Origin of the sequence: Aeromonas sp. 159, from assembly GCF_963862045.1 — a bacterium.
Lineage (GTDB): Bacteria > Pseudomonadota > Gammaproteobacteria > Enterobacterales > Aeromonadaceae > Aeromonas > Aeromonas veronii.
In genome coordinates this window covers 1-57,671 of record NZ_CAWLMI010000008.1, presented here as the reverse complement: position 1 = coordinate 57,671, position 57,671 = coordinate 1, and the positions used below count along the sequence as shown (strand labels likewise).

49 protein-coding genes are annotated in these 57,671 nt (G+C 59.8%); 42 read left to right on the top strand and 7 right to left on the bottom strand.

Annotation, left to right across the window (positions count from 1 at the left end):
- Positions 1 to 271: 271 nt before the first annotated feature.
- The 23 genes from tssB to htpG all read left to right on the top strand — a co-directional run bounded on the left by tssB (position 272) and on the right by htpG (position 32,898).
- The gene (gene tssB / locus AACR14_RS02085; protein ID WP_019444950.1) at positions 272 to 775 is read left to right on the top strand and encodes a type VI secretion system contractile sheath small subunit; all 504 of its coding nucleotides are present in this window, start codon (positions 272 to 274) and stop codon (positions 773 to 775) included.
- Positions 776 to 812: 37 nt separating this feature from the next.
- A complete protein-coding gene (tssC, locus tag AACR14_RS02080) occupies positions 813 to 2,294 on the top strand; it encodes a type VI secretion system contractile sheath large subunit (RefSeq protein ID WP_019444949.1) in 1,482 nt (493 codons plus the stop codon).
- 6 nt (positions 2,295 to 2,300) lie between these two features.
- Positions 2,301 to 2,732 (top strand): type VI secretion system baseplate subunit TssE, encoded by a 432-nt coding sequence (tssE, locus tag AACR14_RS02075; protein WP_005299981.1) that lies wholly within the window; start codon positions 2,301 to 2,303, stop codon positions 2,730 to 2,732.
- 3 nt (positions 2,733 to 2,735) lie between these two features.
- Entirely contained in the window at positions 2,736 to 4,502 is a 1,767-nt protein-coding gene (gene tssF, locus AACR14_RS02070) for a type VI secretion system baseplate subunit TssF (protein ID WP_019444948.1), read from the top strand.
- Positions 4,466 to 5,464 carry a type VI secretion system baseplate subunit TssG gene (gene tssG / locus AACR14_RS02065; protein ID WP_019444947.1) on the top strand — a complete coding sequence of 333 codons (999 nt, stop codon included), beginning with the start codon at positions 4,466 to 4,468 and terminating at the stop codon, positions 5,462 to 5,464. Before tssF ends, tssG begins: the two co-directional genes overlap by 37 nt.
- A gap of 39 nt (positions 5,465 to 5,503) precedes the next feature.
- A complete protein-coding gene (gene tagH / locus AACR14_RS02060; RefSeq protein WP_019444946.1) occupies positions 5,504 to 6,739 on the top strand; it encodes a type VI secretion system-associated FHA domain protein TagH in 1,236 nt (411 codons plus the stop codon).
- Positions 6,739 to 7,254 carry a type VI secretion system lipoprotein TssJ gene (gene tssJ / locus AACR14_RS02055; protein WP_019444945.1) on the top strand — a complete coding sequence of 172 codons (516 nt, stop codon included), beginning with the start codon at positions 6,739 to 6,741 and terminating at the stop codon, positions 7,252 to 7,254. The genes tagH and tssJ overlap by 1 nt, the downstream gene beginning before the upstream one ends.
- A 2-nt stretch (positions 7,255 to 7,256) precedes the next feature.
- Positions 7,257 to 8,591 (top strand): type VI secretion system baseplate subunit TssK, encoded by a 1,335-nt coding sequence (gene tssK, locus AACR14_RS02050; RefSeq protein WP_019444944.1) that lies wholly within the window; start codon positions 7,257 to 7,259, stop codon positions 8,589 to 8,591.
- A 23-nt stretch (positions 8,592 to 8,614) separates the two neighbouring features.
- Positions 8,615 to 9,394, top strand: a complete 780-nt coding sequence (icmH, locus tag AACR14_RS02045; protein WP_019444943.1) for a type IVB secretion system protein IcmH/DotU — start codon at positions 8,615 to 8,617, stop codon at positions 9,392 to 9,394.
- 20 nt (positions 9,395 to 9,414) lie between these two features.
- The gene (tssH, locus tag AACR14_RS02040) at positions 9,415 to 12,057 is read left to right on the top strand and encodes a type VI secretion system ATPase TssH (RefSeq protein ID WP_019444942.1); all 2,643 of its coding nucleotides are present in this window, start codon (positions 9,415 to 9,417) and stop codon (positions 12,055 to 12,057) included.
- Positions 12,058 to 12,059: 2 nt separating this feature from the next.
- Positions 12,060 to 13,598: a sigma-54 interaction domain-containing protein gene (locus tag AACR14_RS02035; RefSeq protein WP_019444941.1), complete on the top strand. Its 1,539-nt coding sequence runs from the start codon at positions 12,060 to 12,062 to the stop codon at positions 13,596 to 13,598.
- On the top strand, positions 13,598 to 14,203 hold the full coding sequence (gene vasI, locus AACR14_RS02030; RefSeq protein WP_019444940.1) for a type VI secretion system-associated protein VasI: 606 nt from the start codon (positions 13,598 to 13,600) through the stop codon (positions 14,201 to 14,203). The genes AACR14_RS02035 and vasI overlap by 1 nt, the downstream gene beginning before the upstream one ends.
- A gap of 9 nt (positions 14,204 to 14,212) precedes the next feature.
- Positions 14,213 to 15,640: a type VI secretion system protein TssA gene (gene tssA / locus AACR14_RS02025; RefSeq protein ID WP_019444939.1), complete on the top strand. Its 1,428-nt coding sequence runs from the start codon at positions 14,213 to 14,215 to the stop codon at positions 15,638 to 15,640.
- Between the two features lie 41 nt (positions 15,641 to 15,681).
- Entirely contained in the window at positions 15,682 to 19,179 is a 3,498-nt protein-coding gene (gene tssM / locus AACR14_RS02020) for a type VI secretion system membrane subunit TssM (protein WP_019444938.1), read from the top strand.
- A gap of 44 nt (positions 19,180 to 19,223) precedes the next feature.
- Entirely contained in the window at positions 19,224 to 20,651 is a 1,428-nt protein-coding gene (locus AACR14_RS02015) for a VasL domain-containing protein (protein WP_026034880.1), read from the top strand.
- A 305-nt stretch (positions 20,652 to 20,956) separates the two neighbouring features.
- Positions 20,957 to 21,244, top strand: coding sequence for a type VI secretion system PAAR protein (locus tag AACR14_RS02010; protein WP_019444936.1), 288 nt, complete (start codon positions 20,957 to 20,959; stop codon positions 21,242 to 21,244).
- Between the two features lie 11 nt (positions 21,245 to 21,255).
- Complete coding sequence (tssI, locus tag AACR14_RS02005; RefSeq protein ID WP_019444935.1) at positions 21,256 to 23,301, top strand: type VI secretion system Vgr family protein; 2,046 nt, start codon at positions 21,256 to 21,258, stop codon at positions 23,299 to 23,301.
- Positions 23,291 to 24,019: a DUF4123 domain-containing protein gene (locus AACR14_RS02000; RefSeq protein WP_026034879.1), complete on the top strand. Its 729-nt coding sequence runs from the start codon at positions 23,291 to 23,293 to the stop codon at positions 24,017 to 24,019. The genes tssI and AACR14_RS02000 overlap by 11 nt, the downstream gene beginning before the upstream one ends.
- A complete protein-coding gene (locus AACR14_RS01995) occupies positions 24,016 to 28,815 on the top strand; it encodes an RHS repeat-associated core domain-containing protein (RefSeq protein WP_019444933.1) in 4,800 nt (1,599 codons plus the stop codon). Before AACR14_RS02000 ends, AACR14_RS01995 begins: the two co-directional genes overlap by 4 nt.
- Entirely contained in the window at positions 28,812 to 29,186 is a 375-nt protein-coding gene (locus tag AACR14_RS01990; protein ID WP_019444932.1) for a hypothetical protein, read from the top strand. The genes AACR14_RS01995 and AACR14_RS01990 overlap by 4 nt, the downstream gene beginning before the upstream one ends.
- A 37-nt stretch (positions 29,187 to 29,223) precedes the next feature.
- A complete protein-coding gene (locus tag AACR14_RS01985) occupies positions 29,224 to 29,787 on the top strand; it encodes an RNA 2'-phosphotransferase (RefSeq protein ID WP_083851929.1) in 564 nt (187 codons plus the stop codon).
- Between the two features lie 427 nt (positions 29,788 to 30,214).
- The gene (gene recR, locus AACR14_RS01980) at positions 30,215 to 30,817 is read left to right on the top strand and encodes a recombination mediator RecR (RefSeq protein WP_019444931.1); all 603 of its coding nucleotides are present in this window, start codon (positions 30,215 to 30,217) and stop codon (positions 30,815 to 30,817) included.
- A 167-nt stretch (positions 30,818 to 30,984) separates the two neighbouring features.
- Positions 30,985 to 32,898, top strand: a complete 1,914-nt coding sequence (gene htpG, locus AACR14_RS01975; RefSeq protein ID WP_019444930.1) for a molecular chaperone HtpG — start codon at positions 30,985 to 30,987, stop codon at positions 32,896 to 32,898.
- A gap of 105 nt (positions 32,899 to 33,003) precedes the next feature.
- Here htpG and AACR14_RS01970 read toward each other — a convergent pair whose 3' ends face one another.
- The 6 genes from AACR14_RS01970 to pspF form a co-directional block, all read right to left on the bottom strand.
- Entirely contained in the window at positions 33,004 to 33,789 is a 786-nt protein-coding gene (locus AACR14_RS01970) for a peptide ABC transporter ATP-binding protein (RefSeq protein WP_005333681.1), read from the bottom strand.
- 34 nt (positions 33,790 to 33,823) lie between these two features.
- A complete protein-coding gene (locus tag AACR14_RS01965; RefSeq protein WP_005333679.1) occupies positions 33,824 to 34,822 on the bottom strand; it encodes a peptide ABC transporter ATP-binding protein in 999 nt (332 codons plus the stop codon).
- Positions 34,822 to 35,715: an ABC transporter permease subunit gene (locus tag AACR14_RS01960; RefSeq protein ID WP_005333677.1), complete on the bottom strand. Its 894-nt coding sequence runs from the start codon at positions 35,713 to 35,715 to the stop codon at positions 34,822 to 34,824. The genes AACR14_RS01965 and AACR14_RS01960 overlap by 1 nt, the downstream gene beginning before the upstream one ends.
- A 35-nt stretch (positions 35,716 to 35,750) precedes the next feature.
- Positions 35,751 to 36,710 (bottom strand): ABC transporter permease, encoded by a 960-nt coding sequence (locus tag AACR14_RS01955; RefSeq protein ID WP_005333676.1) that lies wholly within the window; start codon positions 36,708 to 36,710, stop codon positions 35,751 to 35,753.
- A 2-nt stretch (positions 36,711 to 36,712) separates the two neighbouring features.
- Positions 36,713 to 38,308 carry an ABC transporter substrate-binding protein SapA gene (gene sapA / locus AACR14_RS01950; RefSeq protein WP_026034878.1) on the bottom strand — a complete coding sequence of 532 codons (1,596 nt, stop codon included), beginning with the start codon at positions 38,306 to 38,308 and terminating at the stop codon, positions 36,713 to 36,715.
- A gap of 108 nt (positions 38,309 to 38,416) precedes the next feature.
- Positions 38,417 to 39,445, bottom strand: coding sequence for a phage shock protein operon transcriptional activator (gene pspF, locus AACR14_RS01945; RefSeq protein ID WP_019444928.1), 1,029 nt, complete (start codon positions 39,443 to 39,445; stop codon positions 38,417 to 38,419).
- 196 nt (positions 39,446 to 39,641) lie between these two features.
- On the opposite strand from pspF, the gene pspA reads away from it, so the two are divergent.
- The 18 genes from pspA to AACR14_RS01855 all read left to right on the top strand — a co-directional run bounded on the left by pspA (position 39,642) and on the right by AACR14_RS01855 (position 56,218).
- Positions 39,642 to 40,328: a phage shock protein PspA gene (gene pspA / locus AACR14_RS01940; protein WP_019444927.1), complete on the top strand. Its 687-nt coding sequence runs from the start codon at positions 39,642 to 39,644 to the stop codon at positions 40,326 to 40,328.
- Positions 40,329 to 40,331: 3 nt separating this feature from the next.
- Positions 40,332 to 40,568: an envelope stress response membrane protein PspB gene (gene pspB / locus AACR14_RS01935; RefSeq protein WP_005333672.1), complete on the top strand. Its 237-nt coding sequence runs from the start codon at positions 40,332 to 40,334 to the stop codon at positions 40,566 to 40,568.
- Positions 40,565 to 40,969: an envelope stress response membrane protein PspC gene (gene pspC / locus AACR14_RS01930; protein ID WP_019444926.1), complete on the top strand. Its 405-nt coding sequence runs from the start codon at positions 40,565 to 40,567 to the stop codon at positions 40,967 to 40,969. The genes pspB and pspC overlap by 4 nt, the downstream gene beginning before the upstream one ends.
- Before the next feature lie 102 nt (positions 40,970 to 41,071).
- On the top strand, positions 41,072 to 42,478 hold the full coding sequence (locus AACR14_RS01925) for a YcjX family protein (RefSeq protein WP_019444925.1): 1,407 nt from the start codon (positions 41,072 to 41,074) through the stop codon (positions 42,476 to 42,478).
- Between the two features lie 53 nt (positions 42,479 to 42,531).
- Complete coding sequence (locus AACR14_RS01920) at positions 42,532 to 43,563, top strand: YcjF family protein (RefSeq protein WP_019444924.1); 1,032 nt, start codon at positions 42,532 to 42,534, stop codon at positions 43,561 to 43,563.
- Positions 43,564 to 43,753: 190 nt separating this feature from the next.
- Entirely contained in the window at positions 43,754 to 44,677 is a 924-nt protein-coding gene (locus tag AACR14_RS01915; RefSeq protein WP_019444923.1) for a LysR family transcriptional regulator, read from the top strand.
- A gap of 197 nt (positions 44,678 to 44,874) precedes the next feature.
- Positions 44,875 to 46,020: an ABC transporter substrate-binding protein gene (locus tag AACR14_RS01910; RefSeq protein ID WP_019444922.1), complete on the top strand. Its 1,146-nt coding sequence runs from the start codon at positions 44,875 to 44,877 to the stop codon at positions 46,018 to 46,020.
- Positions 46,021 to 46,163: 143 nt separating this feature from the next.
- On the top strand, positions 46,164 to 47,177 hold the full coding sequence (locus tag AACR14_RS01905; RefSeq protein WP_019444921.1) for an ABC transporter ATP-binding protein: 1,014 nt from the start codon (positions 46,164 to 46,166) through the stop codon (positions 47,175 to 47,177).
- Complete coding sequence (locus tag AACR14_RS01900) at positions 47,174 to 48,142, top strand: ABC transporter permease (RefSeq protein ID WP_005346227.1); 969 nt, start codon at positions 47,174 to 47,176, stop codon at positions 48,140 to 48,142. Before AACR14_RS01905 ends, AACR14_RS01900 begins: the two co-directional genes overlap by 4 nt.
- Positions 48,143 to 48,279: 137 nt before the next feature.
- Positions 48,280 to 49,107 (top strand): ABC transporter permease, encoded by an 828-nt coding sequence (locus AACR14_RS01895; RefSeq protein WP_019444920.1) that lies wholly within the window; start codon positions 48,280 to 48,282, stop codon positions 49,105 to 49,107.
- A gap of 29 nt (positions 49,108 to 49,136) precedes the next feature.
- Entirely contained in the window at positions 49,137 to 50,567 is a 1,431-nt protein-coding gene (locus AACR14_RS01890) for a gamma-aminobutyraldehyde dehydrogenase (protein WP_019444919.1), read from the top strand.
- Between the two features lie 153 nt (positions 50,568 to 50,720).
- Positions 50,721 to 51,515: a phenylalanine 4-monooxygenase gene (phhA, locus tag AACR14_RS01885; RefSeq protein WP_019444918.1), complete on the top strand. Its 795-nt coding sequence runs from the start codon at positions 50,721 to 50,723 to the stop codon at positions 51,513 to 51,515.
- 52 nt (positions 51,516 to 51,567) lie between these two features.
- The gene (locus tag AACR14_RS01880) at positions 51,568 to 51,906 is read left to right on the top strand and encodes a 4a-hydroxytetrahydrobiopterin dehydratase (RefSeq protein WP_019444917.1); all 339 of its coding nucleotides are present in this window, start codon (positions 51,568 to 51,570) and stop codon (positions 51,904 to 51,906) included.
- Entirely contained in the window at positions 51,903 to 52,025 is a 123-nt protein-coding gene (locus tag AACR14_RS01875) for a 4a-hydroxytetrahydrobiopterin dehydratase (RefSeq protein ID WP_019444916.1), read from the top strand. Before AACR14_RS01880 ends, AACR14_RS01875 begins: the two co-directional genes overlap by 4 nt.
- 148 nt (positions 52,026 to 52,173) lie before the next feature.
- Entirely contained in the window at positions 52,174 to 53,721 is a 1,548-nt protein-coding gene (gene tyrR / locus AACR14_RS01870; protein ID WP_019444915.1) for a transcriptional regulator TyrR, read from the top strand.
- 189 nt (positions 53,722 to 53,910) lie between these two features.
- The gene (locus tag AACR14_RS01865; RefSeq protein WP_005333646.1) at positions 53,911 to 54,468 is read left to right on the top strand and encodes a YfiR family protein; all 558 of its coding nucleotides are present in this window, start codon (positions 53,911 to 53,913) and stop codon (positions 54,466 to 54,468) included.
- Positions 54,465 to 55,694 carry a diguanylate cyclase domain-containing protein gene (locus AACR14_RS01860; RefSeq protein WP_026034875.1) on the top strand — a complete coding sequence of 410 codons (1,230 nt, stop codon included), beginning with the start codon at positions 54,465 to 54,467 and terminating at the stop codon, positions 55,692 to 55,694. Before AACR14_RS01865 ends, AACR14_RS01860 begins: the two co-directional genes overlap by 4 nt.
- 35 nt (positions 55,695 to 55,729) lie before the next feature.
- The gene (locus AACR14_RS01855) at positions 55,730 to 56,218 is read left to right on the top strand and encodes an OmpA family protein (RefSeq protein WP_005333642.1); all 489 of its coding nucleotides are present in this window, start codon (positions 55,730 to 55,732) and stop codon (positions 56,216 to 56,218) included.
- A gap of 95 nt (positions 56,219 to 56,313) precedes the next feature.
- Here AACR14_RS01855 and AACR14_RS01850 read toward each other — a convergent pair whose 3' ends face one another.
- The gene (locus AACR14_RS01850) at positions 56,314 to 57,051 is read right to left on the bottom strand and encodes a TerC family protein (RefSeq protein ID WP_005352619.1); all 738 of its coding nucleotides are present in this window, start codon (positions 57,049 to 57,051) and stop codon (positions 56,314 to 56,316) included.
- Positions 57,052 to 57,171: 120 nt separating this feature from the next.
- On the opposite strand from AACR14_RS01850, the gene AACR14_RS01845 reads away from it, so the two are divergent.
- On the top strand, positions 57,172 to 57,671 hold a 500-nt coding region (locus AACR14_RS01845; RefSeq protein WP_019444913.1), incomplete at its 3' end, for an ATP-NAD kinase family protein.

Genomic DNA, 57,671 nt, shown 5'->3' with positions numbered 1-57,671 from the left:
TATATACCATGCCGCTCAAAATAGGCATTAATGCCAATATGACCTCACACCATTGAGTTGAGGCTTCGGGTTGTAGATAAATAACAAGAGATATTGTGCTCTTGATAACTAGAGCTTTTGCTTGAAATATATCAAAAGTGCATCGTTGGTGAGTGCCTCTTTGACAAAATCGTCCATAGGATGGCTTAACTGTAATATCTTACAGTTGAGAGGAGGGGTATAAGCTATAAGCTATAGGGTCTTGGGTGACCCTTAACTTGGTATTTAGAGCATGGGAAAAGGAATTGACGGCGCCACAGTTGCGCCCAAAGAACGTATCAATATCAAATATGTACCGGCAACCGGTGGTCAACAGGCGGAAATTGAACTTCCGCTGACTATGATGGTGGTCGGTAATATGAAGGGCCGTACCGAAGAAACGCCGATCGAGGAGCGCCAAACCGTTTCCATCGACAAAAACAACTTTTCTTCCGTCATGAAAGAATCTGCACTGGAACTGAGCTTCTCTGTTCCCAATCGTCTGGAAGAGAACAGCCAGGACGATCTGCCGGTTTCGATCAAAATCCAGTCTCTGGAAGACTTCACTCCTGACAGTGTTGCCCAACAGGTCCCCGAGCTGCGCAAGCTGCTTGAACTGCGTGAGGCGCTGGTTGCCCTGAAGGGGCCATTGGGCAATATCCCTTCTTTCCGCAATCGTTTGCAGGATCTGCTGTCCAGTGATGAGGCTCGTGAGCAACTGCTCAAAGAGCTGGATTTGATCAAGCCTGCCGAGTGATCGGCGGGTTGTATTGACTGACGAGAAAGGAACAAACATGTCTTTGGTCGAAGAACAGGTTCAAGCGGGGGCGGGTGCAGCCTCCTCGTCCTCTTTGTTGGACGAAATCATGGCGCAGGCTCGCATCACACCGGTTGATGAGGGGTACAGTGTTGCCAAGCAGGGTGTGGCTGCGCTTATCGCCAACATTCTGGACAGCGGTACCACCAGCGAGCCGGTCAACAAGGCATTGGTTGACAGCATGATTGTCGAGCTCGACAAGAAGCTGAGCAAGCAGATGGACGTCATCCTGCATGCCAAAGAGCTGCAAGAGATGGAATCCTCCTGGCGCTCCCTCAAGCTGTTGGTAGATCGCACCGATTTTCGTGAAAACATCAAGATCCAGGTGCTGCACGCTACCAAGGAAGAGCTGCTGGAAGATTTCGAGTTTTCCCCGGAGATCACCCAGTCCGGTCTCTACAAGCATGTCTATTCAACCGGCTACGGCCAGTTCGGCGGCCAGCCGATCGGTGCCGTGATCGGCGACTACGCCTTTACCCACAGCTCTCCTGACATCAAGCTGATGCAGTATGTCAGTGCCGTCGGTGCCATGGCCCACGCCCCCTTCATCTCCTCTGTCGCCCCCGCCTTCTTTGGCGTCGACAGCTTCACCGATCTGCCCTCTATCAAGGATCTGAAATCGGTGTTCGAAGGACCGGCCTACACCAAATGGCGCTCCCTGCGCGAATCGGAAGATGCCCGTTATCTGGGGTTGACTGCACCACGTTTCCTGGCCCGTCTGCCTTATGATCCGACTGAAAACCCCATCAAGGGTTTCAATTATCAGGAAGATATCAGCTCGGATCACGATCACTACCTGTGGGGCAACACTGCCTATTTGATGGGCACCTCCCTGACCGACAGCTTCGCCAAGTACCGCTGGTGCCCGAACATTATTGGCCCGCAAAGTGGTGGCGCCATTCACGATCTGCCGGTGCACGTCTATGAGGCCATGGGTCAGCTGCAAGCAAAGATCCCGACCGAAGTGCTCATCACCGACCGTCGCGAGTATGAGCTCTCTGAAGAGGGTTTCATCACCTTGACCATGCGCAAGGACAGCGACAACGCGGCGTTCTTCTCTGCCAACTCGGTGCAAAAACCCAAGGTGTTCCCCAACACCAAGGAAGGCAAGGAAGCAGAGACCAACTACAAGCTGGGTACACAGCTGCCGTATATGTTCATCATCAACCGTCTGGCGCACTACATCAAAGTGTTGCAGCGTGAGCAGATCGGCTCCTGGAAGGAGCGTCAGGATCTGGAGCGTGAACTGAACGGCTGGATCAAGCAGTACGTTGCCGACCAAGAGAACCCGCCAGCAGACGTCCGTAGCCGTCGTCCGCTGCGCGCCGCCCAGATCAAGGTGCTGGATGTGGAAGGGGAGCCGGGCTGGTACCAGGTTGCCATGGCCGTGCGCCCGCACTTCAAGTACATGGGGGCGAGCTTCGAGCTCTCTCTGGTAGGTCGACTGGACAAGGAATAAGGCCCGATGCCGCATCTCTCTTCCTGGGATAGAGGAAATGCGGCCAGCCTGTTTGATCGTATCCGGGGGGAGGGGCTTGGCTCCTCCCCTCGTTCGGAAGTTGATGAGTTGGTTGATTCTGTCAAACGGCAGCTCGACCAGATCCTCAACACCCGTCCCGGCAATTGCCGCAGTGCACCCGATTTGGGGGTTATTGATCTCAATGACGCCACTCAGGGTAGTGCGGATATCAAGGGGCGGATCCGGGAGGCGATCCGGCAATGCATCCGTCGTTATGAACCTCGGATCATCCATGTGGATGTCCGTTCACCCGACTATCAGGCAAGTCCGCTTGAGATGTCGTTTCAGGTGACGGCCCATGTGCGGCTGGAGCATATCGAGCAAGTTACCTCGTTCAACGTCCATATGGACAGTCACCGTCACTACCGCATGGTCTGATCAATGTCGCTGGAACATTACTTCAGGGATGAGTTGGCTTTTTTGCGCCTGCAAGGGCGCGAATTTGCCGATAGCTATCCCGAACTCACCCGTTTTTTGTCGGAGCAGAATACCGACCCTGATGTGGAACGCCTGCTGGAAGGCTTTGCGTTTCTTACGGGCAACCTGCGCGCCAAAATCGAGGACGAGTTCCCCGAGCTGACCCACGGTCTGCTCAATATGCTCTGGCCGAACTATCTGCGCCCCGTCCCCAGCATGACCATCATGCAGTTTTCGGTCATTCCGGGTGCCATTGCCCAACCGGCACTGGTCAGGCAGGGTTGCCAGCTGGACAGTTTGCCAATCGACGACGTGACCTGCCATTTTCAGACCTGTCACGATGCCTGGGTCTATCCGGCCGAAATGCGTCAGATAACGGCGCAAAGTGGCAACGATCTCTCTACTATCTCGCTCGATATTGCGCTGCATGCCCCCCTGCCGCTTAGCGAATTGCAGCTGGACAAGCTGCGCTTCTTCCTGGGGGGCGACAGCTACACCGCGTATGAGCTCTACTTCTGGCTCTCCAACCAGCTCTCCCATATCGAGCTGGAGATCGACGGCAAGCGCTTTCGTCAGGAGGCCAAGGCTCTCAAATCGGTCGGCTTCGAGCGCGACGATGCGCTGTTGCCCTATCCGAACAACGTTTACTCCGGTTACCGGATCCTGCAGGAGTATTTCTGCTTTCCGGAGAGCTTTCTCTTCTTCGAACTCTCCGGTGGTGAGTGGCCCAAACAGCCGCTGCCGGTGAGTGAATTCAAAATCCATTTCTGTTTCGACCGGCCCTTGCCAGCGGAACTCAAGATCCGTCCCGACTCTTTCATGCTCAACTGCGTGCCGGCTATCAATCTGTTCCAGCACGACAGCGAGCCGGTCAATCTCAACGGCCGTCAGGCGGAATACCCGCTCAAGGCGAGCTATCGCTATGCCGACAGTTTCGAAATTTTCTCGGTGGATCAGGTTGAAGGCTGGGTTGAGGGCAATATGGGCCGCTCCCGCGGTACGCCACGCATTTATCAGCCGTTCGAAAGTTTTCAGCATCAGATTGAGCGGGCCAAACAGCGGCTGGCGCTCTATTACCGGGTGCGGGTCAGGGAGTCGGTGAGTGGTGATGGCTTCGAGCACAGTCTGTCGTTTGTGCGGGGGGATGAAACCACTACGGTCGATCTGGATGAATCCATCTCGGTTACGCTCACCTGCACCAACCGCTCCCGCGCTGCCCGCCTCAAGGTGGGCAGTATCTGCGTGCCGACCGGCAGTTCACCGTCGTTTGCTACCTTCCGCAACCTGATCCGGCCGACCCGGCCGCTGCGTCCGGCACTGGATGGCAGCCTGCATTGGACCCTGATTTCCAACCTGTCACTCAACTATGTCTCTCTGCTGCGCCGGGATGCCCTGGTGCAGGTGCTGCGTACCTATGACTTTCCCGCTTTACACGACAAGCAGGCAGAGCAGGCGTCGCGCAAGCGGCTGGCGGGGATCGAGGAGATCGAGACCAAGCCTGTGGACAGGCTGGTGCGCGGCATGCCGGTGCGGGGGCTCAAGTCGGTGCTCTCCATCCGCCAGTCCGCCTTTGGCAGCGAAGGGGAGCTTTATCTCTTCAGCACCGTGCTGGCCCACTTCTTCTCGCTCTATGCCAGCGTCAACGCTTTCCACCTGCTTGAAGTGGTCAATCTCGATAACAAGGAGCGCTATCAGTGGCCAGTCCAGATCGGTCAGCACTCCCTGATGTGAGTGCCGCCAACGAGGCGCCCCGTTTCAATTTCTTCCAGCTGGTTGAGCTGCTCAACAGGCTGGACGGTGCCGATCAGGAGCGTGGTCTCGACCACCTGCCGAGTGACGAAAATATTCGTTTCAAGGCGACAGCATCGCTGGGATTTCCCACCAGCGACGTGCTGCAAATTGGCCGCGACGAGAAGGGGCGCCACGAGCTGGAAGTGGCCTTTCTGGGTCTGCACGGCAGCCAGTCGCCGATGCCGGGGTATTACCTCGACTCGCTGGCGTGGGAGTACGCCCAGGGGGAACAGAAGCTCGGTCTTTTCCTGGATTTCTTCCACCACCGCCTGCTGACCCTGCTGCACCGGATCTGGCGCAAGTATCGCTACCACGTCCGTTTTCAGGATGACGGTGAGGATGGGTTCTCCCGTCTGATGTTTGCGTTGGTGGGGCTTGGCAACGATGCCGTCTGTCAGAGTTTGCCGGTCAACCGCGCCAAGATGCTCTCCTATGCAGGCATGCTGGCCAGCCCCAGCCGTTCTCCCGAGGTGGTTGCCGGTCTCGTGGCCCACTGCTTCGATCTGGCGGATGTGAAAGTGAGTGCCTGGCAGTGGCGCAAGGTGCCGATCCATCCGGAGCAGCAAAACCGCTTGGGCGGTGCTTGCGCCACTTTGGGGCACGACTTCGTCATCGGTGACAAGGTTAATGATTGTGCCGGCAAGTTTTTATTGAAAATCAATGATCTGAGTTTTAGCCAGTTTCTCGGATTTCTCCCGAACGGGGAGCATTTCCACGCCCTGGTGACCTTTGTCTCCTTCATCTTGCGCGATCAGCTGGCTTGGGATCTGCGGCTTGGCTTCGGCCAGGAGCAGGCCAAGGGGCTGAGATTGGGGGAGGAGCAGAGTGCCCGTCTGGGGTGGAGTACCTTTCTCGGCCAACCGCCGAGTGACCCGTTCGTGACAATCTGTGTACAGGAATAAGCACAGAAATTCAGTGTAGGAATACGTGCAGGAGTGAATGTGGACGACTTTAACCAGCAACTATCTTTGGTGGTGCTTAACAGCGAGCAGCTCGACGGCAGCCAGCAGGTGCAATATCGCTTCGACGAGATGGGGGGAACATTGGGCTCCTCCGAACAGGATGACTGGCAACTGCGAGACAGGTTGGGGGCGGTGATGCCAGCCCATGCCCGCGTCGAGCTCAATGACGGTCGTTTCTGCCTGTGCGATCTCAGCGGCCAGACCTACATCAATGGTGCCACCTCGCCCATCGGGCGGGCTCGCAAGGTCAACCTCGAGCAGGGTGACGAGCTGATTGTCGGCCCTTTTCGCCTGAGAGCCTATCTCGGTGCCATCTCCCCCGAGCAGAGTTTGCAGCAGGTGCTGGGCAACCGTCCGACCGAGCAGCTTGATGAGTGGCTGGCCAGCGGTCCTCACCACACCCAGACCCTGGATGATCCACAGGACCTGGGGGTCGACCCCCTGCTGGCATTGCAACAGGAGCGTGCGGCCCCGAGTCCGTTGGTAGATGCTCGCCTGCAGGCTCAACCGCAGTTTCAACCGGATATGGACACCGTATCCCTCGCTCCATTTTCAGCCGTCGAGAACACCATGAACCAAGAATTTCTGGATATGCCCACCATCGAGAACCACCCCGACTTCCAGCCACTGGAGGGCGTTGATCACGTCGCCCTGACTCCGCTGATGCGTGGTCTTGGCCAGCCGTTGCAGCTGCAAGACACCCAGCAAGCCCACGACATGCTCGAAGAGATGGGCAAGACAGTGCGTGCCATGGTGGAGGGGTTGCTGCAACTGCAAAGCGATCAGGCGGCGCTGGCAGACAAGCACCTGCGCCCCATCGAGGACAACCCGCTGCGTCTTGGTCTCGATTATGACGAGACCCTGGCAGTGATGTTTGCCGAGCAGAAGAGCCCGGTGCACCTGACCGCGCCTGCTGCAGTAGCCGAGAGTCTGCGCAATGTACGCATTCACCACGTGGCGAACCAGCAGGCTATTGGCGCTGCGCTCGACAGCATCCTGCAAGCCTTCTCGCCCGAGGCGTTGCTCGGTCGTTTCGAGCACTACCGTCGTACCGGTACCCCGGGTGTGGCCGATGAAGGCTGGGCCTGGAACATGTACCAGCACTACTACCGCGAACTCACCTCTGCTCGTCAGCAGGGGTTCGACAAGCTGTTCCATCAGGTCTACGCCCAGGCGTATGACCAGGCCGTGCGTCAGCAACAGGGACTTATTTGATGATACGTGCACTGTGGTTTGGGGCCTGTCTGCTGGCCCTGGCCGGTTGTACCACCATGGGCAAGATGGCCGATGTGGCCATGAACCCGGATATCCAGGTGGGGAGCAACGATGACCAGCCCTCCACCCTGGGGCTCAGCCTGTTGGCAGAGCCTGATGTCAACCCCAACGAGAGCGGGGAGGCGGCACCCATCGAGTTTCAGGTGGTGCTGCTGGCTGAAGATTCCAAGCTGCTCGCTACGGACTATGACCAGGTGACGGCGGATGTAGAGAAGGCCCTTGGCAAGAACTACCTGGATCATCAGGACTACACCCTGCTGCCCGGCCAGTTCAAATACCTGCCCCCCGTCAAGCTTGACGAGAAGACCCGTTACATCGGCGTGATTGCTCGGTACGCCGATCCGGACAGCGCCGAGTGGCGCAAGGTCATCAAGGTCAAGAGCAAGGGAACGGCCTATCAAATCCTGGTGCACCTGCGCCTGGATGAAGTGGAACTACAAAAAGAAGAAGAATAATCATGTCGAGTCGAAATCGGGTTATCTGGCGTGAAGGGCTCTTTATCAAGCCCCAGCACTTCCAGCAACAACAGAGACATTCAGATTACGCGCTGCACGCGCGTTTGAGCGCGCTGTCCGACTATTTCTACGGGTTGCAGTCGCTTGCCATCAACGAGGATTACCTCGGCTTTGGCCGCATCGCGCTGGTGGGGGCCACCGGTATCCTGCCGGACGGCACCGTCTTCAACATTCCGAACGATGATGTGCTGCCGACCCCGCTGGAGATCACCGATGCCTCGGTGGCCAACCAGAAGGTCTATCTGGCGCTGCCGCTCTCGGTGAGCGGGGTCAACGAGGTCAATCAGGGCGGTCAGGTCGCCACCCGGCTGCAGGCCCATCGCCACGATGTGCGGGATCTGCACAGCGAAGGGGGCGACGTGGTTTCCCTCGAAGTGGGTCGGGTCAGCTTGCGGTTGATGCTGGAGCGGGAAGATCGCAGCGCCTATGCGTCCCTCGCCATCGCCCGCATTCTGGACAAGCGCCCGGATGGCGGTCTGGTGCTGGATCCCAACTTCATGCCTTGCAGTATCAGTGTCTCTGCCATTCCGACCCTCAAGCGCTTCCTCGGCGAATCGGCTGGCCTCGTGGCCGAGCGGGCTCGCAGCCTCTCCCAGCGCATCGCTGCGCCGGGACAGCAGGGGGTGGCCGATGTGGCCGAGTTCATGATGCTGCAACTGCTCAACCGGGCTCAGCCCCAGCTCTCCCATCTGGCGCGTCTTGGCACCCTGCACCCCGAGCGGTTGCACGAGGCACTGGTGCAGCTTTGTGGCGAGTTGATGACCTTTACCGACGAGTCCCGTCTGCCCCCCGAGTTCCCCGCCTATCGTCATGACGATCAGCAGGTGAGCTTCGAGCAGGTGATGTTGGCCCTGCGTCAGGCGCTCAGTACCGTGCTGTCGCCACGTGCCGTCTCCATCCAGCTGCGCAAGCACCAGTACGGCGTTATGGTGGCCATGGTCAACGAGAGCGAGTTGATGCAAAGCGCCGACTTCGTGCTGGCAGTGCGTGCCCGCATGCCGCAGGAGCAGCTGCGCAAACAGTTGCTGCAGCAGACCAAGGTGGCGTCGAGCGACAAGATCCGCGAACTCATCAGCCTGCAGCTGCCCGGTATCCCGCTGTTGCCGCTGCCGGTGGCGCCGCGCCAGTTGCCCTATCACGCCGGTTACAGCTACTTCCAGCTCGACCGTCAGAGCCCTGCCTGGCAGATGCTGGCGGTCAGCAACACGCTCGCCTTCCACATCGCCGGTGATTTCCCCGAGCTCGACATGCAGCTCTGGGCCATCCGTAGCCAGTGATCGCATCAAGGAAACAAGCAGAGATGACCACGGACATTATCAACAACGAGCAACTGAGCGACCTGCTGTTCGATCACGCCGAGCAGCTGGACATGGATTCGGACTACTGGTTCCGCCTGCGTGGCCAGAGCATCAACCCGATGATCGATGCGGTGACCCCGCTATTGGGGCTGGTACAGCGGGTGCGTCTGTTGTCGCGCTACGACCGGGTGCCCGAGCTTTATCAACGGGTGGTGACCGAGATCCAGGCCATCGAGCAGGAGTTGATGGCGCAGGGTTACGAGAACGGCGTCGTCCTCTCGTTTCGCTACATCCTCTGTACTTTTATCGATGAGGCGGTGATGGGGCGCGATTGGGGCAGCCAGAGCGAATGGTCCCAACACTCCCTGCTGGCCAGGTTTCACAACGAGACCTGGGGGGGCGAGAAGGTGTTCGTGCTGCTGTCGCGTCTGCAGGAAGATCCGGTGCGCTATCGCGACATTCTGGAGTTCATCTATCTCTGCCTGTGCCTTGGTTTTGAGGGGCGCTACAAGGTGATGAGCCAGGGCCGTGACGAGTTTGAACGGATCGTCAAGCAACTGCACAAGCAGCTGTCACTCGAACGTGGTGGTGAGGCACCCAGCGTGTTTCATCTCGACCTCGGGCAGCAGGCATCTCGCTACCAGCTGCGCAAGCAAGTCTCCCTGCGCACCCTGTTTATGGGCGGCGCGCTGATCCTGGCCATCATCTTTGGCCTCTATCACCACCAACTCAATAACCAGACCCAGGACGTACTGCGTCAACTGGGCGAATTATTAAAATAAATACTTAAGGAGAGCACGCCTTGATTCGTATAGAGCTACCGGTACTGGTGGAAAGACTCAACCCCATCTGCCGTCACATGCTGGAGGAGGCTGCGGCCCTCTGTGTCAATCATCAGGGCGCCGAGATCCGCATCGAGCACCTGCTGCTCAAGATGCTGGAGACCCCCCTCAGCGATGTGCGTCAGATCCTCAAACGGGCCGAAGTTGAGGTTGAAGAGTTAAAGAGCCTGCTGCAACCCTCGGCGGCCGATAACGGTTATGGTCAGGGTTATCCCTCCTTCTCGCCGCTATTGGTGGAGTGGCTGCAAGACAGCTGGCTGCTCGCCTCTGCCGAGCTGCAACATGGCCAACTGCGCAGCGGCGTCATGCTGCTGGTGCTGCTGATGACTCCCCAGCGTTACCTGCCGGGCTCGGTGACCCGTTTGCTTGCCAACATCAATCGCGAACTGCTGCGCCAGCAGTTCGACGAGTGGGTGAAAGAGTCTGCCGAGACCCAAGTGACTGTTTCTGCTAACGGCACTTCGACTCAGGCCGCGCTGCCCGCCGATGCCAGCCTGCTGGCCCGCTTTACTGTCAACGTCACCGAACAGGCCCGTCAGGGAACCCTGGATCCGGTACTCTGCCGGGATCACGAGATCGATCTGATGATCGACATCCTCTCCCGTCGCCGCAAAAACAACCCCATTGTGGTGGGGGAGGCCGGTGTCGGCAAGAGCGCGCTGATCGAAGGGTTGGCGCTGCGCATTGTCGCAGGCCAGGTGCCGGAAAAATTGCGCGATGTGGAGCTGATGACCCTGGATCTTGGCGCCATGCAGGCCGGAGCCTCGGTCAAGGGGGAGTTCGAGAAGCGTTTCAAGGGGGTGATGCAGGAGGTCAAGGACGCCGTGCGACCTGTCATCCTCTTTATCGATGAGGCCCACACCCTGATCGGGGCGGGCAATCAGGCGGGCGGGCTTGATGTCTCCAACCTCATCAAACCCGCGCTGGCCCGTGGCGAACTGCGCACCATCGCCGCCACCACCTGGGGTGAGTACAAGAAATACGTGGAAAAAGATGCCGCCCTGTCGCGCCGCTTCCAGCTGGTGAAAGTGGGTGAGCCTAATGCAGCTGAAGCCACCGTGATCCTGCGCGGTCTGCGCAGCATCTACGAAAAGGCCCACGGGGTGCTGATCGATGAGGAAGCGCTGCAAGCCGCCGCCCAGCTCTCTGCCCGTTACATTTCCGGCCGTCAGCTGCCGGACAAGGCGATCGACGTACTCGATACCGCCTGTGCCCGGGTGGCCATCAACCTCACCACGCCACCGCGCGCGGTCAGCCATTTGCAAAACGAACTGCGCCAGCGTGAGCTGGAGATCCGTCAGCTGGAACGCCAGAGCCTGATCGGTCTGGGTGACAACGATGAGCGACTCATAGAACTGAAAGCGGCCCAGCAGACCTGCCGTGACACCCTGCGTGAGCAGGAAGCCCAGTGGCAGCAACAGCAGGGATTGGTGCATCGGATTGTCGAGCTGCGTGCCGCCCTGCTGGCCGATCAGCAGGATGAGATGCTGGCCAGAGAAGCGCTGGATCTGGCCGATGCGCCGCTCGATCCGCAAGCGGCTGCCGAGCAACTGGCCGGGCTCGAGCGCGAGCTGGCCGAGCTGCAACAGGGTGAGGTGCTGGTTTCCGCCCATGTCGACAAGACTCAGGTCGCAGCGGTGATCGCCGAGTGGACCGGGGTGCCGCTTAATCGCATCTCCCAAGGGGAGCTCGATGTGGTGACCCGTCTGCCGGAGTACCTTGGCGAGCTCATCAAGGGGCAGGATGTGGCGGTGGCCCATTTGCACAAACACCTGCTGACCGCACGCGCCGATTTGCGTCGTCCAGGCCGTCCGCTGGGTGCCTTCCTGCTGGTGGGGCCAAGCGGGGTCGGCAAGACCGAAACCGTATTGCAGATTGCCGAGCTGATGTTTGGCGGTCGCCAGTATCTCACCACCATCAACATGTCCGAGTATCAGGAGAAGCACACAGTCTCCCGTCTGATCGGTTCGCCTCCCGGCTATGTCGGCTTTGGCGAGGGGGGCGTGCTGACCGAAGCCATTCGCCAGAAACCCTACTCGGTGGTGCTGCTGGATGAGGTGGAAAAAGCCCATCCTGACGTGCTCAACCTATTCTATCAGGCGTTCGACAAGGGCGAGCTGGCCGATGGGGAAGGGCGGATCATCGACTGCAAGAACGTGGTCTTCTTCCTCACCTCCAACCTTGGTTTCCAGACCATCGTTGATCATGCCGAGCAGCCTGATGACCTGCTGGATGCGCTCTACCCTGAGCTGGCCGCCTTCTTCAAGCCGGCCCTGCTGGCGCGGATGGAGGTGATCCCCTACCTGCCGCTCGGTCACGACACCTTGGTGCAGATCGTCGGTGGCAAACTCAATCGGCTGGTCAAGCTGCTCAAGGAGCGTTTTGGTGCCGATGTGGTGCTGGAGAGCGAGGTAGCCGAGGAGATCCTGCTGCGGGCCAACCGCAGCGAGAACGGCGCGCGGATGCTGGAGTCCGTCATCGACGGTGCCCTGCTGCCGCCGGTTTCCCTGCAACTGTTGCAGCGCCTCTCGGCCGGTGAGCCCATCAACCGGGTACGCTTCTCGGTGGCCGATCACCAGTTTGTGGCCGAGGTGGAGGGCTGACCATGGAGCAAGCCCTCGCATTCGCCCTCGCGCTCACCTCGCAACGGGATGAACAACATCTCTGCCACTGGTGGAGTTCGACCCTCCATGCCAGCTTCCAGCCCAAAGGACTGCTGCTTGGCATGCTGGACGTGAGCGGCCGCCAGCTGGAGTGCAAAGGGTGGGTCAAGGGGCAGGAGGTTGCGCTGGCGCTGGCGGTAGATGATTTCTCTCATCCACTCGCCTATGTGCTGCACAAGGCGCAATCCCGCACCTGGGATTCCCTCCATGGCGGTGCCCGCATTGAGCACGCCGGTTTTCGCGCACTGCTGGCCAACCTTGGCCAGCAGTGCGGTCTGCACGCCTTTCCGCTCAATGATGGCAACGGCAAGCCGTTTGCCGTGCTGGCGATGATGGACAGTGGAGATGTGTTGCAGGAGTGGGCGGCTCGTCCCGAGCTGGCCAGTCTGGCGCAGGTCTTTTGCAACCAGCTCACTCTGATCCGCGATCTGGGGCGTAGTCGCCGGGATCAGAACGTGCTGCGCGACTCCCTGCGTCAGATCAAGGGCGAGGGGGAGCGTCAGCGCCAACACGAGAAGTTGCTCGGGGATCAGCTGGTTGGCCAGTCGGCGGTGATCCGCGGCTTGCGCGAGCAGATCGCCCAGGCGGGCCAGCACAAGCTGACCGTGCTTATTCAGGGGGAGACCGGCAGTGGCAAGGAGGTGGTCGCCCGCTTGGTGCACCAGTGCTCCGAGCGCGCCGCCAAGCCGTTCGTCGCCATCAACTGTGCCGCCATCCCGGAGAATCTCATTGAGAGCGAGCTGTTCGGTTATCAGAAAGGGGCCTTCTCCGGCGCCCTCTCCAACAAGACCGGGCTGGTGGCGCAGGCCAATGGTGGCACCCTGTTTCTCGACGAAGTGGGCGATATGCCCGCCGCCATGCAGGCCAAGCTGCTACGGGTGCTGGAGACCCGCAGCTACCGGCCGCTTGGGGCAGAGCAGGAGTATCACTCCGATTTTCGCCTCATCGCGGCCACTCATCAGCCGCTTACCCGCCATGTGGAGGAGGGGCGGTTCCGTGCCGACCTCTACCACCGTCTCTGCCAGTGTCTGCTGCTGATCGCCCCCTTGCGCGAACATATCGAGGATGTGCCGCTGCTCTGTCAGCACTTCATGGCCCAGTTTGCCGCGCAGGATGACAAGGGACTGGCTGGCTTGCAGCGCAAGTTTCTCAAGCAACTGCAAAGTTACGACTTCCCCGGCAACGTGCGCGAACTGCGCAATCTGCTGGAGGTGGCCTGTGCTCACACTCGTCACGGTGAAGAGGTGGGGCTTGGCGCCTTGCCGCCGGAACTGCGGGATCGGGTCTGTGCCGAGCTGCCCGATGCGCTGGACGATTACAACCATATCCGCGATCTGCGCCGGGCCATGCAGCAGTACGAGGCATCGGTGATTGAAGCTCGCCTGCGCTACTTTCAGGGCAATCGCATGCTGGTGGCCGAGAGCCTCAATATTCCCAAGCGCACCCTGGATCACAAGTGCCAGAAACTGGAGGTGAACTGATGAGCATCATGGGTTTGTTGCCCCTGCTGCTGGCGACCGGCAATGCGGTGCCTCCCCTCGATATGGCGGCGTGGCAAGCGTGTCGTCGTGAGCCATCCCCTCTGATCCGGCTCGCCTGCTATGACGCCCTTGGTAATGAGGCGACGCCATCAGGCAGCAAGGAGAGCACCAAGTCTCCGGCCTGGCTGGCGATAGCGGATCAGGAGTTGGCCCGTGTGCCGGATAGCTCACCCTTCCTGTTGCGACAGGATGAGGAGAGCGGCACGGCGGTATTGACCCGTCCGGCCCTGCGCGGTGCCACCCTGGCGATAGGTTGTGTCAACAGCATCACCCATATTCGCTTGCGGCTGGATGCGCCGTGGCGCGGGGAGAGTGTCGCGGTTGCGCTGGATGGACAAGCGACTCGTAGCAGTCAGAGCTGGTTTATCCGGGATCAGGGATGGTTGCTCGAATATGGCCGCGGTCTGCCCGCCATCGAGGAGCTAAAACGCTGGATCGGTTATCGTGAATTGCAGGTTCAGGCGGCCAACGGCGCCTTGCTGCGGGTCGATCTCAGCGGCCTGAAAGAGGCGCTGATACCGGTGCGCCAACAGTGTCGCTGGTAGGGGGGGAAGATGAGCTATCAACACCCCTGGTGTAGCCGTCTGCTCACCAGCTTGCCGGATGCACAGATCAAAGGGGCCGTGCTGGCCGATGAGCCTCGCTGGGACTATGTGGAGACCGAGCTGGTCAAGTTGGGCTCCCTTGCCCACAGCCAGGTCGATCTCAATGCGGTCGCCGAAGCCTGTCTGGGGTTGCTGGAGAGCCGCACCAAGGATATGCGGGTGCTGGCACAGCTGTTGCGCTGCCTGCAGCACCCCGCCAAGGCGACCCCGATGGGGGCTGCGCTGAGCTTGCTGGAAGCCTGGATCAAGGCTTACTGGCTGTTGGCCTGGCCCGGGAATGCGACCCAGAAGCAGCGATTGATGGTGCAGATCATCAAGCGTTTCGAGGGGGCCCTGCCGAGGGTGAGCGAGAGCGCCTCGGCGGCGGAACTGGCGCAGTTGCTGGCGCAGGCAGAACAGCTGGAGGCCGTCTGGCTGGCCCAGTGCCCTGACAAGGGAGAACTGCTGGATCCTCTGGTGATGGGGTTGAAGCGGGCTCAGCGACAGCAGGTTGCCCAAGCCCAGGCAGATGCCGGAGGTCAACCTGCAAGCAGCGCTGCTGCAGCCACAGCCAGTGCGAGCGGGATGGCGGGCACCATGGTGCTCAGTGGCAGCAGCAAGGGCTCCGGGGTCGAGATTGACAGCTCCAACGATCGGGCATGGCGACAGACCCAGCTCAAGGTGGCGGAGCTGCTGATTGAGCGCCAGCCAGAGGTGGCTATCGGCTATCGGCTGCGTCGTCACGCCATCTGGGCCGGTATCACGACACCTCCCATGACTGCGCAGGGCAACAAGACCCAGCTTGCGCCCATGTCGGTTGACATGGTGGATGAGTATCGCGCAGCCATGGGCACGCCAGATCTGGCGCTTTGGCAGCGCATCGAGCAGAGCCTGACGCTGGCCCCTTACTGGTTCGAGGGGCACAGGCTCTCGGCCGAGGTGGCCCAGAAGCTGGGATATGGCGCGGTGGCGCAGGCGATCATGGCGGAGCTGGATGCGTTTTTGCAGCGCCTGCCAGCGCTGCGGGATCTCACCTTCAGCGATGGTTCCCCGTTTCTCTCCCCCGAGTGCAGCCGCTGGTTGCAGCCTGCCAAGAGCAGTGGGGGCGGCAGCGGACAGGCCGAGCTGGCCGAGGAGGTCGCCTTGCGTCATGGGGAGCAGGGGATTGCCGCCGCGCTCGCCTTGCTTGATGAGCGGATGGCACAGATGAAAGAGCCAAGAGCCCGCTTCCATGCCTTGCTGGTGCAGGCGGAGTTGTTGGAGCAGGAAGGCATGGAGGCGCTTGCGCGCCAGCAATATCAACACTTGTGGCAAGAGGCAGATCGCCTTGGGTTGTCGCAGTGGGAGCCCGGGTTGGTCAGCCGCCTGGCCCCCTATGCCACCCATTTGCCGAAATAAGTGCCGAAATGAGTCATTGAGTCGGAGTTGGATCACATTTTATGTTCAAAACCATCTTTACCTTTCTGCGGCAACAGCTGCCGAAACTGAAACCCTCCTGGCCCCTGCTCGGTGTGGTGCTGTGGGTTGTCGCCCTGATCCTGGTGTGGTGGCTGGGGCCTCGCATCGAGATCCGTGATGCCAAGCCATTCGAGCCCTTGTGGGGGCGGGTGGTGTTTACCCTGCTCTGGCTCTGGTTGCTGCTGGGGGTACTCTCCTGGCGGGTATGGCGCAAGATGAAGCAGCTCAAGGCCGAGCGCCAGCATGAGGTGCTGCTGGAACAAGATCCGGTCAAAGGGCTCATCGACAAACAGGCGCAGTTCCTCAATCGTTGGTTGCAAGCCTTGAATGAACACCTTGGCAAGGGGGCGCTCTACGCCATGCCCTGGTATCTGGTGCTGGGTCTGCCCGGCAGCGGCAAGAGCAGCCTGATCCACCGTGCCAATCCGGCCAACAAGCTCAATCCCAGACTCGATACCGAACTGCGGGACGTGGCGCAAGGCCAGCTGGTCGATTGCTGGCTGGGGGAGCAAGCCGTGATGCTGGATCCGGCCGGCGCGCTGTTGTCACAAGCCGAGCCCGAGCTGGATCCGCAAGCTCGCAAGCATGAGCGGCTCTGGTTGCATCTACTCAACTGGCTCAACGAGCACCGTCGTCGTCAGCCCCTCAATGGTCTGGTATTGACCGTTGATTTGGCATGGCTGTCCGCGGCCAGCGTGGCCGAGCGCAAGGCGTATGCCCAGCTGATGCGTGCCCGGTTGCAAGAGGTGTCGGCCACCATGAATACCCGGCTGCCACTCTATGTCACCTTCACCAAACTCGATATGCTGCGCGGCTTTGATGTGGTCTATGAGCAGCTGGATAAAGAAGCACGTGACGCCGTGCTGGGGGTAACCTTCAACCCCGGCAGCAGTCAGGGCAAATCCTGGCAGCAGGATCTGGCGCTGTTCTGGGATCAGTGGGTCGACAATCTCAACCGCAATCTGCCGGAGATGATGCTGGCTCGGCTCGATGCAGCCCAGCGCAACGCCCTCTTCTCGTTTGTCCGTCAATTGGCGGGTCTCAAGGATTATGTGACCAGCCTGCTCGATGAAACCCTGACCATTGAAGAAAGCAAACCACTGCTGGTGCGCGGCGTCTATATCAGCTCCGTTTATCAGCAAGGTGTCCCGTTCGATGCCTTTGCTCAGGCCGCTTCCCGGCGTTACAGCTTGCCCGAGCCTATTCACTCCGCCCTGCGCGGGGAGTCCAACACCTATTTTGTGCGCAAGTTGTTCTCTTCGATCATCTTTCCCGAGGCCCATCTGGCCGGAGAAAACCGGCTGCATACCCTCTATCGTCGTCGCCGGATGGCCATTGGCCTGAGTTGCCTGTCGCTCTTCTCTGCTGCCCTGATCGGTGGCTGGCACTACTTCTACCGGGTCAACGAGGAGGCGGGGCGCAATGTACTGACCAAGGCGCAAGCGTTCACCGAGACCAACGAGGTCGCTGATGAACATGCCTTCGGTGTCAGCCAGTTGCCACGTCTCAACCTTATTCGCGAGGCAACCCTCTCTTTTGGCAACTACCGCGAACGGATGCCGCTGGTGGCAGACCTTGGTCTCTATCAGGGGGATGAGATTGGCCCCTATGTGGAAGGCTCCTATCTGCAACTGCTGGGACTGCGTTTCCTGCCTGCCCAGATGCAGGGACTGCTGGAGGATCTCAACCGGGCACCGGCTGGCAGCGAGGAGAAGCTCTCCATCCTGCGGGTGATGCGGATGCTCGATGATGCCTCCGGTCGCAACAAGGAGCTGGTGGAGCAGTACATGGCCAGCCGCTGGCAGAAAGCGTTCCCGGGGCAGGGGGCGGTGCAGGAGCAGTTGATGGGGCATCTTGACTATGCCCTCGATCACACCGACTGGCATGGTGCTCGTGCCGCTCGGGATCAGGCCGCCATCACGGCATTTGTGCCATTCAAGGAGCCGGTGTATGGCGCCCAGCGTGAACTGGGCAAATTGCCCATGTATCAGCGGGTCTATCAGAATCTGGTGGTGAAGGCGGGTGATGTGTTGCCGCCGGATCTCAATGTCCGTGACGAGGTGGGCCCCACCTTCGATACCGTGTTTGCCCTGCGCAACGAGAGTGCTGGTCAGGTGCCGCGTTTGCTGACCTGGCCCGGGTTCAGTGATTTCTTCCTCAAACAGGACAAGGCGCTGATCGATCTCACCGCCATGGATGCCTGGGTGCTGGGCCAGCGCAAGCTGAGCCAGTTGAGCGAGGCCGATCGCAAGGAGATCACCCGTCAGGTCAACGATCGCTATGTCACCGATTACGTCAACCAGTGGCAAAAATTGCTGACCAATCTGGATGTGCAGACCCTTGCCAGCCCCGAGCAGGCGCTCGATGTGCTCTCGGCCATCACCGGCAACGACCAGCCATTCCAGCGGGTGCTCGCTGCGCTGGATGACAACACCCGTATTCGCAAGATCTCCGATGCGGAAGGAGATCCGGCGCAGGCGATCACTGCCCGGATCGGTCGCCCCTTTATGGCCACCAATGGCGTCTTGACTGGCCGTGGGGAACAGGGGCCGCTCATTTCGGAAGTGAACCAGAAGCTGATTGAGCTGCAGCACTATATGGAGCTGATCGTCAATGCCACCGAGCCGGGACAGTCAGCCCTCAAGGCGGTGCAACTGCGTTTGACCAACAAGTACGCCGATCCGGTCTTTGCATTGCAGCAATATGCTCGTGGTCTGCCCGAGCCGCTCAATCGCTGGGTGGGTCAACTGGCGGATCAGAGTTCGCAACTGGTGATTGATCTGGCGATGTCATCCCTCAATCAGGAGTGGCAGGCAAAGGTGCTGGCACCGTTCAACAGCCAACTGGCGGATCGCTATCCGTTCAACCCGGGTTCTGCCAAGGATGTGCCGCTCTCCGAGATGGAGCGCTTCTTTGCCCCCGGTGGCACCCTGGACAGCTTCTATCAGGTCAACCTGAAACCCATGGTGGAGGGGGGCTTGATGGAGGGAGAACTGAGTTCACCCATTCAGGCGGAGCTGATCAAACAGCTGGATCGCGCTGCGCGGATCCGCCAGATCTTCTTCAGCCAGCAGGGCAATCTGGAGGTGCAATTTGCCCTCGAGCCCATCGAACTCACCGCCAACAAGCGGCGTAGTGTGCTCAACCTGGATGGCCAGTTGCTGGAGTATGCCCACGGCCGTCGCAACAAGATCCCGCTGGTGTGGCCAAACACCATGCGCGACGGGGCCGAGAGTAAGATCACCCTGGTACCGGCTGCCCGCGAACGTTCACCGCGCAGCGAGGGCTTTGTCGGTCCCTGGGCCATGTTCCGCCTGATGGACAAGGGGGAGCTGACTCAGGTCAACGAGGCCACCTTTGATGTGCGCTTCCCGGTGGATCAGGGTGCCATGACCTATCGGGTCTATACCGACAGCGCCCAGAACCCCTTCACCGGCGGCCTGTTCAGCCAGTTCAGCTTGCCTGAATCCCTCTATTGATCATGTTGGGGGGCGTCATGCCCCCCCGCATTTTGGAATCCGATATGTCACAGAATCAACAAGGCCAGCAGGCATTGAAAGTGGGGCGTGACCCCAGAATGTTGCCGGAGTACGAGGCGCTGCGCGCCGAGATCAACAAGCTTAGCCACGCCTCCCGCCCCGAGGTGGATTGGGTCAGGATCCATCAGCTTGCCAGTCAAATTTTTGAAAAGCACGGGGTGGATCTGCAAACCGCCATCTACTTCACTCTGGCGCGCTCCCGCATTCAGGGGCTGAGCGGCTTTACCGAAGGGTGCGAGTTTCTCGCCAACCTCATCGTTACCCAGTGGGAGAGTTTCTGGCCACCGTTGCATCAGGAGCGGGCCCGCATCGAGATGCTCGACTGGTTTATCGCCCGCATCAGCGACGTGATCCGCCAGTACCAGATCAGCCACGAGGACAAGCGGTTGATCTACCGCTGCGAGCGGGCACTGCAACTCATCAGCGAGAAGTTGCACAACGCCGGTTTGAGCCGCATCCCCCGGGTCGAGAATCTGGTGCACTTTATCGAGGGGTACACCCATCTGTTTGACGAGACCGAGATTGTCATCGTCTCCGATGAGCCGGGCCTCAAGGACGAGCTGCAGATCCCGCCGATGGTCTTCTTCAAATCCGACATGGAGAGCGACCACGGCGCCTCTGCCGGGGCAACCCCGCACCTGCCTCAGGGCAGTATCCTGGTGGGGCGCGAGAAGGGGCAGATGAAGCCGACTGTGCTCAAGATTGAGCAGCACCGCAAACAGCGGCCGGCCTGGTTCTGGTTTGGCTGTGGCCTGCTCACCTGCGCCTTGCCCATGATGGGATGGCTTGGCTGGCAACATCAGCAGCAGGAGAAGGTCATCGCGGCGCAACGGTTGCAACAACCCGCTGCAGCATTGCCGCAGGCCCTGAGTTATGACGACATTCGCCAGGCGCGCATCGTGTTGGGGGAGCAGACCCTGCAGGGGATGGAGAGCGAGCTGGTGTCGCGTTATCAGGCCCAACTGGATCGGCTTGAGCAGACCTCTCCCCTCTACTGGTACCGTTATGGCGAAGGGCTGCGCAATTCGCTGCAGATGCTCTATCCCGACTCGCTGGCGGTCAAGGCCCTCGACAAACAGTGGCAGAGCGCGCTGGCCGGCCAGCAGGGGGATCTCAACCGGGTTCCGACCTATCTGGAGGCGCGTGCCGGGGTCGATGCCCTGATCGATCAGCTGCTGGAGCTGGAGCGTCAGCGCAAGACGGTCACGATTTCCTACCTCAAGTCTCAGCTCTACGAAGTACAGAAGAACCTGATGCAGGAGATTCCGTTCAGCTTGCGCCTGAGCGAACTGGAGGCGCGAAAAGCGTCGCAGGAGCCTATTACGGCTGCCGAGCTGAAAGGGATAGAGAGTGACCTGAAAGCACTCAATATTCGGCTTTACCAACTGCAACAGGGGCTATCCGGTAGCTGATTGCTCTGTTATGCGCAACCAGTTGCGCATATTCCAGAGGGTTGCACTGCGGATGCAATATTTGGCAGGGGGATTGCCCAGTTTGCGCAATCTCTTGCGAATGGATAAGCCTGTCATCTATCGAAAGAGGTTAACCATTTGATTTTATTTGGCTAATTTCGCCAGCGCTGAATGGCATAGCCTGTGCTGCGGCCTGTTCTGTTTATTCGCTGTTTATCAAAATCGCCTGTGCCTGGTGCGTTCCACCGGGCACAGGGGCAGAGGGATGATGTCTGTGCGTCTCCCCACTCATATGGAGAATGACTATGTGCCCCGCTATCGCACTGCTCGGTGACATCGGCACCGACCACGATGGCTTCCCACCGACCCCGGTGATAGCTGCCAGTCCCGACGTGTTCCTCGATGGCAAGCCTGTGGCTCGTCAAGGTGATCCACTGGCGCCCCATGACAAGCCCAATAACCCGCCGCACCCACGTGCCATTGCCGGTGGTGTTGGCTCTGTGCTGGTGAATGGCAAACCCATCGCCGTCACCGGCACGGCAGTGGATTGCGGTGGCGTGGTGATTGGTTCCGGTAGCGGACAGGCAGGATAAGGAACAGAGTCATGGCGCAAAGCACAGGATTACAATTTACGGTCAAGGTGGGGGCGTTGCCCGAGAGCACCTTTGTGGTGGCCAGTTTCCAGCTGGATGAGGGGCTGAACCGGCCGTTCAACCTGCAACTGGAGGTGGCCAGCAGCCAGCCCGATGTCGACTTTGGCGCCGTGCTGGACCAGCCCTGTGAGCTGCTGGTGTGGTACAACGGCGAGCAGCAACGGCGGGTCTGCGGGGTAGTGAGCGAGTTTGCCCAAGGGGACAGTGGCTTTCGCCGCACCCGCTATCAGCTGCAAGTCAAACCGGCCCTGTGGCGACTGGGGCTGCGCCAGAACTCCCGTATCTTTCAGGCGCAGAAGCCTGACGAAATCCTCAGCATCCTGCTGCAAGAGCACGGCATCACCGATTACGCCTTTGCGCTCAAGAACGAGCACGCCCAGCGGGAATATTGCGTTCAGTACCGCGAGACCGACCTTGATTTTGTCAACCGCCTTGCCGCCGAAGAGGGGCTGTTCTACTTCCACGAGTTTGAAGCAGGCAAGCACCGTATCGTCTTTGCCGACGATGCGGCAGCCCTGACCGCTGGCCCCGAGCTTTTCTTCAACCTTGGCAACCGCTCGCTGGAACAAGGTCCCTATGTGCGCCAGTTCCACTACCGCGAATCGGTGCGCCCCTCGGATGTGGAGCTGAAAGACTACAGCTTCAAGACGCCAGCTTATGGCCTCTCCCACAAAAAGCAGGGCGCAGAGCTCGAGCACCAGCGCGATACCTATCAGCACTTCGACTACCCGGGCCGCTACAAGCTGGACCCGAGCGGCAAGGCCTTTGCCCAGCACCGGCTCGATGCCCTGCGCAACGATGCGGTCAGCGGCAGTGGCAAATCCAATAGCGCGGCGCTCTTGCCAGGTCAGCACTTTTCACTCACCGAACACCCCAATGGCAGCCTCAACAGCGACTGGCAAATCGTTCATATCCGCCACACCGGTGAGCAGCCACAAGCCTTGGAAGAAGAGGGCGGCAGCGGCCCGACCGTCTACCACAACGAATTTGGTGTAGTGAAAGTGAGCACCACCTGGCGCGCCCGCATCGGCAGCCCCGAGGCACCTCACAAGCCGATGGTGGACGGCCCGCAAATCGCGATAGTGGTCGGCCCCGATGGGGAGGAGATTTACTGCGACGAACATGGCCGGGTGAAGCTGCAGTTCCCGTGGGACCGCTACGGCAGCTCCAACGACCAGAGCTCCTGCTGGGTGCGGGTGAGTCAGGGCTGGGCCGGTGGCCAGTACGGCATGATGGCGATTCCGCGCATTGGCCATGAGGTTATCGTCTCATTCCTCGAAGGTGACCCCGACCAGCCCATCGTCACCGGTCGCACCTACCACGCCACCAACCGGCCGCCGTATGAGCTGCCAGCCAACAAGACTCGCACCGTGCTGCGCACCGAAACTCACCAGGGCGAGGGTTTCAACGAGCTGCGTTTTGAAGACCAGGCGGGGCAGGAAGAGATTTATATCCACGGTCAGAAAGACCTGAATGTGCTGATTGAAAACGATGCGGCGTGGCACATCAAGCATGACGAGCATCGTGACATCGACAACGAGCGGGTCACCCGCATCAAGGCCAATGACCACCTGACGGTAGAAGGCGAGAAGCGCGACCAGATCAAGGCTGACTATTCGCTGACGGTGGATGCTTCTATGCACCAAAAACTGGGACAAAGTTGGCTCACCCAGGCCGGGCAGGAGGTGCACGTCAAGGCTGGCGCCAAGGTGGTGCTGGAGGCGGGATCTGAAATTACCGTCAAGGTGGGCGGCTGCTTTATCAAGGTGGATGGTGGTGGCGTCACACTGGTTGGCCCTACGATCAAGATGAACTCTGGGGGAGGCCCGGGGTCTGGCTCAGGTTGGGCGGGTAAATCCCCTGTCGGCCCTCATGGTGTGTCAGTTCCTCCCATGCCGAAGGTGCCGCTCAGTCCTGCCCAGCTGGCCACCATGAAGAGTGCCGCCCCTTTCTGTGAGGAGTGTGAGAAGTGCAAGGAGGGCGGCTGTGAAATCTGAAGCAATGTCGCTTGCTGAGTGGGTAGCCGTGCAAACCAGCCCACTCTATGCCGTACTGGCAGGGGCCAGCGATGCGGCGCCTTTGCAGCACTATTACCAGCTTGATGGCCGTCATACACCGCGCGGACTCTATCTCGGTACCCCCTATTACGACTGGCTCCCCGTGATGCCCTATCTGGTCGAGCTGGACAAGGTGAGTCCTTTTATCGAATGGGCTGAAACGACCGATGCTCGCGATTGGGGATTTATTCTGGCGACAGCGCAACCTGCTGGCACCCTCTATGGCCATTTTCAGGGGCTGACCCAGATCTGGCATCAGGGTGAAGCAGTGTTCTTTCGCTATTGGGATGGCGTCTATATGTCTGCCATCGTGTCGCAGCTTGGTGATGATATGACAAGGCTGTTGCCACAACTGGATGCGATGTGGTGTCAGGGCTATGGATTTTCATGGGGGGCATCTGAGCCTTGTGCTGTGCGTCCATTTCCCTGGTGGGAACTTCCTCCCGCAATTGCAGCCGTGTTGGCCGGGCAAGATACAGGTCCCCTTATCAACAACCTGATGCAACAACTGGCAGATGAGAATGGCCAGCTTTACTGGTCTTTCCCCGAGGCCAATCTCAGGTGCAAAGTTGCCCGTTTCGTTTCCCGTTACCCATCCCCTGATATCGATCTATTTCCAGCGCTGGAAGCGGCGCTGCTCAATGAGGTTCAAGCATGAGTAATGCCGGCCAGGCCGTCTTCACCCAGGTGATCGCCGATTATCGCAATGCCCTGACTGAGTACCGCAAGGATGCCGAGAGTTTCTTTCTTGGCGACATGCTCGGTATGGACATGGAGCAGACCATCAAGGTTGGTGACAAGACGGTAAAGGCGTCTTCGAGCAGCAAGAAGGCGCAATCCGTGGTGACGCAGTGCCCGTTGAGTGGCACTTTGCGGCTGGTCCATCTGTTTGAATCCGTGCGCTTTATTCCTATCGGTAATACCCCCTACCTAGTGGAATCGGGGAAGATGGAAAAGGGAAAGTTTGTCCCTGCTAAAGAGGAAAGAAAGGGCTCGCTCGATGCCAAGGGGGTGGCCGAAATTGGGAGTCTCAAGCCAGGGGAATCCTACAGGGTGACCTTCTATCCCAATGTGAAGAAGAGTGATTTTGATGGATTATTTAGATCATATCAGGTGGTGCAGGCTGATTTGGCTGCCTGGTTGGAGCGCGAGTGGGCCTCGACCCATCAACCTGCATGGGTTAATTATCAACGTAATGGCGGTGGTGGCGTTGCAGTTGCCGCCGGAGTGTTGCGTGGGATTGGTCGTGCGCTTGCCTCGGTATGGGACGATTTAACCGGTCTGTATGATTTATTGGCTGATCCAATGGGTAATGCCGAAAAACTGCTGAAATTCGGGGTAAATGCGGCCGATGTGGCACAAGCGGGAGCAGAGAAGATCGAGAGCGCCATGTTGGTGCTGCAAGATGAGGCGTTGATCTATCTCTATGTTAATGCACTGGTGAGCTGGTTAAAGATGCTCCCCCCGGATGAGCTGGTGGAGTTTGGTACCCAGGCGGTGGTCACTGTACTGTTTGATGTACTGGTTGGGATCGTCTTGACCGGCGGTGCAGGAATAGCCGTTCGCTATAGTGCCAAAGTGGCGACCACCATGACCAGGGCGGCCAAGCAGCAGGCTCGGATGGCCAAGCTGGCGGCAACATTAATCGCCATGTCAAAAAAGCACAATTTGGTAGCTCATATCGATGTAGCCAAGCCGGTGTTGGTGACGGGTGGGGCGCCGTTGAATCCGCTTAAAAAAGCAGATCTACAGCTGATCGACAGAGGAGCATCAACGCTTGTAGAAAAAGCGACAGCAGAGAGCCGCAGGCACAAGTCGCGCACCACTATCAAGCAGGTTGGTAGTACACCAGACACCTCCAGACACTCAACCAACGCCGCTGGTCATGCCAGCCAGACTGAAGCCAAAACCTGCAAGAACAACTGCCCTGTGTCCATGGTCACCGGCGAGGAGTTACTGGCGCTGGAGGATGCCCATCTGCCGGGCATGCTGCCGTTTACCTTTGGTCGCCTCTATCGCACGTCAGCTGTTGAGCGTTCCTGTGGCATGGGGGCGGGGTGGAGTCATGCGCTGGCCCATCGGCTAGAACGTCACGGAGATAGCCTGACCTGGTGGGATCAGGAGTCTCTTGCCATCGAGTTGCCGATGCCCTCGGCAGCCAGACCCATGATCACCAACCAGTTGTCAGAGGCGGCCGTTTATCTGGGGGATGAGCCTGACGAGGTAATAGTAGCCAAGGCGGGATCGCCCTTCCTGCATTTCACCTGGCATGGCAAGACAGGCCGTTTGACGGCCATGTCAGACCTTTATGGCAACCGGCTCACTATCCGTGCCGATGAGCAGGGGCGCCCCTGCTGGATTGAGAACGAGGGCGGTCTGGCTCTTCGCATTGTCTATCAAAAGGCATATCTGACCGCTGTCGAATTACAGCATTTTGACGGTATTAACTGGCAGCCAGAAGCGACCTTGCAACGTTATTACTATGACGATGCAGGGCACCTGGTGGTGGCTGAAAACGGGGCCGGTGAGTGCGAACGTTACCGCTATCGTTCCGATGGGGTGATCCTGGAGCGCCGACTGGCGGGCGGCGCAGGGTTCTTCTGGGAATGGGAGCGGGAAGGAAAGCTGGCGCGCGCGGTTCGCCACTGGAGTGATGTGGCCCGTTTTGATGTCAGTTACACCTGGGATGATGACAAGGGTGAAGTGACGGTCAGCAATGCTGATGGCAGTCAGGAGGTGTACCAGCATGACAGCAACGCTCGACTGATCCGTCAGCAAGATCCCGACGGCGCGGTCAGCGAGTTTGTCTATAACGACAAGGGTCAGAAAGTGCTGGCCCGCGATGCACTGGGGGGCGAAACCCGTTACCACTATGACGAAGCGGGCTTGCTGGAGTGCGAGATTGCGCCCGATGGCAGTCAGACCACCTATCACTATTGGGATGGTCGGGTTCGCAAGGTGGTGCAGGGGGAGCGTGAGTGGCGTTTTGAACGCAACGAGCAAGGGGATGTGATTGCAAGACGGGATCCCCTGGGGCGGGAGACTCGCTACAGCTATAACACGCAAGGCAAGCTCAGTACCGTGGTGCAACCCGATGGCAGCCGCATCGAACTGGGCTGGAACCGCCTTGGGCAGCTGATCGAGGAGAAGGGTGCCAACGGCGGCGTGACCCGCTGGCGCTATGACGAGCGGGGTCGTCAGATTGTACGGCGCGACCCGCGTGGCGCGATTACCCGCTATGAATGGAATGCGGCCGATCGCTTGCAAGCCGTGTATCTGCCTGGTGGTGGCTCCCGCCGCTTCGAATATAACGCCTATGGCAAGGTGACGGCCGAGTGGGATGAGCTGGGCCGTGAGACCCGCTACGAATATCACCCCGGCCTGCATCTGGTAAGCCGCCGCATCAACCCGGACGGCAGTGAGCTTAAGTATCGCTACGACAATGCCAAGCTCTTCTTGAGCGAGATTGAGAACGAGCATGGCGAGCAGCACCGCATTCACTACTTCCCCAATGGCCTGGTCGCGCGGGAAACCGGCTTTGATGGTCGCACCACCGCTTACCGCTACGACCTCAACGGCCATTTGAGCGAGAAGGCCGAGTTCGGCAAGCAGGAGACCGAGCTGGTCACCCGTTATGAGCGAGACTCCATGGGGCGGCTGCTTAAAAAAACCTTGCCCGATGGCCGTGAAATCCAGTTCAGCTATGACCAGTACGGTCAGTTGACCCAGGTGGATGATAGCGCCTGGCCACTCACCTTTGAATACGATGCAGCAGGCAATCTGCTGGCCGAGCATCAGGGCTGGGCTTCCAGCTATTTCAAGCATGATGCCATGGGGCGGTTGGCCCACTGGCAGTTGCCCGATGGCAACAAGCTGGCTTACCACTATCTGAATGGGGAGCTAAGCGGGATTGATCTGAACGGCGCTGAGCTGACTCGCCACCAGATGGTTAGTGGATTGGAGATGCGCCGCAGCCAGGGGGCGCTGACCCAACAATACGAATATGACGAGCAGGGGCGCCTGACGGCGCTGCGACTGCAACGGGGCAAACAGGTTGCTCGTGAGCGGCGTTACGGTTATGACCGCACCGGCAATCTGCTGCAGATCAATGACAGTGTGCAAGGGGAGCAGCACTACCGCTACGACCCGCTGGACCGCTTGCTGGAGGTGCGTGGTGAACTGACCGAGCGGTTCCTGCACGATCCGGCGGGCAACCTGTTGAGCCAGACGCTGGGTGGCCAGTTTGAGGGGGCGCGCACCCAGGGTAACCGGCTGCTGTTGAGTGGCGATCGCCATTTTGAGTACGACGAATTTGGTCGATTGGCCATCGAGCGTCGTGGCAAAGGCCAGTCACTGGTTACCCGTTATCACTACGACTGCCAGCACCAACTGATCAGGGCTGAGCTGCCGGATGGCACCACGGCCCGTTATGACTACGACGCCTTTGGCCGCCGTATTCGCAAGACGGTGAGTGGGACAAAGGGCGAGCTGGTCACCGAATTCTTGTGGCAGGCCAACAACCTGATTGCCGAAAACAGTTATCAGCTTGGTGATGATAAACGTCGCACCGATGATCAGTACCGCAGCTTTATCTATGAGCCGGGCAGCTTCAAGCCATTGGTGCAGCTGGAAGGCGAAGGCACGGATACCGAGGTATTCCATTATCAACTTGACCACCTCGGTACCCCGCTGGCGCTGACCCGCGACAATGGGGCGACCGCCTGGCAGGTGCGTTATCGCGCCTATGGCAATGTGTGGCGGGAAGAGATCGCCGAGGTTGCCACTCCCTTGCGTTTTCAGGGGCAATATTTTGATGCCGAGACCGGTCTGCATTACAACCGTCACCGCTACTACCAGCCTGAAACGGGTAGATTTATCACCTCCGACCCGATAGGCTTGGCTGGCGGGCTCAATAACTACCAGTACGCCCCCAACCCGATTGGTTGGGTGGACCCACTTGGATTAATGAATCAGCCTGGACAGTGTCCTGATTCCGAAGAAATTGTAGAGAAAAAAATGGAAGGCCCACGACCTCCAGTTGTACATCTTGATCCTCAAGATATTCGTTTTTCTCAAAATTCGGTTTCATTCAATAAGACGGAAAGAGGTAGTGGCAAGCCTTATACATATGATGACCTTGTCGCTAGTATGAAGGAAAACGGTTGGCAGGGTGATCCTATCGATGTTGTGAAAATGCCTGATGGTGGACTGACATCAATGGATAATACGAGAGTAAGAGCAGCAAGAGAGGCTGGAGTAAAAGTTAAAGCGAGAGTTAATGATTTTGAACGTCCTCTTACTGATGAAGAGAAACGAAGATTTAAAACAACGTCAGTGCCAGATACGTGGGGGGAAGCAATTATTTTGAGGATAGAAAAGCAAAAGCCAAAATCTTTTTCAAAAAATAACCAGTTTGGTTCAGATGTAGATCCTAAGTTGAGTGGTAAGAAATGATGGATATATTTTTGGGTACTTTTAATATGCAGGGTTTCAAATATCCCGAGAAATACATTAGCTTTTTGAAAGACCCATCATCTAAAAGTTTTGAGCCATGGATGATGCTAGCTCATGATGAAGAGGATGTGGATGCGTGGCATAAAATCCTGCACAAGCAATATCCAGTGTACTCATTGATTCCGTTTGCTAAATATATGGCAAATGATGATGTTGCCTGTTTTGACCTGAAAAATGGTGACATTGTAATTATCAACTCGTTTTCAACAATAGATTGCTCATGTCATGGAACATACCCTGATTTCGATAAGTGGTTAACTGCAGCCACAGCTGAACATGAATCTTGGAATGATGAGGATGAGGATGAATAAATGATAAGTATGCTATTTAAATGTAATAGGGGTTTTTATGGTTGATGAAAAGGACTTTGAGAAAGTCAGTCGTGTAGTTTCACATGCTCTTCGTCATGAGCCATGGCTTTATGAGTTGGAGCTGGACGAGCAAGGATGGGTTGCTGTTGATGATTTAATCAAGGTGTTACACCGAGAGAATTCAAAATGGAGTGATATTACCACCGATACTCTGGTTGATATGATCACGGCGTCAGATAAAAAACGACATGAAATATGCGATGGTAAAATCCGGGCACTATATGGTCATTCTGTACCGAAAAAACTGCTTAAACAGCCAGCCATACCACCCATAGCACTATATCATGGTACATCACCAGAACTTGCTAGAATAATTTTAAAAGATGGGTTATTGCCTATGGGAAGACAGTATGTACATCTTTCAATAGATATCGATACAGCTATTCAAGTCGGTCGTCGTAAATCCAATAAACCAGTTTTGTTACAAATAGAGACTGATGGGGCCATGAAAAATGGTACAATTTTCTATCGTGGTAATGATATTGTTTGGCTAGCTAATCATATCTCATCTGAATTTATTGCTAGTCATGTGCAAGAGTAGTTTTTAAAGAGTTATTTTTTAGATGTTTAAGTGTTTGGAGTCGAATTGTTTTATGATGGTTTTATTTTTATCCATTCAATCGTTTCCTAAATAACTCATCGGATTGTCATTTTCCTAATCCATTATCTGTACTTTCTTGCTGGTAGACCAAGGGCGTTACCAACCTTTTTTGTTGTTACCCTTGAATTCCATTGATTCGGGCAAGCACGCTGGCGATAGAGCAAAACAAGCGCCATTTCTAACGGGTAAGTGCCTCGTTGAAAACTGTCCGGTTGATGCGACAGGGCGGTTAGCGAAGAAGGTGTGGGCAAGCCGATGGCGATGGGCGGCGGGCTCGGGTATAGTCCTGCGCCAATGGCGTTATCCTGTTTTGCTGACCCGTCGTGGCCCTGGTGGTGGCGAGGGGCCGGCCTGTGTAAGGAGTGTTATGAAGTTCAGTCCCCTGCTCGATGAGATGATGAAAGCCCTGCAGGTATTGCCGGGGGTGGGGCCCAAGTCTGCCCAGCGGATGGCCTTTACCCTGCTCGAGCGTGAGCGCAGCGGCGGTTTGCGGTTGGCCCAGCTGCTCTCTCGCGCCCTGACCGAGATTGGCCACTGCAGCCACTGCCGCACCTTTACCGAGAATGACCGCTGCGATATTTGCGCCAATCCCAAGCGGGAAGAGAATGGCCTGCTCTGTGTGGTGGAGAGCCCGGCGGACGTGGCCGCCATCGAGCAGACCGGCCAGTTTTCCGGTCGTTACTTTGTGCTGATGGGCCATCTGTCGCCGCTGGACGGCATAGGCCCGGAGGAGCTGGGGCTCGATATTCTCGAGCGCCGTCTAAAGGAAGAGCACATCAGTGAGCTGATCCTCGCTACCAATCCCACTATTGAAGGGGATGCCACCGCCTGGTATATCGCCGATATGGCCCGTGCGGCCGGGGTGGAGGTGAGCCGCATCGCCCATGGCGTGCCGGTGGGGGGCGAGCTGGAGCTGGTTGATGGCACCACGCTTTCCCACTCCCTGATGGGGCGCCAGCGCCTCAAGTAAGGGGCGGGTGGCGGCAGGCAAGTCGCGAAAAACTGAACATAAAATCGGCGGTCACACGCCAACAGGGGGCGAATGAGCAGGATTGCACATTCGCCCCTTGATATTTGGATCGCTGTCCCCATCTAGGTTGGGCATATGTTCAACCCGATGTTTCTGAGGATTGGTCCATGACCCAAAGTGTTCATGCCGAAACCCACGGCTTTCAGACTGAAGTCAAACAACTGCTGAGCCTGATGGCTCACAGCCTCTACTCCAACAAAGAAGTATTCCTGCGCGAGCTGATCTCCAACGCATCCGATGCGGCGGACAAGCTGCGCTTCAAGGCGCTTTCCGATGCCTCTTTGTTCGAAAACGACGGCCAGTTGCGTGTGCGTCTGGTGGTGGACAAAGAGAAGCGTACCCTGACCATCTCCGATAACGGGATCGGTATGACCCGTGATCAGGTGATTGAGCATCTGGGTACCATCGCCAAGTCCGGCACCGCAGAATTCTTCAAAAACCTCTCCGGCGATCAGGGTAAGGATTCCCAACTGATCGGTCAGTTCGGGGTCGGTTTCTACTCCGCCTTTATCGTGGCCGACAAGGTGACCGTGGTCTCCCGCGCCGCCGGTACTGCTCCGGAGCAGGGCGTACAGTGGGAATCTGAAGGGGAAGGCTCCTTCACCGTCGCTGACGTAACCAAAGAGGGTCGCGGTACCGACGTCATCCTGCACCTGCGTGCCGAAGAGGACGAGTTCCTCGACGACTGGCGTCTGCGCTCCGTGGTGGGCAAATATTCCGATCACATCAGCGTACCGGTCGAGATGTTCAAAGAGGGTACCCCGGATTGCGAAGAGGATGGTGAGACCATCGTCGGCACCGCGGGCGAGTGGGAGCAGGTCAACCGCGCGACTGCACTGTGGACCCGCAACCCGAAAGATATCAAGGACGAGGAGTATCAGGAGTTCTACAAGCACGTTGCTCACGACTTTGAAGATCCGCTGCTCTGGGGTCACAACCGGGTGGAAGGGGCGCAGGAGTACACCAGCCTGCTCTACGTACCGGCCCGCGCACCGTTCGACCTCTACAACCGCGAGCAGAAGCACGGTCTGAAGCTCTACGTACAGCGCGTCTTCATCATGGACGACGCCGAGCAGTTTATGCCGACCTACCTGCGCTTCGTCAAAGGGGTGCTGGACTCCAACGATCTGCCGCTCAACGTCAGCCGTGAAATCCTGCAGGATAACAAGGTGACCGCCTCTCTGCGCAAGGCTTGCTCAAAGCGCGTGCTGACCATGCTCTCCAAGCTGGCGAAAGACGATGCCGAGAAGTACGCCAAATTCTGGAAAGAGTTCGGTAACGTGCTCAAAGAGGGCCCGGCCGAGGATTACGCCAACCGCGAAGAGATTGCCAAGCTGCTGCGCTTTGCCAGCACCGCTGGTGAGGGCGAAGCCCAGACCGTCTCTCTCGAGGATTATGTTGGCCGCATGAAGGAAGGTCAGCAGAAGATTTACTACATCACTGCCGACTCCTACGCCGCTGCCAAGAACAGCCCGCACCTCGAGATCTTCCGCAAGAAGGGGGTCGAAGTGCTGCTGATGTGGGAGCGGGTGGACGAGTGGCTGATGAGCCACCTGACCGAGTTCGATGGCAAGCAGCTCATCTCCGTCACCCGTGGTGAACTGGATCTCGGCGATCTGGAAGACGAAGCCTCCAAGCAGGCGCAAGAAGAGGCCGAGAAGGCCAACGCCGGTCTGGTTGAGCGGGTCAAGAAGAGCCTCGGCGAAGCGGTGAAAGAGGTGCGTGTCACCCACCGTCTGACCGACTCCCCCTCTTGCATCGTCACCGACGCCTACGGTATGAGCACCCAGATGATCAAGCTGATGCGCGCGGCCGGCCAGCCGGTACCGGAGCAGAATTACATTCTGGAGCTCAACCCTGACCATGCGCTGGTGAAGAAACTCGACACCATTGAAGACGAGGCGCTGTTCGGTGAGTGGGTCACCCTGCTGCACGAACAGGCCCAGCTGGCCGAGCAGGGCGGGCTGAACGATCCGGCGAGCTTCGTCTCCCGCATCAACCGTCTGCTGCTGCAAGCCTAAGCAGCAACGCCGGTAACAGAAAGCCCACTGCATGCAGTGGGCTTTTTTGATCCCGCCGAGTGAGCTCGGCGAAACACAGCGGCAAGGGAAGCGGCCAGCGCCTCTCTATTTGCGGTATTCGTTGTTGTAGTTCTGGATGAGACGGCGAGTCACCTCATGTTGGGGATCGGCAAACACCTTGAGAGTCTTGCCGCGCTCCACCACCCGACCTTCGTGCATTACCAGCACCTCGTCGCTGATATGGCTGACGATACCCAAATCGTTGGCTACCAGCACATAACTCAGTCCCATGGTCTCCTGCATCTCCAGCAACAGGTTGATGATCTGGGAGCGTACCGAGATATCCAGGGTGGAGAGCGCCTCATCGGCCACCACTATCTTGGGGTTGAGGATCAGCGCCCGCGCCAGCGCCACCCGCTGCTGCTGACCGGAAGAGAGCATCTGCGGATAGAACAGGGCGTGATCCGGCAGCATCCCCACCATACGCAGGGTCTGCACCACCTTCTCGCGGCGCTCCTCTTCAGTCATCTCTGTGTTGAGGCGCAGTGGGGTTTCCAGGATCTGGCCGACCCGGATCTTGCGGTTCAGCGAGGTGTTGGGATCCTGAAAAATCATCCGCAGCAGTTTGCAGCGAGTCTGGTAATCGCCATGCACCATCAGCTGGCCGTCGATGGCGATGTCGCCGCTGGTGGGCTCGATCATCCCGGCCAGAATGCGGGCGAGGGTACTCTTGCCGGAGCCAGCTTCGCCGACGATGGCGAGGGTCTGACCCACTTCGAGGTCGAACGAGAGGGGCTTGATCGCCTCCACCGCCTGACGACGGAACAGACCGGTACGGTTCTGGTAGGTTTTGCTAAGGCCTCTGACCTGCAACAGGGACGGCTCGATCACAAGCGGGGCTCCTTCATGGGGGCATTAACGGTCATCATTTTTTCGGCTCCTCCATGTTCAGCGGGAAGTGACAGCTGAACTGATGGCCCTTGATCTTGTTCATCAACGGAGTCTGCACGCACTGCTTCTGGGCGTAGGGGCAGCGAGGTCCCAGACGGCAACCGATGGGCAGGTGTTGCAGCGGCGGGATGACGCCGGGCAGGGTCTCGAGGCGCGACTTGTGGCGCACCAGCTTGTCAAAGTCGGGGATCGATTTGAGCAGGGCATCGGTATAGGGGTGATGCGGGGTCTCGAGGATCTGCTCCCGTGTGCCTACCTCCACCATCTGGCCGCAGTACATCACGTTGATGGTATCGGTCAGGTTGGCGATGGCGGCGATATCGTTACTGATGATCAGGATGGTGGTATTGCCCAGCTTGTTCATCTTGTCCAGCAGTCGCAGGATCTGGGAGTGGGTGGTGGACTCCATGGCGCTGGTGGGCTCGTCGGCTACCAGCAGACGCGGCTGGTTGGCAATGGCCATGGCGATCATCACCTTCTGGCACATGCCATCCGACAGCTCGTGGGGATAGGCGCGCATCACCTTGCGGTGATCCTTGACGCCTACCCGGTGCAGCAGGGCGATGGCCTTCTTCTTGCGCCACTGGAAGCGCTGCCAGAATTGTCCCTCGAACGAATCGGTCGGGATCGCCTCTTCCAGCTGGGTGCCGATCTCCTCGGAGGGGTCGAGACAGCTGATGGGGTCCTGGAAGATCATGGCGATCTCGCGGCCCATGATGCGACGGCGCTCCTTGGGGGCCATGGTCAGCAGATCCATGTCGTTGAAGCGCATCCGGTCGGCACGTACCGTCCAGTTGTCCTTCTCGATGCCGACGATCACCTTGGCGATCAGACTTTTACCGGAGCCGGATTCACCCACCAGACCGCGGATCTCCCCCTCGGTCAGGGTCAGGCTCACCTTGTCCACCGCCTTGACCTTGCCTTGCGGGGTGTCGATCTCGATGGTGAGATTGCGTATGTCGAGCAGCGGCATCAGTCGTTCCCCTCTTTGAGTGCTTCACGAATGCCTTCACCAACTAAATTGGTGACCAGCACGCTGAACAGGATGGCGATGCCGGGCAGGGTGACAGTCCAGGGGGCGAGATAGATAAGATCGCTCGAATCGGCCAGCATGGTGCCCCACTCAGGTTGGGGAGATTGGGCGCCGAGACCGAGAAACCCGACCGCCGAGATATCGAGAATGGCCGCCGACAAGGTGCGGGTGGTCTGGGCCACCAGGGTTTCGACAATGTTGGGCAAAATAGCCAGACGCATGATCCGGAAGGGGGGCGAGCCATCGAGGCGGCTGGCGGTGATGTACTCCTTCTGCATCTCGGCATGTACTGCGTTGTAGGTGGCCCGGATAAAGGGCGGGATCAACGCCAGGGTAATGGCTATCAAGGTATTGCCAAAACCCGGTCCCATGATGGCGACCATGATGATGGCCATCAGCAGGGAGGGGATGGAGAGCAGGGTATCGAGCAGGTGGTGCAGCACGCTCGATTTAAGTCCCTTGCTCATGCCGCCGAGGATACCGATGGCGGAGCCCACCACCATGGCGATCACCACCACGACCAGCGCATAGCCGAAAGTGAGACGCGCCCCCACCACCAGCCGGGAGAGCATGTCACGCCCCAGATCGTCGGTGCCGAGGAAGTAGTCGATGTTGCCGGTCGCCGCCCACGAGGGGGCGAGCAGCAGCTTGTCGGTGTGCTGTTCATCGATGCCGTAGGGAACGACCAGCGGCCCCACCAGCGTGATGAGCAGCAACAGCAAAAAGCACCAGAGCCCCGCCATCGCCAACGGATTGCGGCTGTAGGAGGCCCACGTCTGCTCAAGGGGGGAGAGGATCTTGAGCTCGGGATAGATGTTCGATTTATCTTGCATAGGATACCTGGCTCCTGGTCACGCCATGAGCGCGTTCAATCTTGTTTGGCATACAACTCTTTGCGCCGTGCCGGATAGATAAGGGTGGTCAGCAACTCGGTGCTGACGCTGGTCAGGATCACGAAACTGGCGACCACCAAGGTTGCGCCGCGAATGGCGGCGTAATCCTGCAGGGCGATACTGCTGATGAGCCAGCGGCCGATCCCGTGCCACTCGAACACCACCTCGGTGATCATGGCGGAGGTGAGCACGCTACCCAGTTGCAGACCCAGCAGCGGCAGTACCGGCGGCAGGGCGTTCTTCAGGCCATGGCGCCAGACGATCTGCGCCTTGGAAAGGCCCCGGCTCGCCGCCGCCTTGATGTAGTTCTGCTTCATCACGTCGATGAGGGAGCTGCGTACATGGCGGATCACCTCGGTGGTAGGCACTACCGCCAGCACCAGTGACGGAAGGATCAGGTGGCGCAGGGCATCATGCAGCGCCGCTTGCCGCCAGGGCTCGTTGCTGAGCAGCACATCGATCACCGCGATGCCCGTGATGGGGGGCACGTCGTAGAGCAGGCTGATCTGGCCCGACGCTGGCAACCAGCCGAGATCCAGCGAAAAGAGCATTACCACCAGCAGCGCCAGCCAGAATACCGGCACCGCATAGCCGATAAGACCGGCAGTCATGATGGAGAGATCCAGCGTCTTGCCCTGGGACAGGGCCGCCAGGGTTCCGAGAGGAATCCCCACCAGCAGCGAGATGGCGAACGCCGCCAGACAGAGGATCAGGGTTGCCGGGAAGTAGTGGCGGATTTCGTCCAGCACCGGCAGCCCGGAGACGCTGGAGAGCCCCAGGTCGCCTGCGAAAATGCGGCGCAGGAAATCGGGATAGCCGCTCCAGAAGCTGAGCTGATGGCCGATCAGCCGATAGTCCAGCAGGTAGGCGACAAAGGTCAGGGCCAGCAGGGTGATAAGCAGCAGGTTGATGCGGCGCAAGGTGTATAGAAGCATGCTTACTCCCTGTGAGCCAGGTTGAAGGAGGTGCCGCCAAAGGGCATCAGCGTCAGCCCCTCGATGTCGCTGCGGCTGACCTGGGTACGCAAGGCGTGCGCCAGCGGGATCAGCGGCAGTTGTTCGTTGAGCAGGGTCTGGGCATAGTAGTAGTTACGCAGCCGGAACGAGAGCTGGGGCGTGGTGACCGCATCATCCAGCAACTGATCGAAGGCCGGGCTACACCAGCGGCTGTAGTTGTTGCCCCGTTCTACCGCCGAGCAGCTCAGCAGTTGGCGGAAGAAGTTGTCCGGATCGGCGTTATCGGCAATCCAGCCGGAGAGCAGGCTGTCGTACTGCCCCTTGGTGAGGCGGCCTTCGATCACCGGCCACTCCCGTTGCACGATCTTGAGCTTGATCCCGACCTTGGCCAGATCGCTGCGGATCAGCTGGGCGGTCTTGACCGCATCCGGGTTGTAGGGGCGGGCATCCGGCTGTACCAGCACCTGCATCTCGAACCCTTTCTCCAGTCCCGCCTCCTTGAGCAGCTGGCGCGCCCGTTTCAGGTCGGGTTTGCGCTCGGGCAGGCTGGGGTTGTAACCCCATGAGAGGGTGGGCAGCAGGCTGTTGGCGGGCAGGCCGGTATCGAAATAGACCGCCTGCAACAGGTTGTCGATATTGATGGCGCTGGCAATGGCCTGACGCACCTTGACGTTGTTGAACGGCGGCTTGCGGGTATTGAGGGCTAAAAACGCGACATTCATTCCTGACTGGACCGAGAGGCTCAAGTCGGGGTGCTCTTTGATCACCGAGAGCTGGCTGGCAGCCGGCGTGCTCATTACGTCACACTCGCCGGTCAGCAGCTTGGCCAGCCGTTTGGCGGATTTTGGGGTGATGTCGTAAACCAGTTGTTCAATTTTTGCTGGCCCGTTCCAGTAAGCGGGATGGCGCAGATAGCGAATGAACTCGTTGTGGCGATACTCCTTGAAGCTGAACGGCCCGGTGCCGATGGGGCGGCTATCCAGCAGGGCTGGCGTGCCCGCCTGCAGCATCTGCTCGGCGTATTCGGCGGAGAGGATCACCGCATAGTCGCTGGCCAAAGTGGCGAGGAAGGAGGCGTTCGGCTGATTCAGCTCGAATACCACCGTCTGCGGCCCCTTCTTGCTCACCCGCTTGATCAGCAGATCTTGCCCCAGGCTGTAGAAGTAGGGGTAATCGCCGCCGGACACATTGTGATAGGGGTGCTGCTCGTCTAGCTGGCGGGCATAGGTGAAGACCACGTCATCGGCATTGAAAGTGCGGGTGGGCTTGAACCAGGGAGTATGGTGAAACGTCACCCCCTTGCGCAGGGTCAGGGTATAGGTGAGGCCATCCTCGCTGACATGCCAGTTGGTGGCGAGCGCCGGCTCCAGCGCCAGGGTGTTGGGGTTCACCTCCAGCAGGCGGTCGTAGAGCGGACGGGCACTGGCATCCAGTGTCACCCCGGAGTTGGAAACATGGGGATTGAAGGAGAGGGGGGATCCCTCAGCACAATAGATGAGTCCGGTTTTGGAGGCCTCGGGTTGCTTCTGGCAGCCGGTGACCAGCACCAGCAGACCCAGCAGCAAGGGTGTGAGCATTCTCATTTTTGAACCATGTTCTTATAGGGGTTTTGTACGCACGTTTTGATACAAATGTGCCAGCGCGAAGGCTGGCGTGTTGCTGGCGTCGGCATCAACCGCGCTCCTTCACTCTTGTTCTGCATCGTTATCGCCATCCAGCAGCTGATATTTGCGTAGCATGCCACGGAACTGGTGATAGCTTAAGGCCAGCAGTTGAGCGGCTTTGCGCTGATTATACTGGGATTGCTGCATCGCTTGCTTGAGTAAATTAATCTCGTATTCCGCCACCGCCTGCTTGAGATCGAGCGGCAAGGCGAGGGGGGATGCAGATTGTACCTCGCTTCGGGCCTCTTGCGCAGGTTGCGTGACCTGTGGTCGCCAGGGGGAATCAAACGGGTTGAGCACCAGGGTCGAGAGCGGCAACTGGGGATTGCCCTGACGGTAGATGCTGCGCTCCACCACGTTCTTCAGCTCCCGCACGTTGCCCGGCCAGTGGTAATCCAGCAGCAGCTGGGTTGCCTTGCGCGAGAAACCGGCAAACAGCGGATAGCCCAGCTCCCGGGTCATGCTGTGGGCGAAGTGCTCCGCCAGCATCAGGATATCTTCCCGCCGCTCCCGCAAGGGGGGGAGGGTGATCACATCAAACGCGAGCCGGTCGAGCAGATCGTGGCGAAACTGCCCCATGTCGGCCAGCGCAGGGAGATCCTCGTTGGTGGCGCAGACCAGCCGCACATCCACCTTGAGGGGCTTGGCCCCGCCCACTCGCTCGAACTCGCCATACTCGATGACCCGCAGCAGCTTCTCCTGCACCCGGGCGCTGGTGGTGGCCAGCTCGTCGAGGAAGAGGGTGCCGCCATCGGCCCGCTCGAAGCGGCCCTGATGGCGCTTGGCGGCGCCGGTAAACGATCCCGCTTCGTGACCGAACAGCTCGGTCTCCAGCAGGCTCTCGCTCAGGGTGGCGCAGTTGATGGTGACAAAGCTTTGATCCCAGCGCGCCGAGAGATAATGTAGGCGGTGGGCGATCAGCTCCTTGCCCGTCCCCCGCTCACCGATGATCAGCACGGGTTTGCGCAGCGGGGCGAGCCGTGAGGCCTGCTCAATGATCTCGAGAAATGCGTTGGATTCCCCCAGCAGGCTTTCCGTGGCCGTGGTCATAGTGATCCCTGTCAGTTGTAAAAGCTGGTCAATCTTACCAAAAGTTGGTGATTTTAATCATCACTTGCGCGAGGCATCTTGCAATCCGGCTATTCTGCCCCATATAAATCAACAAGTTAAATTTTGTTCCAGATTGGCACACAAGTTGCCATTGTCAATGGAGAAACAACGCCATGCCAATAACAGGAGTGCAATCATGAGTATTTTTTCCCGTCTGGCCGACATCATCAATTCCAACCTGACGGCCCTGCTCGACAAGGCAGAAGATCCCCAGAAGATGGTGCGCCTGATCATCCAGGAGATGGAGGACGAGCTGGTCAAGGAGCGTTCCAATCTGGCCCGCTTCCTCGCCAGCCAGAAAGAGATTGGTCGTCAGGTCGCCCGTCATCAGGAGCGGGTCGACGAGTGGCAAGCCAAGGCCGAGCTGGCCCTGACCAAAGGGCGTGAAGATCTGGCCCGCGCGGCCCTTATCGAGAAGAAGAAACAGACCGAGTTGTCAGAGACCCTCTACCGCGAGCAGCAGTCGGTCGACAGCGGCATCGAGAAGCTGGGTGAGGAGATCCGCCAGCTCGAAGCCAAGCTGGAAGATGCCCGCGCCCGTCAAAAGGCGATGGCTATTCGCACCGAAGCGGCCAGCAGTCGTCTCAACGTGCAGAGCCAGGTAGCTCGTGGCGAGAGCCAGGCGGTAGTGAACAAATTCGAGCGGATGGAGCGTCGCATCGACGAAATGGAAGCTCGCGCCGATCTGGGTCAGTCCGACAAGGCGCTGGCGCAGCAGTTTGCCGAGCTGGAAGTGGATGATCAGATAAGCCGCGAGCTGGAAGCCATGTGCCAGAAGCTGGGGCAGGGCGACAGCAAAAGCGAAGGCAAACAGGGGGAGTAACAGATGGAAGATCTGCTGGGCGTATTGATGGTTCCCATGGTGGTCTTCATGGTGGTGGTAGCCCCCATCTGGCTGGTGCTGCACTATCGTGCCAAGGGGCGGATTGGCGCCGGTCTTGCTGATAGCGAGCGGGAACAGCTGCAAGGGCTGCTGGCTCGCACCGAGAAGATGCAGGAGCGAGTGGGCGCGCTGGAATCGATTCTGGATGCGGAAGTACCCGGTTGGAGGAACAAGGTATGAGCAGTGTCAGTCGTGAAGGGCGTAACCTCTATCGTGATCCCCGGCAGGGCAAGATAGCCGGGATCTGTGCCGGTTTGGCTGAGTATTTCGGGGTGGAGACCTGGATCGTGCGGCTGCTCGCCATCAGTGGCCTTATCTTCGCCGGTTTCATCACCTTCACCGCCTATATCGCCGCCTGGTTCTTGCTCGATAAAAAGCCGGTCACCCTCTATTCGCAAGAGGATGCCGACTTTGCCGAGGTGCGGATGAAGGCGCGTAGCTGGCAGGCGGGGATCACCCCTCATCAGGCGCTGGGCCGCATCGCGCAGGAACTTGACGCGCTGGAGCCCAGAGTTCAGCGGATCGAGAAGCTGGTGACCTCCAGGGAGTTCACCCTGCAGCGGGAGTTTCGCAAGCTGTAGTTCTTACTCAAGCACTCAATGTCGATGGTGGAATCTTCCGTGATGATCCACCATCGACACCAGCTATCCAGATGCAACCACCAAGGGAGAACGGGTCAAGCCTTGATACTCAATAAACTGGAACAGAAGTTGACTCGCCTGCAACACAAGGCGAACGACGTGGTGAACCGGGTGCGGGATCGCCATATCCGGCTGGCGGTGACCGGCCTCTCTCGCAGCGGCAAAACCGCCTTTATCACGGCGCTGGTCAACCAGCTGGAACACGCGGCCATCGACGGCCGTTTGCCGTTGTGGGATGCCCTGCGTCAGGGGCGCATCCTCGGTGCCCGCCGGGTGCCGCAGCTCAATGCCCACATTCCCACCTTTGCTTACGAGCGTGGCCTAGACTCCCTGTTTGGCGATCCACCAGCCTGGCCCGAGCCCACCCGCGGCGTGGCCGAGGTGCGTCTCGAAATTCGCTATCGCACCCGTCATCCTCTGCGCAAGCATCTGGGGGAGATCTCCACCCTCTACGTGGATCTGGTGGACTACCCCGGGGAGTGGCTGCTCGACTTGCCGCTGCTGGAGATGAGCTACGAGCAGTGGAGCGAACAGGTGCGCGAGCAACTTCGTCGCCCAGAGCTGCAGGCGCTCGCTGCCAGCTGGTTGACCCCCAGGTGGCAGGCTGAGCAACGCTTCGAAGAACGACCAGTGGCGGAGCTGACCGAGCGCTACACCGCCTATCTGCATGCCTGCAAACAGGAGCTGGGATTGCACCTTATTCAACCCGGTCGCTTCGTCTTGCCGGGGGAGTATGCCGGTGCCCCCATGCTGCAATTTGTCCCCTGGGTGTGGGAGATGCCTGTCGGCGAGCCCGCCGATGGCACTCTTTACGCCACTCTCAAGCAGCGCTTCGAGCAGTACAAACAGCATCTGGTGCAGGGTTTTTATGAGCAGCACTTTGCCGGCTTTGATCGCCAAATCGTGCTGGTGGACTGCCTGCAGCCCCTCAACGCCGGGGCGGCCAGCTTTGGCGACATGCAGCAGGCCATCGCCCGCATCATGGAGAGCTTTGCCTACGGCAAGAGCAACTGGTGGCGGCGGCTCTTCTCGCCCCGCATCGACAAGCTGCTGTTTGTGGCGAGCAAGGCCGATCACGTCACCCCCGAACAGCATGGGCCCATGGTCTCCCTGCTCCAGCATCTGGTGCGCAGCGGCCGCGGCCAGGCCCGTTTCGAGGGGATCACCACCGAGTGTCTGGCGCTCGCAGCCATCAAGGCGACCGAGGTGGGCAAGGGGGTGGCCAATGGCCGCGAGTTCCCCGCCATCCGCGGCACCAGCCTGAGCGGTGAGCCGCTGCTGCTGTTCCCCGGAGAGGTGCCGCCCCATATTCCGCCTGCGCAGTGGTGGAACAGTCAGGGCTTTGATTTTCAGGCGTTTCGCCCCATGCCCATGAGCGCCCATCAGGCGCTGCCCCATATCCGGCTCGATGCGGCGCTGGAGTTTCTGCTCGGGGATCACCTCGAATAACGGTGTGCGGTCTTGGCACCTGAGCCGAAGGCTGCGCACAGGAGAACAATGCGATGAACGATCAGATAAAAGAGCGGCCACCGCTGCAGGGCAAGGTGATCCTTGAGCCTGCCTTGACGGTGGCCAGTGACGAGCGCCCGCCCGCACCGGCCCAGCGGCTGGAGGAGGCGAGCTTCGAGCGCCTCGACGAGCTGGACGAGTTCACCGAGGTGGAGAGCGCCCTCGTCATCAAACCGCGTCGCCGTCATCGGCTGTTGGCGTGGGGGCTGGGGGCGGTCGGTCTGCTCTCGTTGGGCCAGTATGGCGCCTTTCTTTACGATCAATTCCTCACCACCCCGCTCTGGGGCAGCGCCTGGCTGGCAGCCTCGGCGCTGGTGGCGGCGGGGACCGCCAGCGTGGTGGGGCGCGAGTGGCTGCGGCTGCGCACCCTCAAGCGGCGCCAGGATGTGCGCTCGCGCGCAGAAGATCTGCTAGCCCATCAGGGGGTCGGGCAGGGGCAGGCCTTTTGCGAAGGGTTGGCGGTCAAAAGTGGCGACAAGGGGCGCGAGGGGTATCAGACCTGGCTGGCACAGCTCGACGAGAGCCACAGCGATCGGGAGGTGCTGACCCTCTACAGCCAGCTGGTACTCGGCGAGCGTGACAAGCTGGCACAGGCGCGGGTGGCCAAGTGGTCGGGGGAGGCCGCCGTGCTGGTGGCACTGAGCCCGCTCGCCACCGTCGACATGATGCTGATGCTGTGGCGCAACCTGCGGATGATCGAGGATATCGCCGATGTCTACGCCATCGAGCTTGGCTACTGGAGCCGCATACGCCTCATCCGTCAGGTGTTTCGCAACATGCTCTACGCCGGCGCCACCGAGCTGGTGACCGAGGTGGGGATGGACTTGCTGGGGGCCGAGCTTACCGCCAAGCTCTCTGCCCGCGCGGCGCAAGGGGTAGGGGCCGGACTGCTCACCGCTCGCCTTGGCCTGCGCACCATAGAGGCGTGCCGCCCGCTGCCCTGGTGTGCGGACGAGAAACCGAAACTCGGCGAGCTGCGCAAGCGGCTGATCGGCCAGCTGGCGGGGTATCTCAACAAATCCTGATAGCTCTGTCTGCACCTTGCTGCGATGACCCATGCCCCTGTTGTGCTCGCCAAGCCGCAGGGGCATGGTTTTAATCGGCAGATCATTGAGTTGGCTGCAGTGCCCGGTTTTGGCGAGGCGCCCGTTTACGGTTAAGCTGGCAGTCAATCTTACCAATCACACCAATATTACCAATCGGCAAGGATGCCCGATGAACTTTACCTTTCGCCAGATCCGTTATTTTGTGGCCGTGGCCGACAGCTTCTCAGTGAGTCGCGCCGCCGCCGAGCTGCATATCTCCCAGTCGGCGGTCACCAGCGCCATTCGCGAGCTGGAGACCGAGCTCGGCGCCCCGCTATTCGAGCGCAATCCGCGCGGCGTCACCCTCACCACTCAGGGCCACCAGTTTTTGCTCCACGCCCGCCGTATTCTCGGCGCCATGACCGAGGCGAGCCACTCCCTCAAAGCGGTGGCCCAGCAGGATCAGGGACGGCTCACTATTGGTGTGACCACCTTGGTGGCGGGTTACTACCTCTCAGAGGCGCTCGGCCGTTTTCGCCGCGCCTTTCCGGCGGTACAGATCGAGGTGAAGGAGGATGAACAGCCCTTCCTTGAGCACCAGATCGTCAACGGCGAGGTGGATGTGGGGATCCTGATGACCAACCGCACCATCCGGCAAGAGGCGTTTGATACCGAGTTGCTGACCCGCTCGCCGCTGCGGCTCTGGCTGGCCGCCAACCACCCGCTCTGTGCCGAGTCGACCCTCTCGCTCACCGCGCTGGGGGAGGAGTCGATGATCTCGCTGACCGCCGATCAGCTCGATCAGATCATCGGTGGCGGCCTGCGCCGCTACGGCATCTCCCCCCGTATCGTACTGCGCACCGCGTCGGTGGAGGCAGTGCGTAGTCTGGTGGCGAGCCAGCTCGGGGTCGCCCTGTTGCCCGATTTTGCCTATCGCCCCTGGTCGCTGGAGCAGGAGCGGGTCGAGGCGCGCCCCATCAAGGAGCCCATTCCCGCCATCGATATCGGGCTGGTGTGGCGCCGTGGTTCTCGGCTGGATTGGACGGCGCGGGAATTTATCGATATTGCGCGGGATCAGAGCCGGTTGCGGGCCCGTCAGGCGCTTCCTCGCTAGCCACCTCTTGCGGGGTAGCCACCAAAAATCAGATTCATCTGCACTCGATATCGATTTAGCTGATACCTGAGCCACCAAAAATTGAAATATTCATCGTATTGCCACTCCCCTAAGCTCATTGCTGGTTAACAGGATGTTAACGCCCATGGTGGCGTTCCTTCACCTGATGCAAGTCAACACAATGCAAGGAGTGCATGATGAAATTGACCCCTCTGATGCTGGCTCTTGTGCCGGCGCTGCTGGCTGGCCAGACCCAGGCTGCCCCGACCGAGCTCGGCAAGGGTGAAGGCCAGCTCAATATCGTGGCCTGGGCTGGCTACGTTGAGCGTGGCGAGACCGACAAGAACTACGACTGGGTGACCGGCTTCGAGAAAGAGACCGGCTGCAAGGTGAGCGTCAAGACGGCGGCCACCTCGGACGAGATGGTGGCGTTGATGAACGAGGGGGGCTTCGATCTGGTGACCGCCTCCGGCGATGCCAGTCTGCGTCTGATTGCCGGTGGCAAGGTGCAGGCGCTCAATCTGGCGCTCATCCCGAGCTACAGCAAGATTGATCCCCGGCTGCAAAATGCCCCCTGGCACACTGTGGATGGCAAGCACTACGGCGTGCCCTACCAGTGGGGCGGCAATATCCTGATGTACAACACCAAGGTGTTCCCCAAGGCACCGGACTCCTGGAACGTGGTATTCGAGGAACAGACCCTGGCGGATGGCAAGTCTAACAAGGGGCGGGTGCAGGCCTTTGACGGCCCGATCCACATCGCCGATGCCGCCCTCTATCTGATGACCCATCAGCCTGCCCTGGGCATCAAGGATCCTTACGAGCTGAACGAGGATCAGTACAAGGCCTCCCTCGATCTGCTGCGCAAGCAGCGCCAGCTGGTGGGACGCTACTGGCATGATGCCTTCGTCCAGATCGATGACTTCAAGAATGAAGGGGTGGTTGCGTCAGGCTCCTGGCCGTTCCAGGCCAATGCCCTGATTGCCGACAAGCAGCCCATCGCCACCACTGTGCCGAAAGAGGGAGTGACCGGTTGGGCAGATACCAGCATGGTGCACAGCGATGCCAAGAACCTCACCTGCGCTTACAAGTGGCTGGAGCACTCCCTGAGCAACAAGCTGCAGGGGGATCTCGCCGCCTGGTTTGGCTCGGTGCCTGTGGTGCCTGCCGCCTGTGAGGGCAATGCCCTGCTGGGCCCGACCGGGTGCAAAACCAACGGTATCGACAACTTCGATCGGGTTCGCTTCTGGCGCACTCCGGTCTCCCAGTGCAAGAGCCAGGGAACTTGCGTGCCCTATTACCGCTGGGTTTCCGACTATATCGCCATTCTGGGCGGCCGCTAAGGCGGGGTGAGCAAGGTGGTCGGAACCGTTGCCACCTTGCCAACGGCAGGGGCGCTGCGCCTCCTCTGCACGACTGCCGAGAGCGGATAATCAAGCGGGCCGGACAGGATTCCGGCCCATCCCAGTACAGACAAGGATGCCCTATGAACGCCGTACAATTTGACCGGGTCAGTCGCCACTATGGCGAGGTGAAGGCGGTCGACGACATCTCTTTCCAGATCCCCTCTGGGGAATTCTTTACCCTACTGGGGCCGAGCGGTTCCGGCAAGACCACTTGCCTGCGGATGATCGCGGGCTTCGAGTACCCGAGCGACGGGGAGATCCGCCTGTTCGGCGAGCCCTGCTCCACCGTGCCCCCCTACGATCGCAACCTCAATACCGTGTTTCAGGACTATGCCCTGTTTCCCAACATGGATGTGCGCGACAACATCGGCTATGGCCTGATGCTCAAGGGGGTCGCCAAGGCACAGCGTTACCGCAAGGTGGACGAGATGCTGGAGCTGGTGCGACTGCCCGGGGTCGGCAAGCGCCGCCCGAGCCAGCTCTCTGGCGGCCAGCGCCAGCGCATCGCCATCGCCCGAGCCCTCATCAACCAGCCACGCATCCTGCTGCTGGATGAGCCGCTGGGGGCCCTCGATCTTAAACTGCGCGAGCAGATGCAGCTTGAGCTCAAGGCGTTGCAACGCCAGCTGGGCATCACCTTTATCTTCGTCACCCACGATCAGCAGGAGGCGCTCTCCATGAGCGACCGGATCTGCATCTTCAGTCAGGGCAAGATCGAGCAGATTGCTGCGCCCGATACTATCTACGACGCTCCGGCGACGCCGTTTGTGGCACGCTTCGTCGGTACCGTCAATCTGTTCGAAGGGGAGCAGGCCAGACGGCTGTGCGGCGACGGCAGCCAGATGATGGTGCGCCCGGAGCGGATCCGGCTCGCTGAGGCGGGCGCGCCGGGCTGGTCGGGGGAGATCCGCGAGGTGGAGTACCTGGGTCCCTTCGTCCGTTATCGGGTTGATCTCGGGGAGCAGCTCGAGATCATCGTCAACCACCCCAATGAGGGGCAGGCCCGTCTGGCCCGTGGCAGCAGGGTCAGCCTCAGCTGGCCGGAGCAGGCCATCCACCGCCTGAGCGGCGCCCATCAGGGGGCGCAGCCATGAGTGCCCCTCACAGTGCGAGTCTTGCCATGAACCATCAGCCCGAACCTGCCCGTTTCAGGCCGCTGCGGCGCCTCTCGACCCTGCTCTATGGGCGGCCCGGCCTGCTGCTGGCGATCCTGCTGGGGCCGCCGCTGCTGTGGCTCGGGATCATCTATGTCGGCTCCTTGCTGATGCTGCTCTCCAACTCCTTGTTCGGGCTGGACGAGTTCAGCGGTCAGGTGCGCCACGAGCTGGGGCTGCAAAACTTCGTCGCCCTGCTGCGACCGGAGAATCTGGATGTGATCGGCCGCACCGTCGGCATGTCGCTGCTGGTGACCCTGGCCTGCGCCCTGCTCGGTTTTCCGGTTGCCTACTACATGGCGCGCTACACCAGTGGCAAGACCCGGGCGCTGTTCTATGTGGGGATCATGCTGCCGCTCTGGTCCAGCTATCTGGTACGGGTCTATGCCTGGAAGCTGATCTTGGCCAAGGAGGGGGTAGTAAGCTGGCTGGCAGACAGCATGGGGCTGGAGTGGCTGCTCGATGCCATCCTCTCCTTGCCAGTGATAGGTGGCCCGTCGCTCTCCTTCTCGCGGCTCGGCACCTTTATCGTGTTCGTCTATGTCTGGCTGCCCTTCATGATCCTGCCCATTCAGGCGGCGGTGGAGCGTATACCGCGCTCCCTCTTGGAGGCGAGCAGCGATCTGGGGGCGACACCCGCCCAGACCTTTCGCAACCTGATCCTGCCGCTGGCGTTGCCCGGTGTGGTGGCGGGCTCCATTTTCACCTTCTCGCTGACCCTAGGTGATTACATCATCCCCGGCATCATCGGCAACTCGACCATGTATATCGGTCAGGTGGTCTACATGCAACAGGGAACGGCGGGCAATCTGCCCTTTGCCGCCGCCTTCTCGCTGGTGCCGATCCTTATCATCGCCATCTATCTGGCGATTGCGAAACGGTTAGGAGCCTTTGATGCGCTTTGATGCCCATATTGCACTCATCCATGTATCTCCTCCGGTGCCCAGCCTGATCATGGCTATCAACCGACGACCGTCAAACGGCAGGGGGCTTTTGATGCGCTTTGAATCAATCGCTTTGAACCGGCAGCAAGGAGGCCTTCATGTCAGCTAGCTCAATGAGCCGTCAGGGAGAGCGCCCTTCGGGCCTGCTCAAGTACGCCGCCATCGGCGGGCTTCTATTCCTGCATTTTCCCATTCTGTTTATCTTCCTCTACGCCTTCACCAGCGAGAGCAAGAGTTACCAGTTTCCGCCCCCCGGGCTCACCCTCAAGTGGTTCGAGGTGACCCTCAATCGCCCCGATGTGTGGCGTGCTATCCAGTTGTCGCTGGAGGTAGCGGGGCTGGCGACGCTGGCGGCCATGATCCTCGGCACCTTGGCGGCAGGGGCCATTGCCCGCAGCCGCTTCTTCGGTCAGGAGGTGGTGTCGCTCTTGCTGGTGCTGCCCATCGCGCTGCCCGGTATTGTCACCGGTATCGCGCTGCGCTCGGCCTACGGCCTGATGGAGATCCCGTTCAGCTTCTGGACCATCGTTATCGGCCACGCCACCTTCTGTGTGGTGGTGGTCTACAACAATGCGCTGGCCCGTTTTCGCCGCACCAACCAGAGCCTCATCGAGGCGTCGATGGATCTCGGGGCCGACGGCTTCCAGACCCTGCGCTACGTGATCCTGCCCAATCTGGCCACGGCGCTGCTGGCGGGGGGCATGCTGGCCTTTGCCCTGAGCTTTGACGAAGTGATCGTCACTACCTTCACGGCGGGCCAGCAGACCACCCTGCCCATCTGGATGTATCAGGAGCTGATCCGTCCCCGTGACAGGCCGGTCACCAACGTGGTGGCCCTCATCATAGTGGCCTTCACCACTATCCCTATTTTGCTTGCCTACTACCTCACTCGCGACACCCATGATGTCGCTGGCAGTGGCAAATGATGACTCAACGCGTGCGCAAGGATGCAACCATGAAACTCTCTACCCAACTCTTGATTGATGGCCAGTTTGTGACCGGCGAGGGGCAGGCCGAACCCATTCTCAACCCGGCCAACGGCGAACAGATCGCCGCCGTGCCCGAAGCCTCGTTCGAACAGGTGAACCGGGCTGTGAACGGTGCCCAGCGCGCCTTCGCCCAGTGGAGCCGCACTACCCCTGCCCAGCGCAGCAACCTGCTGCTGCGTCTGGCGGATCTCGTCGAACGCCACGCCGAGGAGTTTGCGGCGCTGGAATCCCTCAACTGCGGCAAACCCTATCTAGCCGTGCTCAACGACGAGCTGCCCGCGGTGGTGGACTGCTTCCGCTTCTTTGCCGGGGCGGCCCGCTGCCTGCAAGGGCCGTTGGCGGGGGAGTATCTCGAGGGGCACACCAGTATGATCCGGCGCGACCCCATAGGTGTTGTGGGCAGTATCGCCCCCTGGAACTACCCGCTGATGATGGCGGCCTGGAAGATGGCGCCGGTGCTGGCGGCGGGCAATACGGTGGTGCTCAAACCCTCCGAACAGACCCCGCTCACCGCGCTGCGTTTGGCGGAGCTGGCCAGCGAGATCTTCCCCCGCGGCGTCATCAACGTCATCTGTGGGCGGGGGGAAAGCGTGGGGGCGCCGCTGGTGGAGCATCCGCTGGTGCGGATGGTGTCGCTCACCGGCGATATCGCCACCGGTCAGAAGATCCTGCAGAGCGCTGCCCGCACCATGAAGCGCACCCACCTTGAGCTGGGAGGCAAGGCGCCGGTCATCATTTTCGACGATGCGGATCTGGAGGCGGTGGTGGCAGGCATTCGCACCTTCGGTTTCTACAACGCAGGCCAGGATTGCACCGCCGCCTGCCGTATCTATGCCCAGGGCAAGATCTACGACAAGTTCGTCGCCGCCATGACCGATGCTGTGGCCTCCATCAAGGTGGGAAGCCAGTACGAGGAGGGGGTCGAGATGGGGCCGCTTATCTCGGACAGACAGCGCAACCGGGTCGCCAGCTTTGTCGAGCGGGCCCAGAGCAGCGGTCATGTGGAGGTGACGGCGGGGGGCAAGATCCGTCCCGGCAACGGCTTCTTCTTCGAGCCGACCCTGATTGTCGGGGCCCGGCAGGAGGATGAGATCGTGCGCCGCGAGGTGTTTGGCCCCGTGGTGTCGGTGACCCGTTTTAACGATGCCGAGCAGGTGGTGCAGTGGGCCAACGACTCGGACTATGGCCTCGCCTCGTCGGTCTGGACCAAAGATCTGAGCCTCGCCAGCAAGGTGGCCAGCCACCTGCAATATGGCTGCACTTGGATCAACACCCACTTCATGCTCACCTCCGAGATGCCCCACGGCGGCATGAAGATGTCGGGCTACGGCAAGGATCTCTCCCTCTATGCGCTGGAGGATTACACGGTGCCGCGCCATATCATGGTCAAGCTGTAGTGGGGACTGGTTAGCGGGTTGTCACAATTTATTTACAACTGTTTCAGGCAGCCGACTAATGGGTCGGCTGCTTTTTTTGTTGCCATTTCGTTACAGTGAAACCGTGATGAAACGGCAAGGCGCCTTGATATGGCGCCAGAGGATGGAACCGCTATGGCAACCTTTTACACCGCCCACCAGCCGGATGCTGACGGGGTGATCCACTACAGCAACGAGGAGCATGGTACCTGGCAGGTCCTGATCGAACGTCAGTTCGCCGCTCTTGCTGGCAAGGGGTGTGACGAGTATCTGGCCGGTCTCGACAGACTGGGGCTGCCCCGTGATCGCATCCCCCAGCTGGCCGAGATCAACGCCGTCTTGCAGCCTGCGACCGGCTGGTCGGTGGCGGCGGTGCCTGCGCTTATCTCGTTCGATCGCTTCTTCGCCCTGCTGGCCAATCGCCAGTTTCCGGTGGCGACCTTTATCCGGCGCCGGGACGAGCTCGACTACCTGCAAGAGCCCGATATCTTTCACGAGATCTTTGGCCACTGCGCCATGCTGACCAATCCGGCCTTTGCCCACTTCACCCACCTATACGGTCAGTTGGGGCAGCAGGCGAGCAAGGATCAGCGGGTTTTTCTGGCGCGGCTCTACTGGTTCACCGTGGAGTTTGGCCTCTTGGCAACGCCCGACGGGCTGCGTATCTACGGTGGCGGCATTCTCTCCTCCATCGGCGAGACCGCCTATGCCCTCTCCGGCCAGCCGCTGCTGCAACCTTTCGATCTGTTGACCGTGCTGCGCACTCCCTATCGCATCGACATCATGCAGCCCACCTATTTTGTGCTGCCGAGTCTCGATCATCTCTACCAACTGACCGGGGAGGAGATCATGGCTGCTCTGGCTGAGGCCAGTCGTCTTGGCCTCTATCCGCCGCGCTTTGAGGTTCCCGCTGGCAAACAGGCGAGCTGACCAAAGGCAAACAACTCTATTTCATTTTCATTAATTCAAGCAGGAGTAACTTATGTCCGAACTGGCCAGCCAGCAGTGTGAAGCGTGCCGCGCCGATGCCCCCAAGGTGAGCGATGAGGAGCTGCGCGAGCTGATGCAGCTTATTCCCGACTGGCAGCCGCTGGTGGAGGAGGGGGCGCTGCAACTGCGGCGGGAATTTACGTTTCGCAACTTCAAGGAGGCGCTGGCCTTCACCAACCGCCTGGGGGAGCTGGCGGAGGCGGAGTTCCATCATCCGGCTATCCTGACAGAGTGGGGCAAGGTGACCGTCAGCTGGTGGACTCACAAGATTGGCGGTTTGCATCGCAACGACTTCATCATGGCTGCACGCACGGATGAGCTGCTGAAGTGAACGCCACCACTCATCGAGTGAGCGATATGGTGATCGTCAGCTGGTGGACCCACAAGATCGGCGGATTACACCGCAACGACTTCATCATGGCTGCGCGCACCGATCAGTTGCTCCGGTAATCGCATCCCACACCAGCGTCATCGGTTGACCCGGGCCTGCCTGCGAAAGCGGGGCAGGCCCGCATTTTTATGGGCTGGCGCTCGCACTGGGGGGATCGAGACTGTATTATCCGCTCATTCATAGAGTTAGCTAGGAAGTGTGTCCCGAATGCGTCTTGAAGTCAGCTGTGAAGACCGCCTGGGCCTGACCCGGGAACTGCTCGACCGCCTGGTGGAGCACAATATCGATCTGCGCGGCATCGAAATCGATACCTCAGGCATCATCTATCTCAACTTTCCCGAGCTGGAGTTCAGTGATTTTCAGCACCTGATGCCGGAGATCCGCCGCATTCCCGGCGTCTACGACGTCAAGACCATCCCCTACATGCCCTCCGAGCGGGAGCACCACGAGATTGAGGCGCTGCTCAAGGCGCTGCCGGATCTGGTCTTCTCGCTCGATGCCAAGGGCAAGGTGACCCAGGCCAACCAGTCGGCCCTCACCACCCTCGGCTTGCCGGTGGAGGAGGTGCGCGGCGTGGCGCTCGGCTCGCTGGTCAAGGGCTTCTCCTTCAGCCGCTGGCTGGAGGCGAGCGAGATCAAGCCGCAGACCTGCAAGCTCAGTTTCAATGGCGAAGAGTATCTGGCAGATCTGATGCCGCTGTTCGTGGCAGAAGCCCGCGGCAAGCAGGCGCTGGCCGGGGCCGTGGTGGTGCTCAAATCTGCCCGGCGGGTCGGCCTGCACTTCAGTGCGCTCCATGCGGTGGAAGTGGGGGGCTTCGAGCATCTGCAGGCCGAGAGTCCCAAGATGAAAGAGGTGCTGTCGCAAGCGCGTAAACTGGCGATGCAGGACGCGCCGCTGCTGATTGTCGGTGAGACCGGTACCGGTAAAGAGCTGCTGGCCCGTGCCTGTCACGGGGCCAGCCTGCGCTCCAGCCACCCCTTTATGGCCCTCAACTGCGCCGCCATGCCCGATAACGTGGCCGAGAGCGAGCTGTTTGGTTATGCCCCCGGCGCCTTTGGCAACAACACCGAGGGCAAGCGCGGCGTGCTGGAGCTGGCGAGCGGCGGCACCCTGATGCTGGACGAGATCGGCGACATGTCTCCTCATCTGCAGACCAAGTTTTTGCGGGTGTTGCAGGATGGGGTATTCCGCCGAGTCGGTGACGAGCAGGAGGTGAAGGTCAACGTGCGTTTCATCTGCACTACCCAGAAGCAGTTGCTGGATCTGGTGCACGAAGGAACCTTCCGCGAGGATCTCTACTATCGCCTCAACGTGCTCAGTCTGGCGCTGCCCCCCCTGCGCGAGCGCAAGGCGGATATCATGGTGCTGGCCCAGCAGTTTGTCTCCCGCTTTGCCAGCGAGTTGCAGCGACCCCGTCCGCGCTTTACCCGCAACATGGCCGACTACCTGACCGCCTACCGCTGGCCGGGCAACGTGCGTCAGCTGCGCAACTGTCTCTACCGTGCCATGACCCTGCTGGAAGGGGATGAGCTGGGGCCCGAGCAGATCGACCTGCCGGTGGCGGCCGATACCATGCCGCTGATCGACGAGTGGTTTGAGGGGAATCTCGACGATGCGGTGAAGCGCTTCGAGAGCCAGCTGCTGGCCCGGCTCTATCCCGCCTTCCCATCGACGCGCCAGCTGGCCAAACGCCTGGGCGTGTCGCATACCGCCATCGCCAACAAGCTGCGGGAATACGGCATCAGCAAGAAGTGATTTCCGCCTTGCTGCCTGCCACCAGAGAGCCCGTTACCAGACGGGCTCTCCGTTTTCTTTACACGAACTCGGTAGATGATGGTGGGGTGAGACTTGTCAGGCCAGTGTCAGCCAACTTACTATCTGGGTTCATCTACCCGAACCGCAATGCCATAGCAGCGGTATTGTCAAGGCGACTACCTCCCGATCATGCTGTTACTCTTTTCCCCCCGTTTAACTGCCCGTCTGGCGCTCCTGTTGGTTGCGTTTGGCCTGCTGTTGCCCCGCGCGCTGGCGGAAACGGCCGCAGAGAGCCGGGCGACGGCGGTCAGGGAGCTGGTGCTCGATATCATGAGTTACACCCGCTGGCCCACCGAGCCTGCGGTGCTGCGTATGTGCGTGGCGGCGCCGACCGAATATGCCGGCGCCCTCTTTACCATCGATCGTCAGGCCAATGGCCGTACCGTGCAGGTCCATCGTTACGAGGCGAGCGATCCGGCCATCAGCGATCACTGCGATGTGCTCTATCTGGGGGTGCTCGACGAGCCGACCCGGATTGCGCTGTTTGCCCGCCTGCAGGGACACCCAGTGCTCAGCATCAGCGAATACAACCACGACTGTTCCACCAGCTCGGTGTTCTGCCTGCAGACCTCGCCGGACAGCGTGCGGGTGCGGTTTAAAGTGAACCTCGATGCCCTGGCCCTGAGCGGCGTGCGGGTGCATCCCGCCGTGCTCAAGCTGGCCCATGCCGACAAGGGGGTCCCATGAGACGACAGGTGAGCGCGGCTCCCCGCCGTCTGACCCTGCGTCAGAGCCTGGGGCGAACCCATCTGGTGGCCGCCATTACAGCCGTCAGCGTGGCAGGACTCTTTTTTACTCTGGTGGCCCTGCTGGTAGTGCGTTTTTACGCCGACCACAATCTGGAGCTGGTAGCCCGCGCCATCAGCTACAGCGCCGAGGCGGCGGTGGTGTTCCACGATGAGGAGGCGGCGAGCGAGGCGCTCAGTGGCATCGTTGCCAAGGAAGAGGTGGCCCAAGCCACTATCGTACTGACCAATGGTCAGCTGCTCGCCAGTTGGGAGCGCCCCAGAAGCAACCCGCTGGTGACGCTCGAAGACTATCTGGCCCAACTGCTGATGCCGGGGCCTGTCAAACTCCCCATGCTGCGGGGTGGTGAGCAGATCGCTACCATCGAGCTGCGCGGCCACGGTGAATATCTGTTGCTGTTTTTGCTCTCGGCACTGCTGGTGATGGTGGTTTGCCTGATGCTGAGCGCCATGGTGGCACTCTATGTGGCTGACCGGATGCAGGTCTCCATCACCGCACCGCTGCGCAAACTGGCACTTGTCGCCCACTCGGTACGCCGACAGCGCACCCTGGGGATGCGGGCGCCACCGGCCGATATCGTCGAGATTAACGAGCTGGGGGATGACTTCAACTCCCTGCTGGACGAGCTGCAAGCCTGGCAGGCCCAGCAGGCCCGCGAAAATGCCAGCCTGCTCCATCAGGCGACTCACGATGCCCTCACCGGACTGCCCAATCGCGCCCTGTTTGAAGCGCGGCTCGCGCAGGCCATCTCCCTCGGCGAGCAAGAGGGGTTTGCGCTGCTCTATCTCGACTGCGATCGCTTCAAGCAAATTAATGACACGCTGGGGCATAACGCCGGTGACGATGTGCTGATCGCGCTCTCAAGACGGGTACAACATCAGCTGCGTCCGGATGATCTGGTTTTTCGCCTCGGTGGTGACGAGTTTGCGGTGCTGGTTGGCCCACTCCAGCGACAGCATGAGGTGGAAGAGGTGATTGGCCGCATCCAGCAGGCGATGAGCGAACCGGTGGCGCTGCGTGACGGTCGTCAGCTGGTGGCCGGGGTGAGTGTCGGCTTCGCCGTCTATCAGGCGGGCATGAGTGCCAGCGTGCTGTGTGATCAGGCCGATGCAGCCATGTATCTGGCGAAACGGGCGCGCCGCAGCGAACAGCAAACCATCGCCTGACTGGCAAGAATAACAACATAAACAAGGAGCAAACCATGAAGATCACCCACCTGTTGAAAGTGACCCTGCTGGGGTTGATGTTGTCGCTGCTGGCCGGTTGCCAGAGCGCGCCCAAGGGGTTGACCCCGGAGCAGATCGCCGTGCTCAAGGAGCAGGGTTTTTATCTGACCGATGAGGGGTGGACGCTGGATCTGGCCAACCGGGTGCTGTTTGCCAACAACGTGGGGGCGCTCAATCCCCAGACTCGCCAATCCGTTGAAAAACTGGGTAAAACACTGCTTGGCGTAGGGTTGGACAAGGCGCGGGTGGATGGCCACACCGACAATACCGGCGAGAGCAGCTACAACCAGCAACTCTCCCTGAAGCGGGCCCAGTCGGTGGCCGATGTGCTGGTCTCGGTCGGCATGAAGCCAGCCAATCTGGAGATCCATGGCCGTGGCGAGACCATGCCGCTGGCGGATAACAAGACCAGAGAGGGCCGGGCCGCCAACCGCCGGGTTGCCATCGTCATCAGCGATCAATAACCCTTTCATCGTTTCGTTACCCATAAAAAAAGAGCGCCCGATCGGCGCTCTTTTTGATCGCGACAGCTGGGGTCGCGGGGGCATGTGGGGCAGGGTTACTGCGCGCTATTCTGCCCGTTATTGTCGTGATGGCTGCGCAGGCGGATGTTGATCATCTCCACCACCAGCGAGAAGGCCATGGCGAAGTAGATGTAGCCCTTCGGAATATGCAGATCCATCCCCTCGGCCATCAGGGCGAAGCCCACTAGGGTGAGGAAGGAGAGGGCCAGCATCTTGATGGTGGGGTGGGCATCGACAAAATCACCGATGGATTTGGCGGCAAACATCATGATGAAGACGGCGATCATGATGGCCAGCACCATCACCGGCACGTGATCGGCCATGCCGACTGCGGTGATCACCGAGTCGAGGCTGAACACGATATCGAGGATGGCGATCTGGATCAGGGTGCTGATAAAGCCCGAGGCCGCTTTGCTGACGCTCTCCGGCTCGGCCGCCCCTTCCAGGGTGACGTGGATCTCGTGGGCACTCTTGCCGATGAGGAACAGGCCCCCCAGCAGCAGGATCAGATCGCGGCCGGAGATGGCTTCACCCAGCACGGTGAAGAGCGGATCGGTGAGGCGCATCACCCAGGCCAGCGAGAGCAGCAGCAGGATCCGGGTACCCATGGCGAGCCCCAGACCCAGAATGCGCGCTTTTTGACGCTGCGCCTCCGGCAGGCGACCCACCAGGATGGAGATAAAGATGATGTTGTCGATGCCCAGCACGATCTCGAGCAGGGTAAGGGTGGCGAGTGCGACCCAGGCAGAGGGATCAAGAACCCATTCCAGCATGATTGAACCTTGGTTGAAAATTGGTTGGAAAATTGAAGCAGCGCATTCTAGCAGGGGCGCCACTGCTTGTCCCAGAGGGGGGAAAAGATAAAAATGGTGGCCATCGCAAGGGAGGCTGGCATGTTTCGATTAGGGTTCATTATTAATCCGGTCGCCGGGATTGGCGGCGCAGTGGGGCTCAAGGGCAGTGACGGCGTGGTGGATGAGGCGCTTGCTCGTGGTGCCGTGCCCAAGGCGCAGGAGCGGGCGCGGCAAGCCTTGTTGCCACTGTGCGAGCTGAGCGTCCCGTTCGAACTGCTGACGGTGGCGGGAGAGATGGGGGAGGCGGTGGCCCGAGAGCTGGGATTGCCCTGTCGGGTCATCTATCAACCGGTCGGGGAGAGCACCTCGGCCGATGATACCCGCCACGCCGCCGGGCTGATGCGCGAAGCCGGGGTCGATCTGCTGCTGTTTGCCGGTGGCGATGGCACGGCGCGGGATATCTGCGCCGCGGTGGGGGAGTCCTGCCATGTGCTCGGCATTCCGGCGGGGTGCAAGATCCACTCCGGCGTCTACGGGGTGACCCCCGCCGCTAGCGGGCGGGTGGTGGCGCGGATGATCGCAGGGGAACTGCTCAGCCT

What these genes read in the sequence shown, in the direction of transcription:
- pspC (WP_019444926.1), top strand. Translation starts at nt 40,565, where the DNA reads ATGAGCAGTGTCAGTCGTGAAGGGCGTAACCTCTATCGTGATCCCCGG.
- AACR14_RS02010 (WP_019444936.1), top strand. Translation starts at nt 20,957, where the DNA reads ATGTGCCCCGCTATCGCACTGCTCGGTGACATCGGCACCGACCACGAT.
- AACR14_RS01855 (WP_005333642.1), top strand. Translation starts at nt 55,730, where the DNA reads ATGAAGATCACCCACCTGTTGAAAGTGACCCTGCTGGGGTTGATGTTG.
- pspA (WP_019444927.1), top strand. Translation starts at nt 39,642, where the DNA reads ATGAGTATTTTTTCCCGTCTGGCCGACATCATCAATTCCAACCTGACG.
- AACR14_RS01960 (WP_005333677.1), bottom strand. Translation starts at nt 35,715, where the DNA reads ATGCAAGATAAATCGAACATCTATCCCGAGCTCAAGATCCTCTCCCCC.
- phhA (WP_019444918.1), top strand. Translation starts at nt 50,721, where the DNA reads ATGGCAACCTTTTACACCGCCCACCAGCCGGATGCTGACGGGGTGATC.
- htpG (WP_019444930.1), top strand. Translation starts at nt 30,985, where the DNA reads ATGACCCAAAGTGTTCATGCCGAAACCCACGGCTTTCAGACTGAAGTC.
- AACR14_RS01915 (WP_019444923.1), top strand. Translation starts at nt 43,754, where the DNA reads ATGAACTTTACCTTTCGCCAGATCCGTTATTTTGTGGCCGTGGCCGAC.
- AACR14_RS01990 (WP_019444932.1), top strand. Translation starts at nt 28,812, where the DNA reads ATGATGGATATATTTTTGGGTACTTTTAATATGCAGGGTTTCAAATAT.
- AACR14_RS01905 (WP_019444921.1), top strand. Translation starts at nt 46,164, where the DNA reads ATGAACGCCGTACAATTTGACCGGGTCAGTCGCCACTATGGCGAGGTG.
- pspB (WP_005333672.1), top strand. Translation starts at nt 40,332, where the DNA reads ATGGAAGATCTGCTGGGCGTATTGATGGTTCCCATGGTGGTCTTCATG.
- AACR14_RS01920 (WP_019444924.1), top strand. Translation starts at nt 42,532, where the DNA reads ATGAACGATCAGATAAAAGAGCGGCCACCGCTGCAGGGCAAGGTGATC.
- tssI (WP_019444935.1), top strand. Translation starts at nt 21,256, where the DNA reads ATGGCGCAAAGCACAGGATTACAATTTACGGTCAAGGTGGGGGCGTTG.
- AACR14_RS01955 (WP_005333676.1), bottom strand. Translation starts at nt 36,710, where the DNA reads ATGCTTCTATACACCTTGCGCCGCATCAACCTGCTGCTTATCACCCTG.
- tssC (WP_019444949.1), top strand. Translation starts at nt 813, where the DNA reads ATGTCTTTGGTCGAAGAACAGGTTCAAGCGGGGGCGGGTGCAGCCTCC.
- AACR14_RS01895 (WP_019444920.1), top strand. Translation starts at nt 48,280, where the DNA reads ATGTCAGCTAGCTCAATGAGCCGTCAGGGAGAGCGCCCTTCGGGCCTG.
- vasI (WP_019444940.1), top strand. Translation starts at nt 13,598, where the DNA reads ATGAGCATCATGGGTTTGTTGCCCCTGCTGCTGGCGACCGGCAATGCG.
- AACR14_RS01965 (WP_005333679.1), bottom strand. Translation starts at nt 34,822, where the DNA reads ATGCCGCTGCTCGACATACGCAATCTCACCATCGAGATCGACACCCCG.
- AACR14_RS01900 (WP_005346227.1), top strand. Translation starts at nt 47,174, where the DNA reads ATGAGTGCCCCTCACAGTGCGAGTCTTGCCATGAACCATCAGCCCGAA.
- AACR14_RS01880 (WP_019444917.1), top strand. Translation starts at nt 51,568, where the DNA reads ATGTCCGAACTGGCCAGCCAGCAGTGTGAAGCGTGCCGCGCCGATGCC.
- recR (WP_019444931.1), top strand. Translation starts at nt 30,215, where the DNA reads ATGAAGTTCAGTCCCCTGCTCGATGAGATGATGAAAGCCCTGCAGGTA.
- tssJ (WP_019444945.1), top strand. Translation starts at nt 6,739, where the DNA reads ATGATACGTGCACTGTGGTTTGGGGCCTGTCTGCTGGCCCTGGCCGGT.
- tssB (WP_019444950.1), top strand. Translation starts at nt 272, where the DNA reads ATGGGAAAAGGAATTGACGGCGCCACAGTTGCGCCCAAAGAACGTATC.
- AACR14_RS02015 (WP_026034880.1), top strand. Translation starts at nt 19,224, where the DNA reads ATGTCACAGAATCAACAAGGCCAGCAGGCATTGAAAGTGGGGCGTGAC.
- tssF (WP_019444948.1), top strand. Translation starts at nt 2,736, where the DNA reads ATGTCGCTGGAACATTACTTCAGGGATGAGTTGGCTTTTTTGCGCCTG.
- tyrR (WP_019444915.1), top strand. Translation starts at nt 52,174, where the DNA reads ATGCGTCTTGAAGTCAGCTGTGAAGACCGCCTGGGCCTGACCCGGGAA.
- tssA (WP_019444939.1), top strand. Translation starts at nt 14,213, where the DNA reads ATGAGCTATCAACACCCCTGGTGTAGCCGTCTGCTCACCAGCTTGCCG.
- pspF (WP_019444928.1), bottom strand. Translation starts at nt 39,445, where the DNA reads ATGACCACGGCCACGGAAAGCCTGCTGGGGGAATCCAACGCATTTCTC.
- AACR14_RS01890 (WP_019444919.1), top strand. Translation starts at nt 49,137, where the DNA reads ATGAAACTCTCTACCCAACTCTTGATTGATGGCCAGTTTGTGACCGGC.
- AACR14_RS01865 (WP_005333646.1), top strand. Translation starts at nt 53,911, where the DNA reads ATGCTGTTACTCTTTTCCCCCCGTTTAACTGCCCGTCTGGCGCTCCTG.
- tssE (WP_005299981.1), top strand. Translation starts at nt 2,301, where the DNA reads ATGCCGCATCTCTCTTCCTGGGATAGAGGAAATGCGGCCAGCCTGTTT.
- AACR14_RS01860 (WP_026034875.1), top strand. Translation starts at nt 54,465, where the DNA reads ATGAGACGACAGGTGAGCGCGGCTCCCCGCCGTCTGACCCTGCGTCAG.
- AACR14_RS02035 (WP_019444941.1), top strand. Translation starts at nt 12,060, where the DNA reads ATGGAGCAAGCCCTCGCATTCGCCCTCGCGCTCACCTCGCAACGGGAT.
- AACR14_RS01995 (WP_019444933.1), top strand. Translation starts at nt 24,016, where the DNA reads ATGAGTAATGCCGGCCAGGCCGTCTTCACCCAGGTGATCGCCGATTAT.
- AACR14_RS01985 (WP_083851929.1), top strand. Translation starts at nt 29,224, where the DNA reads ATGGTTGATGAAAAGGACTTTGAGAAAGTCAGTCGTGTAGTTTCACAT.
- sapA (WP_026034878.1), bottom strand. Translation starts at nt 38,308, where the DNA reads ATGCTCACACCCTTGCTGCTGGGTCTGCTGGTGCTGGTCACCGGCTGC.
- tssK (WP_019444944.1), top strand. Translation starts at nt 7,257, where the DNA reads ATGTCGAGTCGAAATCGGGTTATCTGGCGTGAAGGGCTCTTTATCAAG.
- tssM (WP_019444938.1), top strand. Translation starts at nt 15,682, where the DNA reads ATGTTCAAAACCATCTTTACCTTTCTGCGGCAACAGCTGCCGAAACTG.
- icmH (WP_019444943.1), top strand. Translation starts at nt 8,615, where the DNA reads ATGACCACGGACATTATCAACAACGAGCAACTGAGCGACCTGCTGTTC.
- AACR14_RS01850 (WP_005352619.1), bottom strand. Translation starts at nt 57,051, where the DNA reads ATGCTGGAATGGGTTCTTGATCCCTCTGCCTGGGTCGCACTCGCCACC.
- AACR14_RS01910 (WP_019444922.1), top strand. Translation starts at nt 44,875, where the DNA reads ATGAAATTGACCCCTCTGATGCTGGCTCTTGTGCCGGCGCTGCTGGCT.